The organism is Hymenobacter lapidiphilus, assembly GCF_013377885.1.
Classification (GTDB): domain Bacteria; phylum Bacteroidota; class Bacteroidia; order Cytophagales; family Hymenobacteraceae; genus Hymenobacter; species Hymenobacter lapidiphilus.
Map to the genome: position 1 here is coordinate 1 of NZ_JABKAU010000013.1, position 56573 is coordinate 56573.

Below are 56573 nucleotides of genomic sequence, written 5' to 3' on the forward strand. Positions count from 1 at the left end.
TTCGGACTTACCGGCGGGGCTTTTCTATTCTCAATCATGTTGCCGCGTTGGGCAGGCTTCTGGGCTGGTTAGGCCGACTGTTGCGCTTCGGCCAAAGCCGGGTAGTCGGTGTAGCCTACGTGGAAACCCTCGGGGGCCGGGGCGTAGTAGGTCGCCTGGTCCCCTTCGGCCAGCTCGGCCCCGGCTTCCATACGCTCGGGCAGGTCGGGGTTGCTGATGAAGGGGCGGCCAAATGCCACGAGGTCGGCACGGCCTTTCTGCAGCTCTTCCTGGGCCTTGGCGGCGGTGTACTCGCTGCTCAGAATGAACGTGTTGGTGAAGGCGCGGCGCATAATCCCCACGGTATCGGCCGATGCGGCCGGGGCCTTGATGGTTTCGGGGTTGATGAGGTGCAGGTACACCAGGTTGCGGCGCTGCAGCTCGGTGGCCAGGTACTCGTAGAAGTCGTTGACACCCTCGTAGGCGCCCATATCGTTGAACGTGCCCCAGGGCGAGAGCCGGATGCCGGTACGCTCGGCCCCGATGGCGGCTATCGTGGCGTCGGCCACTTCCAGCACGAAACGGGCGCGGTTTTCGGGCGAGCCGCCGTACTCATCGGTGCGCTGGTTGGTGTTGGGGTTGAGGAACTGCTCCAGCAGGTAGCCGTTGGCCGCATGCAGCTCCACACCATCGAAACCAGCCTCTACGGCCAGTTTAGCGGCCTTGGCGAAGTCTTGGATTACCTGCTTTACCTCGGCCGTCGTTAGGGCACGGGGCTCGGGATGGGGCTGCATCTGCTGCTGGTCGGTCCACATTTCGCCGCCGGCCTTCACGGCCGAAGGAGCTACTACTTCTGCGCCTTCGGGTAGGTTGAGGCTATGAGCAATGCGTCCGCAGTGCATAAACTGCACAAAAATGCGGCCCTCACGGGCGTGTACCGCGTCGGTAACCAGCTTCCAACCGGCCACCTGCGCATCGTTGAACAAGCCCGGAATGCGGGCGTAGCCCAGACCGTCGGCATTCGGAGCCGTGCCTTCGACAATGATGAGGCCGGCCGAAGCACGTTGCGCATAGTACTCGGCTACCAGCGGGCCGGGCACATTGCCCAATGAGCGGGCGCGCGTCATGGGAGCCATTACTACTTTATTGCGGAGGGTAATCGGGCCGAGCTGGGCGGACGAAAAGAGTGAGTCAGACATTGGATTCAAAATGATGTAGATACATTGGTTGGTCCTTAAGCGTATCTGCCCGCAAAAGGTTTGCTATCCTGATAAAAAAACCTGTCGGCGAGCCATAAAAAAAACCTCCGCCCCAAATGGAGCGAAGGTTTTAGCGGTGCATTTTCTGTTTAGAGACCAGAAGTTATTCGAGCCGAAATACGAAGAACAGGCAACGAAAAACGAGGCTAAACGGCCTGGAAGCGCTTATTCACCTCGTCCCAATTGATGAGGTTGTAGAAAGCGGCTACGTAGTCGGGGCGCTTGTTCTGGTACTTGAGGTAGTAGGCGTGCTCCCACACATCGAGGCCCAGCACGGGGGTGCCTTTGCAGCCGGCGTCGGGCATGAGCGGGTTGTCCTGGTTGGGCGTCGAGCAGATGCTAACCGAGCCATCGGCCTGCTTGCAGAGCCAGGCCCAGCCCGAGCCAAAGCGCGTGCCGGCGGCCTTCGTGAATTCTTCCTTGAACTTCTCGTAGCTACCAAACGACTTGGTAATGGCCTCGGCCACGGCACCGGTAGGCTCGCCGCCGCCTTTGGGGCTCAGCACCTGCCAAAACATGGAGTGGTTCCAGTGGCCGCCGCCGTTGTTGCGCACGGCTGTGGGGGCGGCGGCAATGTTGTGCATCAAATCATCAAGGCTCTTACCTTCCATGTCAGTGCCGGTAATGGCATTGTTGAGGTTGGTAACGTAGGCCTGGTGGTGCTTGCCGTGGTGAATTTGCATGGTTTGCGCATCAATGTGCGGCTCCAGTGCGTCGGGGGCGTAGGGTAGGGCGGGCAGTTCGAAAGCCATAATAGAAAGGGTTGAAAGTGTGAGTTTCGTGTGGAGTAGTTGGCAGTGAGAGGTAAGAGAATTGTCATTCTGAGCAGCGCGAAGAATCTCGCGTGCAATGGTAACTTCCGATAGCAGAATTACTCTGGCACGCGAGATTCTTCGCGCTGCTCAGAATGACAGTTGGTGTACTCAATACTACACCTATACAACCCCGGCACGAGGGCCAGGGTTACGGTAGCGGGCTAAAAGTAGCCTATTTCCGCTTCTGAGCGAAAAATTCCCGCATCAGCTCCTCGCTCTCGGCAGCCAAAATGCCGCTTACCGCTTCGGCCTTGGGGTGCAGTAGCCGGCCATGGCGGCGGTAGCCAAACTTGGGCTCGGGGGCCCCGAATACTACCCGCCGCACCTGGGCCCAAGCGCTGGCCCCGGCGCACATCACGCAGGGCTCCACGGTTACGTATAGCGTGCATTCCTGCAGGTATTTGTTGCCCAAATGATTGGCCGCGGCCGTCAGGGCCAGCATTTCGGCGTGGGCCGTTACGTCCTGCAGTCTTTCGGTCTGGTTGTAGGCGCGGGCGATAATTCGGTTATCCAGCACCACCACGGCCCCAATCGGAATTTCATCCTCGGCCAGTGCATAACGCGCCTGCTTCAGCGCCTCCCGCATATACTGCTCGTCGGAATGCAGAGAAAGGGTCATAAAGTTGGGTTTCGGTGATTCAGGAACGGAGTAGGGGCGGGGCTTACTTCATCACAATGCTCTCCATAGCGGCCTGGGCGACGGGCTGCCACTTGGCCTGCTCGTTGGCGGGCGCGTCGAAGGTGAAGACGTACAGCTGCTCGCCTTCGATGGCGTACTGCACCAGCTGGTACTTGCGGATAGCAGCCAGGTTGCCACCACCACGGCGGTTATCGGCCACCGTCGAAACGAACTCCAGCACCACAAAGTCGCGCTTGTTAATGGTGTGGATGTCTTCGCGCAGAAACTGCACCTTGCCATACATGTTCTGGATGCTGGCCTTGTAAATTTTGAGCAGCATGCCGTAGTCGCGGTTGCTGAAGTTGGTGGGCTTCTGGCTGACACTCAGGCCCACCTGGCCGTTGGGGCTGGCAAAAACGGCGAGCGGGCGGCGCTGGGCCGGGTATTTGGCGGCAATACCCTCGTCGGGCAAGGGTGCGAAACCGTCGGGCACGCCCATCGTCAGGTTTTTGGCAACGGTGGTTTTCTTGAGGCCGGGGCCCGCAAAGGCCAGCAAGCCAAACAGCAGTCCCAGCAACGGCACGAAGCGGAAAAAACGCGAAACAGAATTCATAGCAGAAGAAAGAATGAGGCTGGCCCAACCGGGCCCACCAGAAAAGCAAAGCTCCGAAGCCCAAACGACTTCGGAGCCCTAAACAGTTGCCCGGCCCGTCGAAAAGCACGGGCCACCCAAGCAGTTAGCGCCGCTTTTTGCGGGCTACGGGTGCGGCAGGATACTTTACCATCACCTTTTTCCAGTACACGTAATTGCCCGTTTTAGCCTCTACCAAGTAGCTGCCAGCCGGAATCCGACCCAAATCCACGGGCGCGCCGGTGTTGTTCTGCGGGTCGAGCGCGGTGGCATAGATGGCCTGCTTCTTATAGTTGGTTACCGTGAGCGTGCCGGGCTGCGTGAACTGCTGGGTAAAGCTGAGCATGATGCTCTTGCCGCCCGAAGCCGGGAAAATGTCAATGCCCGACAGCGTTTCCACCCGCCGGATTGGCCCGTCGAGCACGAGCGGCTCCACATCGGTTTTGGTCTTTGCCTCGGTGCCGTTGGCGGCCTTGGTTTTCGTCTTGATTTTGGTTGGCGCCGTCTGGGCCTGCACGGTGGAAAAGGTGAGCAGCGAAGCGGCGAAGGCGAGTAGAAATGGGCGTTGCATGGCAGAGAGAATCAGGAGCAGAAGTTGAACTGCCGGGGCTAATACAGAAGTCAGGCCAAGTTTGAGCAAAGGACGCGGATGGTAAAAAGAACGTCATGCTGAGTGAAGCCGAAGCATCGCTACTGTTTCGTTGCGATGCCACCCGCTTCGTTGGATTACCCTTGCAGTAGAGCTGCTTCGACTGCGGCTGCGCCTTCGCTCAGCATGACGTCCCTTCACCAACCACTATCAGCCGCTTACTTTCCTTTCACCACTACGGCCTTTACGTTGTCATCCGGGGTGCGGTCGATGAGCAGGTTGTAGGGGTCGATGCCGGCTTTTTCGGGCTTCGAGGGTACGATGACGCTCAGGCGGGTGATGCCGTTTTTAAAACGACGCTTCTGGCGGTACAGGGGCACATCCTGCCACTGGCCGTTTACTTTCGTGCGGCCCAGTACGGCCACGTCAATCAGGTCGTTGAGGCGTTTGGCGGGTGTTTCGTTGCCGGCGCTGTCGGCGTAAATTTTCTTCGCGCTCAGTACCATGTTCACGCGGTAGCGGCCGTCGGGTAGCTTGGTGGCCGTTACCGAGTCGGCCTTGTTCTCATACAGGGCAATGCGCTCGAACATATCGGTGAGCAGGTACTGCAGCGAGTCGGGCGTGGCCTGGCGCAGGTCGCGCAGCAGGTCGAGCGAGGTGGTGTAAGGCGGCTGCTGGAACTTCACTTCCTTCAGATACTGGCTCAGGGCCTGGTTCACCTTGTCTTCGCCGAGGTAGTTGACCAGCGCGTACATCACCACCGAGCCCTTGCGGTAATGGATGTACTGCTGGTTTTCGACGCGGTAGAGCGGCTGCTCGGCAATGCGCTCGGTGGCCCGGCCGCTCAGGTAAGAGTCGAGCTCGTACTTGAGGAACTTGCGCATCCGCTCGGGGCCGTACTTCTGCTTCATCACCATCAGAGCCGAGTACTGCGAAAGGGTTTCCGACATCATCGTGCTGCCCTGCGCCGCCGCCCCAATTACCTGGTGGGCCCACCACTGGTGCGCCACCTCGTGGGCCGTCACGTAGTAGGGGTAGTCCACGTCCTTGGGGTCGGTGGTGTCGACTTTGGCAATGAAACCGATGTTTTCGGAGAACGGAATGGTGTTCGGGAACGCCTGGGCGAAGGCCGAATAGCCCGGAAACTCGATGATGCGCAGTTGCCGATGCTGGTAGGGTCCGAAGTTTTTGGTGTAGTAGCTCAGCGCGTCCTGCACGCCGCGCACCATGCGGCCCAGGTTGTACTCGTGGCCCGGCTGGTAGTAAATCGTGATGTCGACGCCCTCCCACTTGGCCTTGCGCTCGGCGTAGCGCGCCGACTGGAACGAGTAGAAGTTGAGAATCGGGGCGTCCATGGCGTAGCGGAAGTAGCGGCGGCCATTTTCGGTCCACTCCTTCTGCAGATAGCCGGGAGCCAGGGCCAGCTGGTCGGGCACGGTGCTCACGGTGGCGGCAAAGCGCACCCAGTCGGCATCGGCAGCAATGTAGGTATTGTTGCGGGCCGTGGTGTCTTCGAGGCGGGCCATGCGCAGCTTGGGCTTCAGGCCGAACTTCTTGCGGGCGCTGGGCTCGCTCAGCTCGGCGTTTTCGCTGTAGCCGATGTGGGGCATGTTGCCGTTGTTGACGAACGTGCCGTTGGCCACGATGCCGGTGCGGCCGGTGCGCTGCTCGAAGCCGGGCGCATCAAAATACAGGTCGAAATCCAGGGCCAGCGAGTCGCCGGGAGCCAGGGGCTGGGGTAGGCGCTGTACGTAGAAACCCATGACCGAGTCGGCCAGCACGGTGGTGGCGCCGGCGCCGGTGCCGAGCTGCAGCTTCCGAATCTTCACTTGTTCGTTCGAGGGCAGGTTGAGTACCACCGTATCGAGGGGCTGGGCCGTTTTATTGCGCAGCCAGTACTGGCCCCGCACCCGCGACTCCTGCCGGTTCGGGAACAAATCCACGTTCACATCCACGGCCACGATGCGGGGCTGGGGCGTGCGCCGGAAGCGGCCGTAGTTCTTTTCGTAATCAACGGTAAGCTGCTGCCGGGCCTTGCTGCCACGGAAGGTATTGAGCACGTTGGTGTTGTAGAAAATCCAGGCACCCACGGCCACGAAGCCCAGTAGGGCCACGGCCAGCGCCGCCCGGGCCGGACCCGAAAAGCGGCGGCCGGCCAGGTGCTGGCGGGTGCGCCAGTCGGTTTCGGTGCCACGCACCCACAGCAGGTTGGCCCCCACAGCCAGCGCCACGGCCAGCAGCCCCCAGTACAGCTTAAACCACAGGTAGGGCCCCACAAAATGGCCAAAACCGTTCATGTCGGAGTAGCTGATGCCGGAGTCGCCACCGTAAGTCAGCAGGTTGTGCTCCAGGCCCAGCTGCCCGGCAAAGAGCGTGAACACGAAGTAGAGCACCATCACAAAGTGGCCCAGGTACTTGTTGTTGACGACCACCTGCACCACCACGGCCAACACCACCAGCAGCCAGTAATCCACCAGTTTCAGGCCAAACAGCCAGCGCAGGTACAGCCCTATTTCGAGGTTGAAGTACCCGGAAGCCACCTGCACCACGATACCAAACACCATGACAACGAGCAGCAGCACCGCCGGCACCAGCAGCAGGGCCGTGAGCTTGCTGGCAAACGGCACCCAGTTCGGTATCGGTAGCGCGTCGTGGAGCTGGTTTAGGCGGGCGTCACGCTCCTTCCACACCAGCTCGCCGGCGTAAAACGTAACGATGGCCAGCACGAACAGCGAGAACGAGCCCGACAGAATCTCAATCACCTGGGCCGTAATCGGGAAGGTGGTCGTGTCGTAAATCTTACCAATCTGCAACGCTGCCGCCAGCAAAAAAGCCAGACCGGCCACCACAATGGCAATAAAGTAGGGGCTGCGCAGCACGTCGCGCAGGCTCAGCCAGGTAAGGCGCAGGTACTGGTTGAAGTATTGAGCAAAGCCAAAATGCTGGTCGACGGCGGGCAGCGCCACCGCCACCGGGGCCGGGGCTACCACGCCCAGCGCCGTTTTTGTGGTGGTACGTCGTGGAGCGGCGCTGCCTGTGGCGCCCTGCTCGAAACGGAAACGCAGGTAGCAGAAGCCCACCAGCAGCAGGCCCACGCCCATCCAGAGCAGTCGGTTGAGACCCAGCAGCCCGGTGGGCCAGATGAGGCGCACGTTCTTCTCTACGGGCGTCCAGTACTTGGTCAGCAGCTGGGTAGCGCCGCTGCCCAGTGGGTCGAGCAGCGAGGCAACGGTTTGGTTGTCGAGGTCGGAGAGCTGGGCTTGGGCGGCAATGTATAGCACCAGAAACACGATGCTACCCACATAGGTGCTCAGCGCTTGGCGCGTAAGGGTGGCCAGCGCGAAGAAGATAGCGCCCGTCAGCAGCACGTTGGGCAGCACGAAGGTCAGGTAGGGAACCAGGTAGTAGCTGAGGTGGAACTCGCCCAGCCGGTCGGCCGGAATGCCCGGAAACAGCGCCCCGATCAACTGGCCCAGCGCAATGCCGCCCATCATCAGCAGCGTAATCACCAGCGTACCAAAAAACCGCCCGCCCAAATAGCCCCATTTGCTGATGGGCGCGGTGTACAGCAACGGGTGCATCTGCGAGTCAAAGTCGCGCAGCACGGCCGGCCCGAACATGGCCGAAACCAGCAGAATGCCGGGCAGCAGCGTGAGGGCATTGGTGAGGCCGTTGATGGTAAAGGGCGAGTTCAGATGCACCTTGCCGCTGCCCACTACCGCCGTCAGGCTCTCAAAAAAGCCACCGGTCACCAGTGTAAACAGCAGCGCCAGCGCCAGCAGAATGCCGAAATAAATGTAGGTAGCCGGCCGCCGCAGCCGGTACCAGATTTCAAACTTGAATATCTGTAGAAACATCTTTTGAGAAGCTAGGAGTTAGAAGGGAGGGAGAAGAACGACGTAGGGGCGGGGCTTGTCCCCGCCCGCCATTCGTGCCGTTGAACGGACTCGTTGAAATGGCACGCACGGCGGGCGGGGACAAGCCCCGCCCCTACGTCGTTCTTATGCATCCACTACCGCCGTCTGCTCCGCCTGGGCAATGCGGGCGAAATACACGTCTTCCAGCGTGGGCTCCACCGAATCGTAGTCGGAGCCGGGCTGAGTGGGGGCCACCACGTGCACGATGGTGCGGCCGGCAAACAGCCGGGTCGAAATAACCTGCTGCTCCAGCAGCAGCGCGGGCAGTTGCTCCTTGTCTACTTCGCGGCGCCAAACCTGGCCGCGCAACTCCTGCATCACTAGTAGCGGGTCGCCGGTCAGCAGCACCTGGCCCTTGTTGATGATGGCCATGTTGCGGCACAAATCACTCACGTCGCTCACGATGTGGGTGCTCAGAATCACGATGATGTTCTCGCCGATTTCGGCCAGCAGGTTGTGGAAACGGTTACGCTCGGCTGGGTCGAGGCCGGCCGTGGGCTCATCCACGATAATCAGGCGCGGGTTGCCCAACAGCGCCTGGGCAATCCCGAAGCGCTGCTTCATGCCGCCCGAGTAACCGCCTAGGTTCTTTTTGCGCACGTCGTAGAGGTTGGTGCGCTGCAGCAGGCCCGCTACCACGTCGCGCCGCTGCTTGCTGTCGGAGATGCCCTTGAGCACCGCGAAATGGTCGAGCAGCTGCTCGGCCGAAATCTTGGGGTACACGCCGAACTCCTGGGGCAGGTAGCCCAGCACCCGCCGCACGCCGTCCTTGTCGCGCAGCACGTCCAAATCGCCCAGCATAATGCTGCCGCTGTCGGCTTCCTGCAGCGTGGCAATGGTGCGCATCAAACTCGATTTGCCGGCGCCGTTGGGGCCCAGCAGTCCGAACATGCCGGTCGGAATGGTTAGGTTGACGTCGCGCAGGGCTTGGGTGCCGTTGGCGTAGGTTTTGGAGAGGTGCTCGATACGTAATTCCATGGAAAGAGAAGGAAGAAGGATAACAGGCAGATGATTAGCTGCTTTAAGCGGTTGCCAAAAGGGTGCTCAACAAACATAGAAAAACCTGCATAAGCAACCGGTGCTTTTCAACGAACCGGCCCTGGCAGGGGGCTAACGGGCCGACGAAGGGTGTATCGTCGGTTCATCATTAGTATTACATGGGAAAACCAATCTAGTATCTTCGCCAAAAATTAGATTTATGCTCCGGACCCACACCTGCGGCGAACTGCGCCCCGAACACATTGGCCAAACTGTTACGCTTTGCGGCTGGGTACAGCGTACCCGCGACAAAGGCGGCATTCTGTGGGTTGATTTGCGCGACCGGTACGGCATCACCCAGCTGGCTCTCGAAGAAGGCGTGGAAACGGCCGAGGTGCGCGAACAAGCCCGCCAATTGGGCCGCGAGTTCGTCATCTGCGTGACCGGTCCCGTGGTCGAGCGGCACTCCCAAAACGACAAAATGCCCACCGGCGGCATCGAAATCCGGGTGGAGAAACTCGACGTGCTCAACCCCGCCAAGCTGCCGCCCTTCCTGATTGAGGACGACACCGACGGCGGCGACGACCTGCGGATGAAGTACCGCTACCTCGATTTGCGCCGCAACCCGGTCCGCCAGAACCTGATGCTGCGCCACCGCGTGGCCCAGGCCACCCGCCGCTTCCTCGACGGCCAGGAGTTCATCGAAGTCGAAACGCCGGTGCTTATTAAGAGCACGCCCGAAGGCGCCCGCGACTTCGTGGTGCCCTCGCGCATGAACCCCGGCGAGTTCTACGCCCTGCCCCAGAGCCCTCAAACGTTCAAGCAGCTGCTGATGGTGTCGGGCTTCGACCGCTACTTCCAGATCGTGAAGTGCTTCCGCGACGAAGACCTGCGCGCCGACCGCCAGCCTGAATTCACCCAGATCGACTGCGAAATGTCGTTCGTCGAGCAGGAGGATATCCTCAGCACCTTCGAAGGTTTGGTGCAGTACCTGTTCCGGGAGGTGAAGAACCTGGAAATCGGTACCCTGCCCCGCATGACCTACGCCGACGCCATGCGCTTCTACGGCAACGACAAGCCCGATACGCGCTTCGAAATGAAGTTTGTGGAGCTGAACGACATAGCCAAGGGCCACAACTTCCCGGTCTTCGAGGCCGCCGAGCTGGTAGTGGGCATCTGCGCCACGGGCGCCGCCAGCTACACCCGCAAGCAACTCGACGAGCTGACCGAGTACGTGAAGCGCCCCCAGATTGGCGCCACCGGCCTTGTGTACGCCCGCGTAGAAGCCGACGGCAACGTGAAGTCGTCGGTGGACAAGTTCTACGACCAAGACGCCCTGCAACAGTGGAAAGCCGCCTTCAACGCCCAGCCCGGCGACCTGCTGCTGGTGCTGGCCGGCCCGGCCGACAAAACCCGCAAGGCCCTCTCGGAACTGCGCCTGGAAATGGGCCAGCGCCTCGGTCTGCGCGACAAGAACAGCTTCTCGGCCCTGTGGGTGGTTGATTTCCCGCTGCTCGAATACCTGGAGGAGGAGGGCCGCTACTTCGCCATGCACCACCCCTTCACCTCGCCCAAACCCGAGGATATGGCCCTGCTCGACAACCCCGACACCATCGGCCAGGCCCGTGCCAACGCCTACGACATGGTAATTAACGGCGTGGAAGTAGGCGGCGGCTCCATCCGCATCCACGACCGCGCTGTTCAGGCCCGCATGTTTAGCCTGCTCGGCTTCTCGGACGAGGAAGCCAAAGCCCAGTTCGGTTTCCTGCTCGATGCCTTCGAGTACGGCGCCCCGCCCCACGGCGGCATCGCCTTCGGCTTCGACCGCCTCTGCAGCCTCTTCGGCGGCGCCGACTCCATCCGCGACTTTATCGCTTTTCCCAAAAACAACTCCGGCCGCGACGTGATGATTGACTCACCCTCGCAGATTTCGGGTGCCCAGCTCAAGGAGCTGAGCATCAAAACGGACGTAGCAGCTGGGAAGTAGACTGAATGTAGTGGAACCGTACAAATACGAATTTCATTATTCGCGCAGCTCCATTTTCGCTGATCTGGTGCTTGGAGCATTTGTGCTTTTCATTGGTATCGTCTTATGCTTTTGGTCAAAGATTTGGGTGGGTGTTCTTTGCGTACTAGTTGGTGGTTTTGGGGTGTGGCGCGTGATATTACGTGGTCTGGCCAGCGGCCCTCAATTGAAGATCGGCCAACAGGGACTCTGGACAGTAAGCACAGGTGCCCTGAAATGGTCGGAGGCAATTGTGAAGATTGAGCATGAGTTAACCTCTAAGGGGATGAGTATAGCCTATGTAGTTCTTCGAAAACGAAAAATGCAAAACCAGGAACTCGCCCGATTTCGCGTAGATGATTTAGATGTAGATCCCAAGTCATTACCATTTCACATTCGAGAATGCATGCGCAAATAAGCCACCACGGCGGCCTCCGAGGAATCAGGGGCCGCCGTGGTGGTTAGAGTTGCTTTCTCCCGTATATTCACACTATGCCTTTCCGCCTCGACCGCACCGCCTTCCACGCCGGCACCCACGAAGAAAACGCCCGCTACCACGCCCAAAACCAGCCCGCCACGATGGAGGATCGGCTGCGGACGGCGGCTTATCTCAATAGCGTGGCTTACGGTTACGACCTCAACAATCCACCCCGATTAGACCGCACGGCCTTTGCCACGCGCAAACACAACGGCTGAAATGGGAAACCTATTTAACGTTGACTTTCAAGACTTCCTGCGGGCGTTGTGGGCGGCTGAAGTGAAGTATGTGTTGGTCGGAGGATATTCGGTTATCCTGCATGGCTACAGTCGCACTACCGGCGACCTAGATATTTGGGTGGAGCGGTCGGCCGACAACTATGGGCGGTTGGCGAGGGCTTTTCAGCAATTCGGAATGCCGACTTTCGACATGACAAGCCACAACTTTCTGGATAATCCGGCAATGGATGTTTTCACGTTTGGCCGGCCGCCGGTGGCCATCGATATCATCACAAAGCTGAAGGGATTGGCTTTTGATGACGCTTACGCAACTGCTATTGTCAAGGAAGTTGAGGACGTTACTGTGCGCCTGATTCAGTATCAGCAGTTGCTGGAAGCTAAAAAGGCCGCTGGCCGCCCGCGTGATCAGAACGATATTGAGAATCTTGAGCAGCGTAAGAAGTAGATTATGCCTTGAACTTAACCATCGTTTAATACCTAAAGCCCTCCAAAAGCGTGTCGCGCCGTTAATTCAGCCGAATCAACAGGGGTTTGGCGGAGCTTTCGATAACCGTGGCCACCGAGTCAAGTACCTGCGGATTCAGCGTTGGGCATCCCTCACTCTGGATAGGACGCTGGCCGGTAGGCTGAGCGTTGACGCCAGCCCACGAGTGCAGCACTGCGGCCCGTTTGCGCAGGTTTCGGGTGGAGGAATCCAGCCTGTAGAGGCGGAAGGCCCTGCCGAATCGACCGTGGTACTTCTCCCCGATTCGGGTCAGCCCGCGCGAGCTGCAGTTGGAATTGAGTTCGTTGGAGTGGCGTACCTGTCCCAACGCATCGGTCAGCCCGTTTAACGCCAGCCCACGATGCACTACCCGTCCCTGCTCGGTCAAGCAAGAAGAAGCGGTACTGCGTATCAGCACGCGTCAGGTCGACGTAACAGGCCAGCCGCTGATTGTAGGCGCCGCCGGCCGCTTTTACATCGGCCCGTAGCTGTCGTATATAGGTGCTGATGGGCGGAGCCGTTGCCGATGATGCAGTGCTGGCAGGCTGGGTCTGGCAGGTACTCAGTAGTAAGGCAAAGAGGGAGGGTAATCGAACATCAGTTAAAATAACGAAGCTGTTTAGGAAGTCGAAAGAACGTCATGCTGAGCCTGCCGAAGCATCTCTACCGATTCGTTGAACGACTGTACCAAAGCGGTAGAGATGCTTCGGCAGGCTCAGCATGACGTTCTGATTGATTTCAAGTGCTTCTTGAGCAGCTTCTTAGTCAAAAGAAAACGCCCCTACCGGCTGGCAGGGGCGTTTCGCATTTAGGCGAAGGCAATTGGGCTACAGCACCCCGGCAATCAGGCCCGGCAGTACGCCCAGCAGTACCGTCAGCAAAGCCAGCACCAGTAGCGCGCCCGATTGGAAAGTGGTAACCGGCACGGGAATGGCCGAATCGGCGTCATCTGCGTCGCGCATGTACATGGAAATGATGGGGCGCAGGTAGTAGTAGATGCTCACCATCGACATCAGCAGGGCGAAAATTACAAGGCCGATGTAGCCGTTTTCGACGGCGGCCATGAACACGAAGAACTTGCCGAAGAAGCCGCCCGTGAGCGGAATACCGGCCAGGCTCAGCATGGAAACCGTGAGGGAGAAGGCCAGCAGCGGATTGGTTTTGGCCAGGCCGTTGAAGCCGGCGTAATCCTCGCGGTGGCGGGCATCAGCCACCAGTTTCAGCACCCCGAAAGCGGATACGGTAGCCAGCGAGTAAGCCAGCGAATAGAACAGAATACCATTGGCCGAAGCACCTTCGAGGGCACCGTTGAAAGCTACCAATGCAACGAGCAGGTAGCCGGCGTGCGAGATGCTGGAGTAGGCCAGCATGCGCTTGACGCTGGTTTGGGCTACCGCGCCCACGTTGCCCACGAGCAGCGTGAGCACGCACATGGCCGTGAGCGTGGGCAACCACACGCCCTGGGCCGTAGCGGCTGGAAACACCTGTACCAGCAGTTTCAGGAAGGCGGCAAAACCGGCGGTTTTTACCACCGTGCTCATAAAGGCCGTGAAGAAGGTAGGCGTACCCTCGTACACGTCGGGCGTCCAGAAGTGGAAGGGCGCGGCGCCTACTTTAAAGCCGATGCCGAGCAGCATCAGCAGCATGCCGATGTAGAGCATGGGCCGCAGCGACTCGTTCACCGGGTTCTGCACCGCAAAGCTGATGCTGCTGAGTTCGAACGTGCCCGTAGCGCCGTACACCAGTGCCATACCGAATAGCAGGACGCCAGTGAAGAAAGCACCCATCAGGAAGTACTTCAGGGCCGCTTCATTCGAGCGCAGGTTGCGCTTATCGGAGCCGGCCAGCACGTACATGGCCACGCTCAGGATTTCAATGCCCAGAAACAGCATGAGCAGGTGGTTGTAGCTGGCCAGCATAATGGCACCCACCAACGAAAACAGTAGCAGCGAGTAATACTCGGCCAGGTTGGCTTCCTCATCGAGCACGTAGCGCTGCGAGAAGGGCACGAGCACCAGCGCCGTGAGCAGCACGATGCCAGTAAAGGCCACCGAGAAGTTGTCAACGATGAGCATGCCGCTGAAGAACGACTGCGGCCCCTGGTTCCAGTCGAGGAAGTTCACCGTCAGCACCAGGCCCAGGATGAGCATCATCACGGGCAGCAGCAGCCGGTTGGAGCGGCGGAAACCCAGGAACAGGTTGCCCAGGCCCAGCGCAGAAAGCAGAATAATTGAATTCATGTTCGTTGCAATGTAGCGCGAAGCTCCTGCTTCGCGTATCGTTGGATTCGTCGAACAACTGGCCACGGACGAAACCTGCCGGGCCGTTCAACGAAACGCGAAGCGGAAGCTTCGCGCTACGGGTCAGCGGATTATCGTTTCACTACCTGCCCCAGAATACTCATTATGCTGCCTTCCGACAGGTGCAGGAAGGTGTTGGGGAACATACCAATCCAGAACACCAGCACGATAAGCGGCACCAATACCGCCAACTCAGCGCCGGTGAGGTCGGTGAAAGTGGCCGAGTGAGCAGAATCGGGGCCGAGCATGACGCGCTGGAACATACGGAGCAGGTACACGGCACTAAGGATAATGGTGATACCGGCCACGGCACCCAGCCAGGCATTGTACTCATACACGCCGGCCAGCAGCAGGAACTCGCCTACAAAACCGTTGGTGAGCGGCAGCGCTACGGTACCCAGCAGCAAAATCAGGAAGCATACCGTGAGCACTGGCGCCTGGCGGGTGAGGCCGCCCAGCTCGGCGATGTTGCGGGTGCCGGTGCGGCGCTCAATGGCGTCGGCAATGAAGAACAGGCCTACTACGTTGATGCCATGGGCCAGCATCTGGATGCTGGCGCCCTGCATGCCGAGCTGGGTGAGCGAGAAGACGCCGGCAATCATCAGGCCCACGTGCGAGAGCGAGGAGTAGGCGATGAGCCGCTTTACGTCCTGCTGGCGGATGGCGATGATGGCGCCGTAGATGATGCCGATGACGGCCAGGATGAGCACCAGGTTCTGCCAGTAATCGACGCCCAGGGGCACGACGGGCAGCAGCCAGCGCATGCAGCCGTAGATGCCCATTTTCAGCATGATGCCGGCCAGCAGCATACTGGCCGGGGCGGGCGACTCGGTGTAGGTGTCGGGCTGCCAGGTGTGGAAGGGGAACAAGGGCATTTTCACGGCGAAGGCCGCGAAAATCAGCCAGAACACCCACAGCTGGGTTTCGGCGGGCAGGTTGAGGTTGTAGAACGCGCTGAGTGAGGCATTGTGGACTGAAAGGCCGTCAACCGTCGGGCCGGTCTGGAAGTACAGGTATACGAAGCCGGCCAGCATGAACAGCGAGCCGATGATGGTGTAGAGGAAGAACTTGAACGTGACGCGTACGCGCTCGGCCCCGCCCCATACGCCGGCCAGGAAGTAAATCGGAATCAGGGCCACTTCCCACATGAAGTAGAACAGGAAGGCATCCTGGGCCGTGAACACGCCAATCAGGCCGGTTTGCATGAACAGCACCAGCGCGTAGAACACCGACTCGTTCTCGAAGTTGCGGCGGAACGCGCTGAGCAGGATAATGGGCACCAGCAGCGTGGTAAGTAGCACCAGCAGCAGGCTCAGCCCATCCATGCCTACATGGAAGTTGATGCCGGCCGAGGCAATCCAGCTATAGTTGAACTCGAACTTGGGGCTTATGTCGCCACCGCGGGCGAGGTTGACCCCGGAGAAACCGGCCGCGTACAGCGCCAGCGCAAATTCGAGAAGGGCCGCGCCCAGCGCCGCCACCCGCGCCGACTTCCCCTTGAAGAAGTGCAGAAGCAGGGCGGCCGTCACGGGCCAGAGTAGTAGAAGGACAGTCAGCATGCTTTACTGTGAGGGTGCGGTGTCAGGAGTTTATTTATATAAATAATTACTCCTCGTTGTTCTGGATATTCTCTAACTCTTCCTCTAATTCATCAATTCTGTTCTTTAACTTGATATTCTCTTGTACTAATTGATATTTTTCGTAATCACCAATTACATTTATTTCGAGTAGTTGCTTTACAGCATTTGAAATACCGTCTATTCTTATACCAGATGCTTTGCTGTTGTAAATCAGTAAACCATTAGAGTCTGATAAAGAGGTATAGATATTATCTGCGCTATAAGAATCAGATGAGCCATTACCTCTTAATACCTTAGCAATATATAATTTGCTAGGACCTACCTCTGCATGCTCTTTTTTAGAGCTGTTCTGATGAAATACATATTTGTATTTCTTGTTCTTGTAAGTTACTCCAAAAGCAGTATTATTTAAGTCTTCCCAAGATTCTACTACAGCAAATAATCCTTTGGCTCGAGTAGCATCTTCAAGAGTAGCATATTCCCTGTTGGTACCTGTGAAATCAATCGAATAAAATCTTTGGGCTGGTTGCATATAACTTCTGTTTATCTAAAATTTCCCGAAGTTCAGCGCCATAACCAGCACGATGGCCACGACCATCAGTAGCAAGTAGGTTTCTACGGAGCCAGTTTGCACGTTGCGCAGCAGCTGCCCGCTGCCCATGGTCACGCGGCCGAAACCGTTGACGATGGGGTCGATAATGCCGTTTTCGACGAAGCGGTAAAGGCCGCGGGAGAGCCACATGATGGGGCGCACCAGCAGGGCGTTGTACAGCTCGTCGATGTAGTACTTGTGGTACACCAAGTTGTCGAGGAAACCGCGGGGCGCGCCTTCTTCGGCTGGGCGCACGCCGCGGCTCACGTACATAACATAGGCGACAATGATACCCAGCACGCCCGCACCCACAGATAAGGCTATTAGCATGAGCTCGATGCTGTGGTCAACGGCTAGTTCGAAGGCAGCCGGGTTAATCTTCTGCGAGTAGGTGAACAGCGGCGCGAGGTAGTTGGACAGGTAGGCGTTTTCCTCGCCCAGGAAGAAGGGGGCATTCATAAAACCACCCACGGCTGCCAGAATGGCCAGCACGATGAGCGGCAGCGTCATGGAAGCGGGCGACTCGTGCAGGTGCTGGCGCTGCTGCTCGGTGCCGCGGAACTCGCCGAAGAACGTGAGAAACAGCAGCCGGAACATGTAGAAGGCCGTCAGGAAGGCCGTAACCAGACCCACGCCGTAGAGCAGCTTGCTGTGCTGGAAAGTGTGGAGCAGAATTTCATCCTTGGAGAAGAAACCCGCGAAGGGCGGGATGCCGGAAATGGCCAGACAGCCCACCAGGAAGGTAATGAACGTAATGGGCAGCGCCTTGCGCAAACCGCCCATGCGGCGCATGTCCTGCTCATTGCTCATGGCATGAATCACGGAGCCCGCGCCCAGGAACATCAGGGCTTTGAAGAACGCGTGGGTGAGCACGTGGAACAGGGAGGTGCTATAGCCCATCACGCCCAGCGCCAGGAACATGTAGCCCAACTGCGAAACGGTGGAGTAAGCCAGCACCTTCTTTATATCGTTCTGCGCCAGTCCGATGGTGGCCGCGAACAGGGCCGTGGCCGCGCCGATGATGGCAATGACCTCCAGGGTATCGGGGGCCAGGGTGAAGAGCACGTTGGCTCGCAGAATCATGTAGATGCCCGCCGTTACCATGGTAGCGGCGTGGATGAGGGCCGAAACGGGCGTAGGGCCGGCCATGGCGTCGGGCAGCCAGGTGTAGAGCGGCAGCTGTGCCGATTTACCGGTGGCTCCCACGAACAGCAGCAGCGTAATTACAGTCACCACTTCCGGACCGTAGGCGCCGAACTGGCCGAGCGAAGCCTTCTGGAACACCTCGGCAAACTGCACCGACTCGAAGGTGAGGTAAATTAAGAAGATGCCGAGCAGGAAGCCCAGGTCGCCGACGCGGTTGATGATGAAGGCCTTTTTGGCGGCGTTGTTGTAGGCGGTGTTCTTGTTCCAGAAGCCGATGAGCAGGTAGGAGCACAGCCCCACGCCTTCCCAGCCGATGAACAGAATCAGGAAGTTGGAGCCCAGCACCAGCACCAGCATCGAGAACACGAACAGGTTCAGGAAGCTGAAAAACTTGCCCACGTTCTCGTCGTGGGCCATGTAGCCGATGCTGTACACGTGAATCAGGAAGCCTACGCCGGTTACAAGAAGCAGCATAATCAGGCTCAGCTGGTCAATCTGGTAGCTGAACGGAATCTGCATCGTGCCCACCGAAATCCAGTCGAACAGCTGGACGGTGTAGGCCCGGTGAGCCGTGGTGCCATCCATCACCCAGTTAGCTGCCGGATGTGTGAAGTCCCAGAACAGAAACGCCGAAATGGCGAACGAGCCCAGCACGGCGGCCGAGCTGATCAGGCCGGCAACGGTGGCTGAAAGCTTGCGGTTGAGCAGGCCATTAATCAGGAATCCCAGAAACGGCAGCAGCGGAATCAGCACGTACAGGAAGGTCGAGTACGGGGCGCCGGCGGCAGGAATAACGGTTTCTTGCATGGTATGAGATCAGCTGACCCCTTTCCATCCTTTTGCCTCCGGGGTAGGGACTCTATACATCTGGCTAGCTAATAACCGGAAGCAGAGCCCCGCATCCAAAGAGCAGGGGTTGGGAGGGATTAGAACTTAAGTCGGTTCAACAGATTAACGTCGGTGCTCTGGATGTTTCGGTAGATCATCACGATGATGGCCAGGCCCACGGCCACTTCGGCAGCGGCCACGGCCATGATGAAGAACACGAATACCTGCCCGTTGGGGTCGGAGCGGAAGGCCGAAAAGGCCACCAGCAGCACATTCACGGCATTGAGCATCAGCTCGACACTCATAAAGATGATGATGGCGTTGCGCCGGGTAAGTACGCCGAGCACGCCAATGCTGAAAAGTGCGGTGGCAAAGAAGACGTAGTACTGGAGGGGAACCGTCTGGATAACCTGCGGTATGTTCTGGTCCATGCGGGGGGGCTAACGGCAAGCAAAGGCCCCAGCGGCGGGCCGACCGGGGCAATGGAGGGCAAAGGTATCCTGAAAATCGGAAAAGGCCACTGTTTGGGCGGTTTGTTTAGGTCGTCGTACCCTTTGTTGTGCGCCACAGCAGCGGCAGGCCGGTCAGGAACGCCAGCGTATCGGCCGGAGCCTGCCCGAGTGGCCGGCCGTGGGGCTGCCGGCGTACTGGTGCTTATGGCACGAAACTGTATCTTCGGGCCTCTCTTTCCTGTTTTCTTTTCCTATGAGCATTACTATTGGCAGCCTGGCCGAGCTGCAGCAGCACGAGGGCCAGGAGCTGGGCATTACGCCCTGGCACACCATCACCCAGGAGCAGATCAACCAGTTTGCCGCTGCCACCCTCGACTTCCAGTGGATTCATACCGACCCCACGCGGGCCGCGGCCGAGTCGCCCTTCGGTGGTACCATTGCCCACGGCTACCTCACGCTGTCGCTGCTGCCCTACTTCTGGAACCAGCTGGTGCAGGTCGAGAACCTGAAGATGCAGGTGAACTACGAAATCAGTGAATTCCGCTTCAACCAAGCCGTGCTCGTGAACACGCCCGTACGTTTGCACGCCACGCTGCTGGCCGTAAAGGATTTGCGCGGTATTGCCAAAGCCAACATCGGCGTGAAAATGGAAATCGAAGGCATCAAGAAGCCCGCTTACACTGGCGTCATCACCTTCCTCTACCACTTCGAGTAAGGTTGAGGAATGTCAGCTTAGTCACATAAAAGCAGCAGCGGCACCTGAGGAGTCAGGTGCCGCTGCTGCTTTATTCTGGAATGGAGCCTTGCCTCCAATCCGCTACCGTGACGTGATTGTTCCAGCTGAAACAACCAGTCTGAAAATGGATTTTCTGCTCTAGCCAGTAAAGGCCCTCGGCCCCTTCATAAACGCCACCCAATGACAAGATTTGGCCAGATGTAGTGGCGGTAAATGTATTTTGGGCTATCAGACTGAATCCTTATTCAACATCAATGGGTACGTGTGCTTGTAGTGGACCTGCCGTCTGCCTCGTACTAAGTGTGTTTTCGTGCTTCAGGAATATCTCAGATGTTACTCCTGAAAGCAGTAAATAACATTCGCCAACAACTATGTCTACAATGTGAGAGTCTTCTATATAATTTTGAATTTTTGCCCAGTCAAAAGTCAATGTTAGTTTACTGGAGCTGCGAATTATTCCCTCAATTGATGAATCGTGAAAATTGATTCGCTCCAAAGCGTTGGTTATAGTGTAAATCATGTCTTGTCATTGACCATAAAAAACGCGGCGGCTGAGGAATCAGCCGCCGCGTTTTGTTTCTGCTGACATCAGCAGGACATCGTTAAAAATTCCGCTCGCCGGTTTCGCGTTTGCCAAGCATTACAGCCCCCACCATGGCTATCAGGAACAGCACCGAGGCCAGTTCGAAGGGCAGCAGGTAATCGGTATAGAGCTTGAGGCCGAGCTGGTCGACCATTCCGATTTGCGAGTTGAAGGGCGTGCCGGCCGCAACGCCGGTGGGCACGATATCCTTGAGGGCCGCTACCAGAATGAGCAGCAGCGAGCCACCGGCTACGGCCGCCGCCATTTTGGCCAAGGCCGGCTTATGCGGCTCGGTGTCTACGTTCAGGTTCAGGAACATAATCACGAACAGAAACAGCACCATGATGGCCCCCGCATACACGATAATGTTCACGGCTGCCACAAACTGCGCGTTCAGCAGCAGGTAATGGCCCGAGAGCGAGAAGAACGTCAGAATCAGGAACAGCACGCTGTGCACCGGGTTCTTAGCGAATACCACGCCCAGCGCACTCAGCAGCGCCACGAACGAGAGGAAGAGGAAGAGAGGATGCATGGCTAGTTGTCAGTTTTGAGTTGTTGGTTGTTAGTGGTGATTTAGCATTTAGTAGTGGCCCGGACGAGCCAAAACGGGTAGCTAAAAGCTAACAACTACACAATGCGCGCACGCAGCGTACTGGCCTGCTCGGGCGTGAGCTGGATGCCTTTCACACTCCGCTCATCGGGCGACACAGGCTCCACGAGGCGGTCTTTGCCATATATGAACTCGTCACGCTCGAAGCGCGGCGGAGCCATTTTGTCGGGCTGCAGGTACACGGCGGCTTTTGGGCAGGCTTCTTCGCAAAGGCCGCAGAAGATGCACCGGAGCATGTTGATTTCGTAGCTGATGGCGTACTTCTCCTCGCGGTAAAGGCCTTCTTCGCCCTTCTTCCGCTCGCCGGCTACCATCGTAATGGCTTCGGCAGGGCAAGCCACGGCGCACAAGCCGCAGGCAGTGCACCGCTCCCGGCCCTGCTCGTCGCGCTTGAGCACGTGCAGGCCCCGGAAGAAAGCCGAAAATGGCCGCACCTCTTCGGGGTAGCGCACAGTGGCCTTCTTCATGAAGAAGTGGCGCATCGTGATGCTTAGACCCTGGAAGATAGCCGGCAGGTAAGCCCGCTCAGCCAGCGTCATGGGCTTCTTTTCTAATACCTTAGCTCGGTTGGTGAGTTGCATAATATCAGTTACGAAAACTGTCGGCCGTCATGCTGGGCTTGCCGAAGCATCTTTACCACAATAGTATATGATTACTCTGGCGGTAGAGATGCTTCGGCAAGCTCAGCATGACGGTTAGTTGTTGAAGTTACTTAAATCACCCCAAACAGGATGAGCGCGCCGGTGAGCACAATGTTGAAAACGGCCAGCGGGATGAGGATGGTCCAGCCCAGGCGCATGAGCTGGTCGTAGCGGAAGCGCGGCAGAGTCCAGCGAATCCACATGAAGAAGAAGATGAAGGCGAAAATCTTCAGGAACAGGCCTACCGTACCCAGCAGCGTAATCAGGTTCTGGGCCGACGCCAGCTCCCAGCCCTGACTATTCACGAACCAGTCGCGCAGCTCGTACTGGAAGGGGAAGTTGAAGCCACCGAAATACAGCACGCTCATCACGGCCGACACCACGAAGATGTTCACGTACTCCGAGAACAAGTACAGGCCCAGCTTCATCGACGAATATTCAGTGTGGTAGCCACCCACCAGCTCGGTTTCACACTCAGGCAAATCGAAGGGCGTGCGGTTGGTTTCGGCGAAGGCGCAGACCAGGAAAATGATAAAGCCCAGCGGCTGTTTTACTATGTTCCAGACCTGCCACTCGCCGGCTACGGATTGCTGCAGCGTGATTTCGCGCAAGCTCAGCGTGCCTGAAATCATGAGCACCGCAATCAGCGACATGCCCATAGCCAGCTCGTAGCTGATGTTTTGCGAAGCGGCCCGAACAGCGCCGAGCAGCGAGAACTTGTTGTTGGAGGCCCAGCCACCAATCATTACGCCGTACACGCCCAGCGACACCACGCCAAAAATCCAGAGCATACCGATGTTCACCTCGATTCCCTGCAGGAAAAACAGGTTGTTGCCGAAGCTCATGGTGTTGCCAAACGGAATAACCGCCGACGACATCAGGGCCGTAATCATGGCCAGGCAGGGGCCTACCACAAACAGCACCTTGTTGGCGCCGCCGGGGAAGAACTCTTCCTTGGTGAACATCTTCACGGCATCGGCCAACGGCTGCAACAGGCCGTAGGGGCCGGCGCGGTCGGGACCCACGCGGTCCTGCAGAAAGGCCGCAATTACGCGCTCGGCGTAGGTGCAATAGGTCGCAATAAGCAGCGAAAGCGCGAATACGACGAAGATGACGATGGATTGCCAGCCGAGGGCAGGTAGTTCGAGCATGCTGGTTTGAGCTGTAAGCCTTAAGGACGTCTGTCATGCTGAGCTTGCTGAAGCATCTCTACCGCCAGAGTAAATGATTACTTCAGCAGTAGAGATGCTTCGGCAAGCTCAGCATGACATTCTGGTGTTTAGCTACCTAATTTAAGCGGCGGATTCTGTTCCAATTCGCGCTGGGTGCTGGCGGGCAGGTCGGCAATAACCGACTGGTTGAGCACGGGCAGTTCGTAATGGTTGGCCGAAATTACGGAAGAACGGTCGATGTGCGCCGGTCCTTCGATAGTCCAGTCGCTCGTCTCCTTCTTTTCGAAGCGGCACTCGTTGCAAATCCACTCCTTCACCTCACCGTACTGGTCCTTGCGGGCGGTGGTGCGCAGCACATCGTTGCCCTTGTACCAGAGCACCACGTTGCCCGAGCATTTCGGGCAGTCGCGGTGGGCATTTACGGGCTTTGTGAACCACACGCGCTGCTTGAAGCGGAACGTTTTGTCGGTCAGCGCGCCCACCGGGCACACGTCAATCACGTTGCCCGAGAAGTCGTTGTCAATGATGTTCTCGATATAGGTGCCGATTTCGGCAGCGTCGCCGCGGCCCAGCACGCCATGAATTCGGTCGCCCTCAGAAATCTGGTCGGCCACATACACGCAGCGGTAGCACAGGATGCAGCGCGTCATGTGCAGCTGAATCAGCGGGCCGATATCAATTTTTTCGAACGTGCGGCGCTCCTCCTGGTAGCGGGTCGTGCTCACACCGTGCTCGAAGGCAAAGTTCTGTAGGTCGCACTCGCCGGCCTGGTCACACACCGGGCAATCCAGCGGGTGGTTGATGAGCAGCATCTCCACGATGCCTTTGCGCACATCGAGCACGCTGTCGTTGGTCGTGTTTTCCACTACCATGCCATCCTGCACGGGGGTAATGCACGAGGCCACCAGCTTGGGCATGGGGCGCGGGTCCTTGGCCGAGCCGGCTGCCACCTTTACCAGGCAGGCGCGGCACTTGCCGCCCGAGCCTTTCAGGGGCGTATAGTAGCACATGGCCGGGGGCACGATGGCCCCGCCAATCTGGCGGGCCGCATTTAGAATAGTTGTTCCGTCCGGAACTTCTATCTCGATGCCGTCGAAGGTTATTTTAGCCATTATTGGTTGAAGTCGTTAGGATTTCGACTGTTCTGCACAACAAAGAACGTCATGCTGAGCCTGCCGAAGCATCTCTACCGGGGGTAATTAAGTAGCAGTGCAACGAAGCGGTAGAGATGCTTCGGCAGGCTCAGCATGACGTTAGGCTGTTACCAGCTTACCCGGAAAAATTGCGCCGGCCTTGGTGGCTTCCTGTGGGTGCGTTACGTGCCATTCGAACTCGTCGCGGAAGTGACGCACGGCGGCGGCAACGGGCCAGGCAGCCGCTTCGCCGAGCGGGCAGATGGTGTTGCCCTCAATCTGCTTGGCTACGCTCACCAGCAGGTCGATGTCCTGCATCTGACCATGACCGTGCACGAGACGGTGCAGCACCTTTTCGAGCCAGCCCGTGCCTTCGCGGCAGGGCGAGCATTGCCCGCAGCTCTCGTGGTGATAGAAGCGGCTGAAATTCCAGGTGTTGCGCACGATGTTGGTCGTCTCGTCCATGGCAATGAAGCCACCCGAGCCGAGCATGGTACCCGTTACGAAGCCTCCGTCGCTGAGCGACTCGTAGGTCATCAGCCGGTTTTCGCCGGCGGCAGTTTTCAGTATCAATTCCTTGGGCAGAATCGGCACCGACGAGCCACCGGCCACGACGGCCTTCAGTTCGCGGCCTTTCCAGATGCCGCCGCAGTACTCATCGGAATAGATAAATTCCTCGACGGGCAGGCCCAACTCGATTTCGTATATACCGGGCTTGTTGAGGTGGCCGCAGGCCGAGAACAGCTTGGTGCCGGTGCTCTTGCCCACACCGATTTTGGCGTACTCGTCGCCGCCCTCGTTCACAATTACCGGCACTGCGGCAATTGATTCCACATTGTTGACCACCGTAGGGCGGGCGTACAGTCCCTGCACGGCCGGAAACGGCGGCTTGTTGCGCGGGTTGCCGCGCTTGCCCTCCAGGCTTTCCAGTAGCGCAGTTTCTTCACCGCAGATATACGCGCCGCCACCCGGATGCACATACAGGTCGAGGTCGTAACCCGAGCCCAGAATGTTCTTGCCCAGGAAACCAGCCGCGTAGGCTTCGGCAATGGCTTTTTCGAGGATGCGCAGCACGTACAATAGCTCGCCGCGGATGTAGATGTACGAGGTATTCGCGCCCAGCGCGTACGAACCCGTAATCATGCCCTCAATCAGCAAGTGGGGCAGTTTCGACATCAGCTGCCGGTCCTTGAAGGTGCCCGGCTCCGACTCGTCGGCGTTGCAGACGAGGTAGCGCGGCACGCCTTCTGGCTTAGCCAGGAAGCTCCACTTCAGGCCCGTGGGGAAGCCCGCGCCGCCGCGGCCCCGCAGGCCCGACTTCTTGACTTCTTCCACCACCTCATCCGGGGTCATGGTTTTGAGGGCCTTCTCCACCGAGCGGTAGCCGCCGTGCTTGCGGTACACGTCGAGCGTTTCGATGCCTTCAACGTTGATATGTTCGGTCAGCAGTTTGCGTCCCATAGTCGTAGGTGGTTAGCCGTTGAATTTAGCTTCCAGTTGTGTCAGGCGCTGCTCAAAAGTTGCGCTTACCTGCTGCTGTTGTCCCAAGGCTTTGTTAATGGAGTATGTCATGAACTCCATATTCTTCCGGTTCTCATCCAGCAGCGTATTGAACATATTGTTCGTATGCTCTTGCTGTTTTACAACAACAGATGCCACCCGGTTGAGGGCTTCTTTCATCTCGTGCATCTCAATGAGAATTTCTGAGACAATCAGCGGCAGGTCTTTATTCCGGTCGTCCATGGCAGCATCCTATTAGTTATTTGCCAGTGCGTTCGGGAGGCCGGTTTCTTCCCAGGGCAGGGCGGGCCGATGCACCTGGTTGCGCAGCTCCGTGAGCATGGCATCCACGGCTTCGGGGGTATCGAGCTGCTCGTAGTACTGCTCGCGCACCTGCACGATGGGGGCGAAGCCGCAGGCGGCCAGGCACTCCACTTCTTTGAGGGTAAACAGACCGTCTTCAGAAGCCGGGCCGCCCACTTTGGCACCCGTGATGCGCTCCAGCTGGGCCGTCAGCTCCTCAGAGCCGCGCAGCATGCAGGGGCCAGTGCGGCAGATTTCCAGCACATGCTTGCCTACCGGCTTGAGGTTGAACATGGTGTAGAATGACGACACCTCGTACACTTCAATCGGCTTCACGCCCAGCACTTCAGCCACTATGTCCTGCACTTCGGGGCTTACCCAGCCGCCAAACTCGGCCTGGGCAATGTGCAGCACCGGCAGCATAGCCGACTTGCGGCGGTCGTCGGGGTATTGCTTACAGATGCGCTCAATCTCGGCCTTAGCGGCTTCAGAGAATTGCGGCTTAACGGCAGTCGATTCCATATGGGTCAATTCAGAAAAACTACGCGTCGAGCTCCCCGGCAATAACGTTCATCGAACTCAGCGTCACGATGGCGTCGGAGAGGGTCTGGCCCACCACCATTTCGGTGTAAGCCTGGTAGTAGATAAAGCAGGGGCGGCGGAAGTGCAGGCGGTACGGCGTGCGGCCACCATCGGAAACCAGGTAGAAACCCAACTCGCCGTTGCCGCCCTCCACCGAGTGGTAGACTTCGCCCACCGGTGCGTCAATCTCGCCCATCACAATCTTGAAGTGATAGATGAGGGCTTCCATGTTCTGGTACACGGCCTGCTTGGGGGGCAGGTAGAAGTGGGGCGCGTCGGCGTGGTAGGGGCCGGCGGGCAGGTTCTCCAGCGCCTGCTCGATGATGCGCAGGCTCTGCCAGATTTCCTCGTTGCGTACCATAAACCGGTCGTAGGTGTCGCCCTTGGTGCCCACCGGAATTTCGAAGTCGAAGTCCTGGTAGCTGGAGTAAGGGTTCATCACCCGCACGTCGTAATCGACGCCGGCGGCCCGTAGGTTGGGGCCGGTGAAACCGTAGTTGAGGGCGCGTTCGGCCGAAATGGCGCCCACGTCCACAATCCGGTCCATGAAGATGCGGTTGCGGTTGAACATCGTCTCGAACTCGCGCATCACGGTCGGGAAGGTCTTCAGCCAAGTGCGAAGCTTGGTAATGGCAATGTCGGAGAAGTCGCGCTCCATACCGCCCACGCGGCCCATGTTGGTGGTCAGGCGGGCGCCGCTCACTTCCTCGTAAATCTCGTACACTTTCTCCCGCTCGTCCATCAAATACAGGAAACCGGTGAAAGCACCCGTATCCACGCCCAGGATGCCGTTGCAGATAAGGTGGTCAGTGATGCGGGCCAGCTCCATCAGGATAACGCGGATGTACTGGGCGCGCTTGGGAACCTCTACGCCCAGCAGCTTCTCCACCGTCATGTGCCAACCGAAGTTGTTGATGGGCGATGAACAGTAGTTCATCCGGTCGGTGAGCGTGGTAATCTGGTAGAAGGGCCGGCGCTCGGCAATCTTCTCGAAGGCGCGGTGGATGTAGCCGATAGTGGGCACGCCGGAGATAATCCGCTCCCCATCCATTTGCAGGATGTTCTGGAAAATGCCGTGCGTAGCCGGGTGCGTCGGACCCAAGTTAAGGGTCGTCAGCTCCTGGTTGAAGTCGTTGACAGTCGGGGCCAGTGGGTTTAGGTGCTGCTGCTGCTCCCGCGCCGACTCGATTATCTTATGGGTGCTTTCCAGCGTGTCGTTTACTGCCATTGTATTGTCATCCTGAGCTTGCGAAGGATCTTCTCACGTTTGCGCAAGCGGGGTTGCTGAATCTGACGAGGAAAGCCGTGATAAGATGCTTCCCTGGTCAGCATGACAACTGGGTTATCGTCCGAAGAACAGGTCGGTTTTGTCTTCGCGGGTGCCGTCTTCGAGGGCGTACTCCTTGCGCATGGGGTGGTAATCCATGTCCTCGACGTTGAGGATGCGCATCAGGTTAGGGTGGCCGGGGAAGATAATGCCGTAGAAATCGAAGGCCTCACGCTCCATCCAGTTAGCGCACGAATACAGATCCGTTAGGGTAGGTGCCACCGGGTCGGCGATGGGGAAGAATATTTTCAGGCGCAACCGGATGTTGCGCGTGAGGCTGTGCAGGTGGTAGACGATGCTCATTTCGCGGCCTTCCTGCTCCGGCCAATGCACGCCGCACATAGTAGTCAGGAAGTTGAGCTGCAGCTCCTGGTCCTTTTGCAGGCCTGCGATAATGCCGTGAATCTGCTCCCGGGTGGTAGTCACCGTCAGCAGGCCATACGACTCCTCCACATCGGTGAAGGCAGCCTCGCCAAATAGGCGGTGCAGCAGGGCCAGCAGCTGTGCGTTCTGCTGCGTGGCCGGGTCCTGGGCCGCTGCCTGTTCCTGCGCCGGGATGGATTCGTTCTGGTCAGCCATTATTTTTGAGCTATTAGCTGTTGACTATTATCTGTTAACTTCTGTGCTGAGCCTCCTAACGGAAGCTAACACCTAACAGCCAACAGCTTACTTAATGTTGTACGATGCCAGCAGGGCCTGATATTCGGGCGAGTTGCGGCGGCGGATGGATTCGTTTTTGGCCAGGTCCTGCACGCGCATCAGCCCGTCGAGCACCTGCTCGGGGCGGGGCGGGCAGCCGGGCACGTACACGTCGACCGGGATGATGCGGTCGATGCCCTGGAGCACCGAATAGGTATCGAAAATGCCGCCCGAGGAGGCGCAGGCCCCCATGGCCAGCACCCAGCGGGGCTCGGCCATCTGCTCGTACACCTGCTTCACAATGGGGGCCATCTTCTTGGCGATGGTGCCCATTACCATCAGCAGGTCGGCCTGCCGGGGTGAGAAAGAGGGGCGCTCGGAACCGAAACGCGAGATGTCGTAGCGCGAACCCATGGTGGCCATGAACTCAATGCCGCAGCAGGAAGTGGCGAAAGGCAGCGGCCAGAGCGAGTTGGCGCGGGCAATGCCCACTACTTTCTCCAGCGAGGTGGCGAAGAAACCCGCACCTTCGAGGCCGTCGGGGGCCTCCGCCATCTTGATTTCGGGAACTCGGGTATCCATAAGAACAGAAAGTCAGGGAAGAAAAAGTGGTGTAAATCCACTTAAGGCCAACAGGAGCCGGCCGGCAAAAGTTTGGCCTACCGGCTTTCGTTCCAGTCCAGCACGCCCTTCTTGATGACGTACACGAAGCCAGCCATCAGCAGGGTCAGAAATACAAGCATCTGGTAGAAGCCCGTGGTGCCCAGGGCGCGGAAGTTCACAGCCCAAGGGTACATGAAGATAACCTCGACGTCGAAAAGCACGAACAGAATGGCCGTGAGGAAGTATTTGACCGAAATCGGGGTGCGGGCGTTGCCCACCGATTCGATGCCGCACTCGAACGCCTCGTCCTTCACCACGCTCTTGCGGCGCGGCCCCACGAGGTGCGAAACAATCATGGCGAAGGCCACGAAGGCTATGGCCAGCACGAACTGGACGATAATGGGGAGGAAATCCTGGGGCTGGTATTGGACAGGAACGGCGAGCAGCATGGCAGCAACGGGTAAAAGGCCGTTTTCGACGGCATGGGAGGCAAAGGTAGGCCCTTCGCAGTTGGGAACAAAGATGAAAGCGGGCAGGGGTGTGGTTGGCATATTTTTCACCCAACCAAACCCCGCCCGAAATGCCCCAGCCCGGCCCCGTGCTGAAAACGCCGACTGGCAGCACCAGATGCTGACAATGCTCGACGAAGCTGTAGAAATACCCGAAGTGGATACCCTGTTGTTGCCGGCCGATATGTATGCTGACTTGGGCATCCTGTTGGTGACGGACGACAGCGCCGGGATGGAAAGCCAGAACGGCCGCCCCAGGTGAGGCGGCCGTTCTGGCTTTGGGCAAGAAGACTAGCGGATTACTTCATGGACTTCTTTAAGGCGGAAGCGCTGGTCATAGGGCACAAAGTCGCGCAGCATGGCGGCGTGGCCGGCCCCTACTAACACCATCACCCGCTCGTCGGTGGGCGCTACAGTTTTCTGGAGGATAGCGTACATATACAGGTTACGACGGTACCACTCCGACACCAAAAACGCCCCGACGAAATTGTCGACTGCTCCGGCACGGTTGAACACCTCTAAATACATACCCTTGTTGGCCGTCAGGCTGGCAGGCGTGTTAAAGTCGAGTAGCAGCTGCCGGAGTGTAAACGTCTGGGCTTTGCGCGCGAAGTCGGCTTCAAACGCTCTGAAGATTGCGTCGAGGTTTTGTTGCAGCGCGGTTTGGCCCGCCACTTTGATGCTCTGCCTGACGCTGTCGTAAGGAAAGCTGGTATTCACGTAGTCGAGCCCATAAACCCGCGGCAGGTTGGCTTTTTTAGCAGTCCGGAAGGCGAGTTGGATGATTTCGTTTTTGAGGTAGAAATTGAGCGTGGAAGGCTTGGTGTATCTGCCCCGAATATAGGATTCGTACTGGCCACTACGGTAGCGGGCGTATAGTTCGTCCAGCTCGGCTTGGCCTTTTTGCTCCCACTCTACAAATACTTTTTGGGGTCCAAAAGCGGCTATCTGGCTGGTTATCGTCTCTAAATCGGCCTGGGCCTTGGGCGTCAGCACATCAACGTCAGCCATTTTGGCCACGTCGGCTCCGGGGTTGTGAAAATGAAAGCTGCCGATGAGTAGCAATTCGGCCGGCTTGCTTTGGGCGTAGGCGCTGGAGCCCGACAGCAGGCAACTAAGCAGTAGTAGAATCGAGGGAGAAGTGAAGCGCATCGGAATTTGGGGTTGGTGAAAGGCTGAGTCAAAGGTGAACTCGTAGTCTGGCCCCTGAAAAAAGATTATGCCAACGCCCCCAAACCTGCTGCCATTGCCCGAAAAGTCGGTTTTCCTGGTTCGCATTACGAACCAGGGCAGTGGCATAATAAACTAGGAGCAGCGGGTGAGTCAGTGTAGGTTTGAGGCTTACATCCCTACCCCTATGGTTAATCATCAAGCGCCGAAAACGTCCTTTTACCCGCATGTGCTAGTTTGGCTTTTCTATGGCATCTACACCTTTATCGGGCTTTTCGTAGGGGGGCGTACCCCTACCAACCAAGTTATCTGGCTTTCGGGCTCCATGCTGTTCATCCGGATGCTGGAGTTCTACCTCTGTTATCTGGTAGTGTACCCGCGGCGGCTGCGCTCGGGGCGGGGCTGGTCGCTGGCAGAGGCATTAGCGGGCGTGGTGGCGCTGTTTGTCGGACTGCGGGCGCTCATTGAGGAAGTGCTGTTTCCGGCCATATTAGGCTTCGGTAACTACCGTTTGAGCGGAAGCACTGCCTATCGGATTGGCTACTACATCGGTGATAATATATACTTCGCTATTCCTGTGCTGGTCATTAGCGCGGCCATCTGGGCTACCCAGGCGGCTCTGCGCCAAGAGCAGGAGAACCAGCTGCTGCGGGGTGAGAAGCGAGCCAGCGAAATGGCCTTCCTCAAAACCCAGATCAACCCCCACTTTCTCTACAATACTCTCAATATGCTCTATGGGCTGGCCTACCCCGTGTCTAAGCCACTGGCCGGGGCCCTGCTCAAGTTGGCCGACCTAATGCGCTACATGCTTCGCGACACCCCCGACGGCCAAGTGCTGCTAAGCGAGGAAATAGATTACCTGCGCAACTACCTCGACCTGCACCGGCTGCGCTTCGCCGAACAGTTTTTTGTGGATTTCGAGCTTGCCGGCGACCCTACCGGCCTCCGCATTGCCCCGCTGCTGCTCATCCCGTTCGTGGAAAATGCCCTCAAGCATGGCACCCTCGACGACTCTGCTCACCCCGTCCGTATCCGTTTGGCCCTGAGCCCCGGCTGGATGCAGTTTGAAGTCCGCAACCAACCCCTAGCCCCCAACGACCATAAAGACGCCACGACCGGGGTGGGCCTGCCCAATCTGCGGCGGCGGCTGGAACTACTGTATCCGGGGTGCCATACGCTGCATGTAACGGCAACGGAAGCACATTTCGTTACTTCCCTGCAACTTGCCACCGTAGGTATTGCGAACCATCCCGGCAGCACCGTTGCCGTTCCAAACTTGGTTCCCGCCTGAAGCTTGCTGCCAGAGAAGCGCCATACTCATAATCCCCACTATGATTCGTTGCCTCGTTGTTGATGATGAAACGCCAGCCCTGGCTATTATGGCCGATTACATCAGCCAAACACCATTCCTGACGCTGGTGGGCACTACCACCAAACCCATAGAGGCCCTCACGCTGGTGCAGCAGGGGACGGTAGATTTGGTATTTCTTGATATCCAGATGCCTCGCCTGACGGGGCTGCAATTCCTCAAGCTTGCGGGCAATAAGTGCCGGGTCGTCCTCACCACCGCCTACCCTGAGTACGCGCTCGACGGCTACGAAAACGACGTGGTCGATTATCTGCTCAAACCCGTGTCGTTCGAGCGGTTCTTTAAGGCCGCCCAGAAGGCACTGGTCTTGCTACCCGGCTCGGTACCTGTTGCGGTCCTCGCGCCGCCCGCCGCCCCGGCATTGCCCCCGCCCGCACCAGCCGATCATATGTTCGTGAAGGGCGAAAGCAAGAACAAGTTTTTGCGGGTCGAGTACGCCGATATTCTTTACATCGAGGGTCTAAGCAACTACGTAGCTATCCAGTTACCGGGGCAGCGGCTGGTGACCTATCACACGCTCAAGGACTTGATTGAAACCCTGCCCCAGCCACAGTTTCTGCGGGTGCATAAGTCATACATCGTGTCGCTCAGCAAAATCCGCATGGTCGATGGGAACACGATTTACATCGGCGACAAGGAAATTCCGGTCAGTGAAACCTACCGCGAGCAACTGTACCAGCTTATTCGTTGAACAGCTAAGAGCGTGTTTGTAAGTTTATTAAAACAGGGTTTCTGTCATGGTAAACTTGTCTAAGCATCTCTGCCGCTTGGTTAGAAAAGCCCCTGGCAAAACGGTGGAGATACTTCGGCAAGCTCAACATGGCAATTCTCAAGCATGCTAAGACCTAAGTAGAAATCATGAGCCACCAGTTCTATCCAGATTACGTTTGAAACGCAAAACGACCGCCCTATTCAGGGCGGCCGTTTTCACTTCAGGCAGATGGCGATGCAGCGTTCTAGATGCCTTTATCCCGGTTCAGATCCTCGGCCGGAGCGGCGCCCAAAAATGGGTAGCGGTAGTCTACCACGGGTACGAAGGTTTCCTTGATGGTGCGCGGCGACACCCAACGGAGCAGGTTGAGGATGGAACCGGCCTTGTCGTTGGTACCCGAAGCGCGGGCGCCGCCGAAGGGCTGCTGGCCCACCACGGCGCCGGTGGGCTTGTCGTTGATGTAGAAGTTGCCGGCGGCCTGCACCAGCTTGCGTGTAGCCAGGTCGATGGCGTAGCGGTCCTGCGAGAAAACAGCGCCGGTGAGGGCGTAGGGCGAAGTCTGGTCGACTACCTCCAGGGTTTCCTCGAACTTGTCGGCCTCGTACACATACACCGTTACCACTGGCCCGAACAACTCCTCGCACATGGTCACGTACTTGGGGTCCTTGGTCACGATGACGGTGGGCTCGATGAAGTAGCCCTTCGACTTGTCGTAGCCGCCGCCGGCGATGATTTCCACGCTGCTGTCGGCCTTGGCGGCGTCGAGGTACTTGGCCAGCTTATCGAACGACTTCTCGTCGATAACCGCGTTGATGAAGTTGAAGAGGTCCTCCACGTCGCCCATTTTGAACGAGGCGAGGTCTTCCTTCACGTAGCCCAGAATCTCGTCGGCCAGGTTCGAAGGCAGGTACACTCGCGAAGCCGCCGAGCACTTCTGGCCCTGATACTCGAACGCCCCGCGCGAAATGCCCACGGCCACGGCCTTCGCGTGCGCCGATTTATGGGCCACGATGAAGTCCTTGCCGCCGGTTTCGCCCACGATGCGCGGGTAGGTTTTGTACTTGCTGATATTCTCGCCAATCGTCTTCCAGATGTGCTGGAACACGCCGGTCGAGCCCGTGAAGTGGATGCCCGCGAAGTCGGGATGCTGGAAAATGACGTTGCCGGCCGTCGGGCCGTCTACATATACTAGGTTGATGACGCCATCGGGCACGCCGGCTTCCTTGAACAGCTCCATCAGCACCTGGGCCGAGTAAATCTGGGTGTCGGCAGGCTTCCAGACCGTGACGTTGCCGAGCATGGCCGCCGAGGTGGGCAGGTTGCCGGCAATGGCCGTGAAGTTGAAGGGCGTGAGGGCGAAGATGAAGCCTTCCAGGGGGCGGTGCTCCAGGCGGTTCCACATACCGGGCATAGAAGCGGGCTGCTGCTTGTACAGCTCGCTCATGTAATGCACATTGAAGCGCAGGAAGTCGATGAATTCGCAGGCGGCGTCAATTTCAGCCTGGAAGGCGTTTTTGCTCTGGCCCAGCATGGTGGCCGCGTTGAGGCGGGCACGGTAGGGGCCGGCCAGCAGGTCGGCCGCTTTCAGGAAAATGGCGGCCCGCTGCTCCCAGGGCAGTTCGGCCCACTCGGTGCGAGCGGCCAGCGCGGCATCAATGGCCTGCTGCACATGCGAGGCGTCGCCGCGGTGGAAATGGCCCAGCGTGTGCTTATGGTCGTGGGGCGGGCTCATGCGCACAAGCTTGCCAGTGCGTACTTCCTGGCCACCAATGTGCATGGCAATATCGCGCTCCTGCTGCTTGAACTCCTTGAGCGTCTTGAGCAACTCAATGCGCTCAGGCGAATCGGGCGCGTAGCCCTTCACGGGCTCGTTAATCGGCAGCGGAACGTTAAAAAAGGCGTTGGCCATAGAACGAAGGGGTTTTAATGGTGGGGTGGAGGGCTATACTACAAAGGTAAGGCTTCAGGATTATTGCCTTGTTATCAGTTGTAGGTTGTCAGTTGTTAGTCTGTTCCCGCGTATGCTGACAACTAAACTATGCTGGCTCCAGCACGGCCGGCTCGTTGTGGGCCGGCGAGTTCACCAGCTTGCTGATAACGTACTCACGCATCAGTTCGGTGGGGTAGGGGCGGAGCAAGGCCTGATGGTCGGCGGCTGATATGGTGTCGCTCAGCCAGTTGTGTTCAGCTTCGGGCCCTTCCAGAATCACGGGCATGCGGTGGTGTAGCGGCGCCATCAGGGCGTTGGGCTCGGTGGTGACGATGGTGAAGGTGGGCAGGATTTCGGCGGTGGCGCGGTCGAGCCACTCGTCCCAGAGGCCGGCAAAGGCGTAAGGCTGCCCCAATGTGAGCAGGATGCGGTGGGGCGTTTTGGGTGGCAGGCCGTGGGCTTCCTTCTGCTGCCACTCATAAAAGCTGTCGGCCAGCACCAGGCAGCGCCGCCGCTGGAGCAGCTGCCGGAACGAGGGCTTTTCGGCCAGCGTCTCGGCCCGGGCGTTGATGGGCTGGGGGCCGCTGGTGCGGTCCTTCACCCAGGCCGGCACCAGGCCCCACTGCATCAGCCGCACCTGGCTGGGCGCGGCGTTGGTAATCACGGGCAGGTGTTGGGAAGGCGCGGCGTTGTAAGTCGGGGCAAAATCTTCGGCCAGTTCGGCCCCGAAACGTTCTTTCAGCAGGCCAGCAGGGGAAATCAGCGAGTAACGTCCGCACATAATCAAGGGAGGATGAGATGGGAGGGTCCGTTTACGCACTGAGGCGAAAGGGCGTTATCGGTTGCTGGGCAGAACGTCATTCAGAGTAAGTCGGGAGGGCGCTGTAGGGGCGGGGCTTGTCCCCGCCCGCCGTTCACGCCACTGCAACGGTTCCGTTCAACGGCGGGTGGGCACAAGCCCCGCCCCTACAGCGCCCTCCTAACTTGGTTTAGCCACTTGAGTCTACACCCGCGTCAGCAGCTCCCGCACCTGCCGTTCCAGGTCAGTTTTGGAGCCCGTGTTGTGGAGTACGGCGTCGAAGTGGGGGTAGCCGTCGAGGGCGGTTTCGCTGGGGTGGGCGTCGTCGCGGGTACCGTCGCCGCGCTGGTGGAGCGGGTCGCCTTCCACGCGCAGCATCAGGCCGCCGCGGCTACGGATGAGGTCGGCTTCGTTGGGGAAGCGTACGTCGGGAATGAGGGTATGCTGGTCGGTGGGGAGCTTCGAGAAGAACGCCTGCACCCAGATATCGGGCTCCCAGAGGCGTAGCGCCAGGCCCACCTGCTGCAGCATCTCGCCGCGGGTGCGCCCGAAGGCGGGCAGCATTTCGGCCTTGCCGGGCTGCGAAAAGTAGGGCGCGGTGCCTTCGCCGGCCAGCGCCGCGCACACCTCTTTTATGGGCTCGCCCACCGAGCGGATGTGCCACTTGCGCTCGGGTTGCAACTGCTGCATGAGCCGGGCAACCGTGTCTTTGCCGCTGCCCCGCCGACCCGAAAAACCGATTAGTTTTACCATCTGGCAAAGGTAGTAGCCAGAGATGTTTAGGAAGTGCCTAGAAGTAATCGAACCGTCATGCTGAGCTTGCCGAAGCATCTCTACCGCTTCGTTGCAACCGTCGGGATCAGCATTGCGGTAGAGATGCTTCGGCAAGCTCAGCATGACGTTCTTCTGGTTTTCTACCCTGCTTCTTGGCCTACAAGAACCCCTTCAACTCGCTCAGGCAGCTGATTTCGTAGGTTACCTGATTGAAGTGGCGGCGTTTGTCGGGGTTGAAATACACCTGGTCGAGGCCGGCGTTGTAGGCCCCCAGCACGTCGCACTCCAGGTTGTCGCCCACCATCAGGCTCTCGGCGGCGGTGGCGCCGCTACGCTCCAGCGCGTGCTGGAAAATGCGCGTATCGGGCTTGAGGTGGCCGCAGCACTCCGACGTCACTATCTCCCGGAAGTAGTCGGTCAGGTTGGAAGACTGCAGCTTTACGTGCTGCACGTCGCGGAAGCCGTTGGTGATTAGGTGCAGCTCGTAGCCCTTGTCGCGCAGATAGTCCAACACCTCGTGGGTGTGCGGGAATACGGCCGATTTAAGGGGCAGAATATCGGTGAATTGCTCCGACATATCGGCCGGCGAATCGGCCTCCGCGAGGCCCAGCTTGCTGAACGTGCGCGGAAACCGGGTGGCCCGCAGCTGTTGCTGCCCGATTTTGCCGTTCTGATACAGTCGCCACAGCCCATGGTTGATATCCGAGTATACCCGAATAAATTCCTCGACCGTGAAGGTGCCGTAGCGGCTCAGGTCGTGCTCCTCATACAGGTGGCGCAGGGTTTGGTCGGCGTTGGCTTCAAAGTCCCACAGCGTATGGTCGAGGTCGAAGAAGAGGTGGCGGTATTTCACTGGTTGAGTGCTAAGGCGAAAGGTGAGTAATGGATAAGGAGCCAATGCGGCCGGATGTATAATAGGCAATCAATCAAGCTGTAACCGTTTTACAACCCGGCCCTCGCCCAGATGTTCGCGTACGATTTCGGCGGCGTCGCGGGGGCGCACGTCGCCGTAGGCTACGCCTTCGGGATAGATGATAAGGGCCGCGCCGGCGCCCTTTTTGCACTGCTTGCACAAATCGAGGCAGTTGCAGGTCTGCACCCGCACCTTGCGCTTCTCGCCGTCCAGTAGCCTGGTTTTTAGGCCCTGGGTTTTCAGCTCCTGCTTGAGGGCCTTGGCCACGTCGCGGCCGATTTCGTCCTTCTGGGCCGCGCACACAAACACCCGGGCCGCCTTATCAACTGATTTCACGCTTGATTCTATTGAAAGTTGATCGTGAGTAGTTGGTATTCCGCGGAAACCTCCGTGAGTACGACTTCCCGCTCACTACCAACTACTCCGTACTACTGGCCTTGCCAGCGGCGGTTTTGGAGCTTGTACGCAGCCAGCTCGCGGTTCGACCATAGGGTCTGGTAGATTTTCTGGTCCTGCGTCAGCTGGGCGTCGCGCTCCATGTAACCCAGCAGCTGGCGCAATAAATCCAGGGCTTCGTCTTTGATGAAGTAGAACACCCAATTATCGAGGCGGCGGGAGCTGACGAGGCCGGCGCTGCGCAGGTGGGCCAACTGGCGCGAGGTTTTGGTCTGGGAGAAGTCGAGCACCTGTTCCAGATCAGAAATGCACATTTCCTGGTTGCGCCACAGCAGATGCAGGATGCGCACCCGGCTTTCGTCGGCCAGGGCCTTGAATACTTGCTGGCCAAATGCAACGGTAAAGTGTTTGAGACGCATCTTTAGGCGAAAGCGGGAGACAAGGGCGGCCACCGAACCCCGGCGCCGGCCCGAATTTAAGCCAAACCCGCCAGCAGCCCCCGAAAGTGCCGTATCTTTGGTATTCCTAATGACTTATCTGCCCGCTTTGAGTTCGGTTCGAGTTTATTTTCTGCTTACGGCGCTGCTGTTGGCCCTGGGCCTGCTGCTGACGCCCGGTGCGGCTCAGGCCCAGGGCCAGCGGCCGGTCGTGCAGTTCACCGGCATTGTGGCCTCCGGCGACTCGTTGCTGGGCGTGCCCGGCGCGGCCATCTTCGTGCCCAAGGCCGGGCGCGGCACGTCCAGCAACGAGTACGGCTACTTTTCGCTTCCCGTGCTGGCCGGCGACAGTATCGTGATCCGCAGCCTGGGCTACCGTAACCAGTACGTTATCGTGCCCGAAACCTACCCGCGCCAGAGCTACTCGGTTATTGTGCAGCTGCAGGAAGACGCCACCATTCTGCCCGAAGTCCGCATTTTTCCCTATGCCACCGAGCGGGCCTTCAAGGAGGCGTTTCTGGCCATGAAGCCCCCTTCGGAGAACGACCGTTCGGCCGCCGAAAAGCTCAACGAGCAAACCATGCGCCGCATGTTTAACACGCTGCCCGTTACCAGCATGGGCAACTACCGCCAAGCCATGCAGGCCCAGCAGCAGGACCAGCAGCGCCGTATGGGTTTTGGCGCCACGCCGGCTACCAACAACCCGCTGCTCAACCCCTTCAGCTGGCTGCAGCTCATCAAGCAGGTAAAATCCGGCGAGTTCAAGAAGAAAGAAGGCATAGATTATTAGGGAAAGAGTAAAGGCATTCTTCGCTTCGCGCTGAAATGACGTTCCATTTATCATCTCACCAACCATAACCCTGCCGGCCGTTTCCTGGTAAAGGAAGTGTTTGACCTCACGCATTCTCCTGTTTATGGATACCAACCTGCCGCAAACCACCCAGCCCCGCATCGTCATCATCGGGTGCGGCTTTGCCGGGCTCCGGCTGGCCAAAGACTTGGCGGAGCTGCCGGTGCAGGTCGTCGTCATCGACCGGAATAACTACCACAACTTCCAGCCCCTGCTGTATCAGGTGGCTACTGGTGCCCTCGAAGCCGACAGCATCGCCTATCCGATTCGGAAGATTTTTGCCGGTCAGACCAATTTTTTCTTCCGCATGGCCGATGTGGAGCGGGTCGATACGGCGCGTAACGTACTGGAAACCAACATCGGGGAGATTCGATACGACCACCTGATACTGGCGACCGGCTCGCTGACCAACTTCTTCGGACTCGACAGCATCGAGCAGAATGCCATGCAGATCAAGAGCGTGCCTAACGCCCTGAATTTGCGCAGTTACCTGTTTCAGAACTTCGAGAAGGCCATCCTGACCGAAGACCCGGCCCAGCGCCAGGCCCTGATGAATGTGGTAGTAGTGGGCGGTGGCCCTACGGGCGTCGAAATATGCGGCTCGCTGGCTGAAATGCGCAAGGATGTGCTGCCCAAAGACTACCCCGAGCTCGACCTCAAGCAGATGGAAATCTACCTCATTGAGGCGGGGGCTGAAGTGCTGGGGCCGATGAGCAAGGAGTCGCAGGTGCAGGCCAAGCACTACCTCGAAGAGATGGGCATTCACCTGCGCCTCAACACCCACGCCCAGCGCTACGAAAACGGCCGTATCTACTATTCCGATACCGAATTTATCCGTACCCAGAACCTGATTTGGGCGGCCGGCGTGAACGGGGCGGCCCTCGACGGCCTGCCCGAAAACGTGGTGGCCCGCAACAAGCGCGTGGGCGTAGACACCCAGAACCGGGTGCTGGGCCTGCGCAACGTGTACGCCATCGGCGACGTGGCCAACATGGAAACTACCGAAATGCCCCGCGGCTACCCCATGCTGGCCCCGGTGGCCATTCAGCAGGCCGAGCAGCTGGCGGCCAACCTAGAGCGGCTGCTCCGGGGCGAGGAGCTGCAGCCGTTTAAGTACACCAACAAAGGCAGCATGGCCATTGTAGGCCGCAACCGGGCCGTCGTCGACTTGCCCGGCGACCTGCACTTCGGCGGCTTCATGGGCTGGCTTACCTGGCTGTTTGTGCATTTGATGACGCTGGTGGGCTTCCGCAACAAGGCCGTTACGCTCATCAGCTGGGCCATCAGCTACTTCAGCTCCGACAAGGCCCTGCGCCTTATCATCCGCCCCTTCAAGCGCCACGATTTCGACGAAGTAACCGGCGTGAAAGCGGCCGAGCACAAAGCCGCCACCGCTAGCTACATTCCGCCCGTCCCGTCGCCCGAAGCCCCGGTGGTGGGTGGCTAATGATAACCGGACTTGCTTCCATAGCAAAGGCCTCTGTCCAACCAGATAGAGGCCTTTGCTATGGAAGCAAGTCCGACTACCCCGCCGGTCGTAGCGCCGCTAGTAGCTCCTGTAGGTGCGCCGTAAGCTTGGCGGGTTCGGTGGTATCAAGCAGGCGGGCATCGAGGCCCACGCAGGTAGCGCCGGCTGTTTGCCACTCGGCCATCGTTGCCACGGTGGGCTGAATGCCGCCGGTGGCCATAAGGGGCACGTGGGGCAACGGGCCGCGCAGAATGGCCAGGTAGGCGGGCGTGAGGTAAGCCGAGGGGTACAGCTTGACCAGCGTGGCACCCAACTGGTGGGCAGCGTACACCTCGTTCAGCGTCTGGGCGCCGGGCAGCCAGGCCAAGTCGTGGCTGCGGCAGATGGCAGCTACCTCGGGACTGGTGATGGGCTGGATAATGAAGTCGGCACCGGCCTCAATGAAGCGGCCGGCCTCTTCGGGCGTGTAGATGGTGCCGGCCCCCAGCAGTAAATCGGGGTATTCGGCCTCCACGTAGCGCTGGAGCCGGGCGAATATGGCGGGCGCATCCTCTCCGCGGTTGGTAAACTCGAACAGCCGCAACCCGGCCGCGTACCCGGCTGCCAGCACCGTGCGGGCGTACTCCTCGGAGGCGTGGTAGAAAACCGGAATTAGCGGGTGCTGCCGGGCCTGGGCCAGCATGTGGGCCGAAGAGAATGAAGCCATAGGAAGTGCGAGGATTAGCTAGTGGGTTTACGTTCTGGCGGCACGAACGGTCAGCCAGATGGGCCCGGACATCATACTCGCTAATATGCCGCTAGAGGGCATACTCGCTCAGGGCCTGGCTCACGTTAGAAATGTCTTTGTTGCTCCGGAAGGTCTTACTGATGGGCTCGGCCATACCGCGCACCCAAATCTTCAGCTCCGCGTCGAGGTCAAAATGGCCGGTGGTTTCTGTGCTGTACCGCTCGATGCTGCGGTAAGGGATGCTCAGGTACTCGCGCTTTTTGCCCGTTACGCCCTGCTTGTCAATCAGCAGCAGCCGTTTGGTGGTGAACACGAGCAGGTCGCGAACGACAACGTAGGATTTGCGCACTTCCTCGCCGGGGGCCAGCAGCTGCGCCAGCTCCAGCTGAATGGCGTCGGTGTCGGTTTCGGAAGCGTTGCCCAGCAGGCCATCGAGAAGTCTCATAGGAAAGAGGATTAAGGTCGTGAGAAATGAATAGCTGCTAAACGTAAAGAGCCGGCCTAAAGATAGGCCGGCTCTTTACGTTTAGGCGGTTGGTATTTCGAGCAGAGCCCGGACTACCGGTTCTTTAGTTAGCGCCGCCGCCCGTCGAAGTCGGCGTAGTCAGTGGCTTCTGCTCCTTCTGCTGCAAAGCCGACTGTTGCATGGGGTTGGGATTAGCGCGCTGCTGGTTTTCGAACAGCTCGAAGCGCGAGGGCGCGGCCTGCTGGGGCCAGGCGTTGTTGCTCAGGTCGGTGTCGGCGGTCTGCTGGTAGGGGTCGATTACGAAGCTGGCCACCGGCTTTTCCGTCACGAACACCTTGCTGACCTCGGCGTTGTTCTTGCGCCAGATTTCGGCCGGAATCTGCTGGATTTCCTTCTGGCCGTCGGCGTACGTGAGCTGCATGATGACGGGCATCGTGAGGCCGCCCAGGTTCTTGAGGCTCACCTCGTACACGTTCAGGCCGCTACCCAGGCGCTGCTGCTGCTCGGGCGTAAGGGTTTTCAGTAGCTGCTGGTAGCGCTGCTGGTCGGCGGGCGTGGCTACCAGCGGGTCGTACTGGTTGTAGAAGTCCTTCAGCTCAGGTTTGTCATCAACCAGCGTGCGCGGAATGGCCGTTTGGTTGCGCTGCTGCGAAATGGTGCGGGGTGCCTGCTCCTTTAGCTCGCGCTGCCGGCCTTTCTCCACGGTTGGGTTCTGCGAGTTGATGTTGTACTGCTTCACGCCGGCAATGGCCAGGTCGGTGTGCTCGGTAGTGTAAAACCAGCCGCGCCAGAACCAGTCCAAATCCACGGCCGAGGCGTCTTCCATCGTGCGGAAGAAGTCGGCGGGCGTGGGGTGCTTGTAGGCCCAGCGGCGGGAATACTCCTTGAAGGCGTAGTCGAACAGCTCGCGGCCCATAATCGTTTCGCGCAGAATGTTGAGGCCGATAGCAGGCTTGCCGTAGGCGTTGTTGCCGAACTGCAGCACCGACTCCGAGTTGGTCATAATCGGGGTCTGCAGGCTCTTATCGGTCCGCATGTAGGGCACAATCTGGGCGGCGTCGCCGCGGCGCGAAGGGTAGTCACGCTCCCACTCCTGCTCGGCCAGGTACTGCACAAACGAGTTCAGGCCCTCGTCCATCCAGGTCCACTGCCGTTCATCCGAATTGATAATCATGGGGAAGAAGTTGTGGCCCACTTCGTGGATAATCACCGAAATCATCCCGTATTTACGGTCGGCCGAGTAGGTGCCGTCCTTTTCGGGGCGGCCACCATTAAAGCTCAGCATAGGGTACTCCATGCCACCCACCGGCCCGTGTACCGAAATGGCCACTGGGTACTCGTAGGGGATGGTGTATTTGGAATACACCTTGATGGTGTGCGCAATCACCTCGGTCGAGTACTTGCCCCAGAGCGGGTTGCCCTCCTTGGGGTAGTAGCTCATGCACAGCACGTCCTTGCCGCCTTGCTTGATGCCCATGGCATCCCAGATAAACTTGCGCGACGATGCCCAGGCGAAGTCACGAACGTTTCTGGCGGCGTAGGTCCAGGTTTTGGTGCCCTTGGCACGGGTCTGCTCGGCCTTTTCCGCTTCCTGCGGCGACACAATCAAAACCGGGCTTTTAGCACCCTGAGCCTGCTGCAGGCGCTGGCGCTGGGTGCTGGTCAGCACATCGTTGGGGTTCTGGAGCACACCGGTCGAGCCTACCACGTGGTCGGCGGGGGCCGTAATGCTCACCCGGTAGTCGCCGAAGGGTAGGGCAAACTCGCCGTTGCCCAGAAACTGCTTGTGCTGCCAGCCCTGGTTGTCGGAGTACACCGCCATGCGGGGGTAGAACTGCGCAATTTCGTAGAGGTAGTTCTTATCCTCGGGGAAGAACTCGTAACCGCTGCGCTGGTTGATTTTGAGCTGGTCGTTGATGTTATAGCGCCAGCTGATGCTGAACGTAACGGCTTGCTTAGGCCGCAGGGGCGTAGGCAAATCAATCCGCATCATGGTGTGGTTGATGGTGTAGGGCAGCGCCTTGCCACCTTTCAGCTTCACCTCACCAATCTTGAAACCGCCGTCAAATCCGTCGCGCTGCATATACTCCATCGCCTGAAAAGGCATCCGGGGCTGGATTTCGCCTACCTGCGTGGAAGTGGTGATGGAGTTCTTGTCGAGGATGTTCTGGTCGAGCTGCACCCACAGGTAGGTGAGCACGTCGGGCGAGAGGTTGGTGTAGGTAATGTCCTCGTCGCCGGTAATGGCTTGCTTCTCGTCGTCGAGCCGTACCCGGATGTTGTAGTCGGCCCGCTGTTGCCAGTAGTCGGTACCGGGCGCCCCGGAGGCCGTGCGGTAGACGTTGGGCGTGGGCAGCATCGTTTCGAGCTGGGCGAATTTATCGGTGCCGGAGTTGGTGTTCTGCGCGGCTGAGGGCAGGGCCAGCAGCGCCGCCAGCCCGGCGGCCAGCAGAGTATTTTTCAGCATAAAAAGCAGGTGGGGGTTTTACGTTAGAAAGTTAGGCGTTTTTTGGGTTAGTTGAATGGTAAAGGGTTTGCAGAACGCTGTAGGGGCGGGGCTTGTCCCCGCCCGCCGTTGAACGAAACCTATTCGCATCGTTCAATGGCGGGCGAAGCTAAGCCCCGCCCCTACAGCGTTCGGTAAACCCTTAGCTCACCAACAGCACCAGCGCAATGCCCAGCGCCGCGCCGCTGCTCACGAGCAGCCAGTCGCGCCGGTCCACGCCCACGCCCCGAATAAGACCGTAGCCTACGGCCAGAATCAGCCCCACAATCAGCAGCTGGCCCAGCTCGACGCCCACATTGAAGCTGAATAGCTCCAACACCGGCCGGCGCTGCTGGCCCAGCAGCTCGCGCAGGTAGCTCGAAAAGCCCAGCCCATGAATCAGCCCGAAGCCTACGGCCAGCAGGTTGGGCAGCGCCAGCACCAGCGGCCCGCCGGTAGTAGCGGCTGGCTCGGTGCGGCGCAACGCGGCACGGCCGGCGCGGGCCAGGTTCAGCAGGGCGGTGAGGATGATGGTGACCGGAATCAGCGTTTCAATTAGCTGGGGCGAGTAATCTACCAGATCGAGCGTAGCCAATGCCAGCGTGAGCGAGTGGCCCACCGTAAAGCTGGTTACCAGCAGCACCACCCGCCGCCAGTCGCGCAATACATAGGGCGCGCACAGGGCCAGCAGAAACACCAGGTGGTCGTAGGCCTGCAGGTTGAAGATGTGAAAGAAGCCGAGCTGGAGGTAAGTAGTAAAAACGGACATGCGGGCACCAAAAGCAATGAACGGGCAAATATCCGAAACCCAGCGACATCGCCTAACGCCAAAAAAAAGGAGCCTGCCGACAGCTGTCGGCAGGCTCCTTACGCTCAGGCAGGAAAGCAGCTCAGGCTATTCCTTCACAATGCGGCGCACATCGAGGCCGCCGTCGGTGCGGGCCTTCAGTACATAGACGCCACTGGGCAGCTGGCTCAGGTCGAGCGGCTGCTCCAGGCGGCCGGCGGGCACCGAAAGGGTGCGCACCAACTGTCCTACCGCATTGTACACAGTCAGCTCCACAACCTTGGTGTAGCCACCCAGCTTCACCGTCAGGCGTCCGTCGGTGGTGGGGTTGGGGTAGAGCTGCAGCGAAGAACCGGCCAGCGGCTGGCTGCTGGTCGTGATGACGAGCGGAGCCGAAGGCTGCGAGGTGCAGCCGGACGCGTTGGTCGTCGTTACGGTGTAAGAGCCCAGCTGAGCCGCCGAGTTCACTACGTAGGTTGGGTTGGTAGCACCGGCAATGGCAGCACCGTTCAGCAGCCACTGGTTGCCGGTGGCCGCGCTGCTCGTGAGCGTGGTAACCGGGCCGTTGTACTGCACCGATACCGTTGGCTGGGCCGGACGGGCGTTGATGGTGACGCTGAACGTAGCCGTAACCGCCGCGCAGGCTCCCGAAGCAGCCACCGAGTTGGTTACCACGTAGGTGCCGGGCGTGCTGGTGGTCAGGTTGATAACGCCGGCGGCGCTGATAACCAGACCAGTCGTGCTGCTGAACGTACCGGCCGATGCGCCCGAAGCCAGCACCGGGCTGGGGTTGGCGGCACCCACGCAATAGTTGGCGCTGGCGTAGCTGAAGCCAGCCGTAGCCGGAGCGGTAATAGTTACGCTGAACGTAGCCGTAACCGCCGCGCAGGCACCGCTGGCGGCTACCGTGTTGGTTACTACATAGGTGCCAGGCGTGCTGGTACCGGGCGTAATGGCACCAGTCGTAGCATCAATGGTTAAGCCCGTGGTGCTGCTGAACGTGCCGGCCGTAGCGCCGCTGGCCAGGGTAGGCGTTACGGTGCCGGTAGCCGAAGTGCAGAAGCTGGCCGTTGCGTAGCTGAAACCGGCCGTGGCCGGAGCCGTAATGGTAACGCTGAACGTGGCCGTAACCGCCGCGCAGCCACCGGAAGCAGCCACCGTGTTGGTAACCACATAGGTGCCTGGCGTGCTGGTACCGGGCGTAATGGTACCGGTGGCGGGATCGAGAATCAGACCTGCGGTGCTGCTGAACGCACCGGCCGTAGCGCCGCTAGTCAGAACAGGGGCTACCGAGCCAGTAGTCGAAGTGCAGAGCGAAGCGCTGGCATAGCTAAAGCCAGCCGTGGCCGGAGCCGTAATCGTTACACTGAACGTAGCCGTAACCACGGCGCAGCCTCCTGAGGCGGCTACCGTGTTGGTAACCACATAGGTGCCTGGCGTGCTGGTACCGGGCGTAATGGCGCCAGTTGTAGCATCAATGCTTAGCCCCGAGGTGCTGGAGAACGTGCCAGCTGTAGCGCCCGTTGCCAGCGTAGGCGTTACGGTGCCGGTAGCCGAAGTGCAGAAGCTGGCAGTTGCGTAACTGAAGCCAGCCGTGGCCGGAGCCGTGATGGTGACGCTGAACGTAGCCGAAGAGGGGCAGGTACCGCCCACGCTGTAGGTTACCACATACGTGCCCGCCGTGCTGGCGCTCAGGTTGATGACGCCGGTAGCGGCGTCGAGGCTCAGCCCCGTCGTGCTGCTGAACGTGCCGCCCGCCGTGCCCGTGATGGTGGGCGTGGGGTTGGTGCCGCTCTGGCAGAAGGTGGCGCTGGCGTACGTGAACGTGGCCGTGGTGGCCGGGTTCACGGTTACCGTTACCGGAGCCGAGTACACCGTGCGGCTATCAGCCGTCGTGAGCACGGCCCGGAAGGTGGTCGTAACGGTCAGGTTGGTGAAGGTGTACGTCGAGCCGGTGTTGGTGCCGGCTACGGCTGCAAAGCCGCTGCCGGTGTTGGCCTCATAACCCGTTACGGTGCCGGTGTTGCCGGTCAGTGTGAGCGTACCGGTATTCGAACCAGCGCACACGGCGGCTACCGATGAGGCCAGCGTACCGCCCTCGGTGTTGGCCAGCGCGAAGAAATCGTTGCCGGGCGTCAGGTCCTGGGTCGAAACGATGCCGGTAGTTGGAGTGGCAATGGCCACGCCGCCAAGGCTGGCGTAGCTGCCGCTGGCCGTAGCCGCCTGGGCCACAACGGCCGTGGCGGGGTCACCGAGCACGTCATCTGCGCCGTAGCTGAGCTGCACGCGTGCCGTGGCCGGCAGGGCAGCCGAGTTTTCGAAGCGCACGTAGCGCGTGGGGTTCAGTCCCGAAAGTCCGCCCGAAAGCATACCGCCCGTGGCAGCCTTTACAACCGTAGCAGTAAACAGCTGGTCGGTAGCAGTCGTAATACCGGTTACCACTACCGGCCGCCAGCCGGCAGCGTCGCCCACGGCAAAAATACGTCTTGCGGGCGTGGCACTATTCACCACAATGCCCAGCGGCCCGTTCACGTAGCTCGTGGCCGAGCCAGTGGGTAGGGTGGCGGCAGCCTTGCCAATAACCAGGGTGTTGGCCGCCGAGGTAGTGAATATCCCTGCCTGCAGCGTGAACGAATCGAAACCGCCGGTTACCGTCAGGTTGCCGCCCGTTAGCGTAACTCCCTGCGGGTTTTTCATGTCGAGGTAGAATACACTGCGACTGGCAGGAACCTCAACCCCGGTGGTGCGGGACGTTAGCTCTGGATCGTAAATCAGATACAGACCACTCGTTGCCAGGTCGAAGGTGGGAGCCACATCGAAGTTGCCAGTCGATGTAGTGGGGTTGTTGTAGCCAAACGACAGGACGGCCAGCGACGTAGCAGTGCTTTGAATGGTGAGGTTGTTGGCTTTAGCAACATTACCCGTGAATATGTTCACCGTGCGCGCCGTCACGGGTACGTCGATCGAAACGCCGCCACCGTTGTTGTCAAAGGCGAGTTGCCGAACAGGATTGGTGAAAGTGCCCGTGCCACCTAGCGTTTGAGGAACGCTGCCTGCAAAATAAAGTACGCTGCCAGCCGTGGCGGCGGTTGTAGGGGTGGCCGCTACAGATGCGGTATTCGCCGTGAACGTGCCGTTGTTGATAATGGCAGGTCCTACCTGGAAGAAGATTGCCGCTCCCACATTAAACGTAGCCCCGGCACCAACCGTCAGGTTGCCATAGTTAAAGGTATTACCAGCCAGGGTCACTGAACTAGCCGTTCCGGCATTGCCGACGACAATGCTGGGCGTGTTGCCTGCAATGCGGAAGTTGAAGTTGGTGGCCGTTGCGGCCGTGCCTACGTTCAGCGTGCCACCCGTAATGAGTGGTGTACCGCTCACGTTGTAATCAAGGCCTGGCGCGGTGGCCCCGTTACGATTTACTAGGTTAATGGTGCCGCCCGAAATATTTACGGCCACGGCCGTTGTAGCGGTGCTCTGAAAAAGGCCAAAGCTGGAGCTGCTCGACGTGCTGCCCAAAGTCATCACGTTAAGTGTGCCGCCGCTAAGGGTGAATCTCGTGGCGTTGCCCGCGTTGCTGAACCGTGCTACCGAATTAAACGTGCCGCCTTCTTGGGTGTAAACCGAGTTTGCCCCCAGCGTCAGCGAGTTGCCAAGCGAAGTGCCCACAGTATATGTGCCCGCCGAAATCCGCAACAGTCCGTTTATGGTGGCCGAACCTAACTGGCCCGCCACCGTGAAGTTGGGGTTGTTCAGCCAGAAGCCGCCGGTGGCCGGAACGATATAGGCCGCCGCGTTGCCGAATACCTTGTTGCTGATGGTGGCCGTACCCGAGATTTTCAGGGTGCCGGTCATGTCGTCGGCCGGCGTGGTGCCTGTGGTGCGCGTCAGCAGAAAACCGTCGCCACTGGTGCTGCTGCCTTTCACCGACAGCGTCGGCAGGTCCATTTCCACTACGTCGGCCTGCACCGATTTGGCCAGCGAAATGCTTTGCAGATCGGTGACGCCGCTACCGCCAAACGTGGCATTGCCCGCGCCGGTGAAGCGCAGGTCGGAGCCGATGGCGGAGGTGGCGCTCAGATCGAGGGTGCCGTTGTTGGTTACATTGCCGCCCACTGCCAGGCGGTAGCTGGTAGTAGCAGAGTTGAGCAGCGAACCGTTGGGAGCTATCCGGAGCGAGGCCGCGCTGGCCGCTACGTCGAGCGTCACGGTCGCGCCGTCGACGATGGTTACGTCATCGGTGGCCGATGGTACCGCGCCGCCGTCCCAGGTGGCGGGGTCGCTCCAGTTGCCACCCGTGGCGGTAGAAGAAATAACAGCCAGAGCACCGCGCCGAACGGCCCGCGGGGTCGCTAGCGGGGTTATTGGCCGGGCCGCCGGAGCGGGTAGCGCCATGCGGGTCGCCATTTCGACCGATTTCAGCAGCGGGCGCTGCTGGGCCGTGGTGGGCAGGGCCGGTAGCAGGCCCAGCGTCAGTAGCAGCGCCGGCCGCCAGCCCGTCAGGAGCCGGCTGGTTGTGGTCGCCACCGTGGTAAGTAAGGTTTCTGTCATGTGGATAAATAAGAAGGTGGGAAAAGAAAAACAGCCGGTGGCCAACTGGCAGCCGGTAAACTATGGCCGACCCACGCCGCGCCGCCCGGCAGATGACGGGCAGCTGTGGTGGAGCCGTTTGTGGCCAAGTTGATTTGTGGGGAGAGATGGAGTAGTGGGTAGCTATTGAATTGCACCGAGGTAACCAAGCGTAAGTTGTATTAATAGTAGCTTAAGATTGCCCAATATCCGGATTATAATGTGTTCGACAAGCATAGATTCTGGATTGGTTAGATATTTTTTTGACCCTACAGAAATTACTCCGGTCAGCTTCGTCGCCAAATGCCTGAAACCAGCCATAAATGCCAGCTAACCGCTGTAACCCATTGTCCTACCGGTGCCCGTTGCTGCGGGCCGGGTGGGCGTTCTGCCACGTTACTGCCTCGGTCGATATCCCAATCACCCCCAACTGAAGGGGCCGCCAGCCATGGCGCAGAAGAGGGGAGCCGTGGCTGGTCCTGCGCACAGCACAGCTACTCCAATACACCAGCCATAATAGAATATTTAGAAGATTCAGGCTATTGAAATAAGTCCTATATTGCGCCGGTTTTTTGCTATCCTTCTTACTCTGTGCTGCTTCGCCTACTTGGTCCAGGACTCCTGCTAGGCCTCGGTTGCCTGACTGCCACGGCCCAGGATTTCTACAGCCCAGACGTTGCGACTTTCAAACAGAAGCCGCGCAGTCGGTACCTGCACAACGATACGGCCCAGGCTATCATCAACCTCTACGGCAAGCGGCAGGCCGACGGGGCCAGCTGGATTCTGAGCAGTGCGCTGTTGGCCGCGGCCCCGATCGTGGGCTACGGGGCTGCCAAGCTGGCCGCGTTCAGCAACCGCAAGCTCGAACAGGTATTGGCTGGTTACGCGGCCGGACAGCCCCTACCGGCCCTGCTGCGCCGCAAGCTGAAACCCCGCTTTTTCAACGAATCCATTATGCCCTACGTGCCTGTTCAGGCCGTTCCAGCCCGCTAAATCATGTGTTCCTTCCTGTTGCTGCTGGTAATAGCGGACTGGAGCCACATGAGCGCCGCCCAAAATATGTGGCCGATTTTACCGGGGCGCTTCTGAGCCTGTTTCGCAAGCGCTGTTATGCCGGCTGGCTCTACACTGTGCTATTAATTGCGGGCCTGTCGCTTGCCCTGCCGCTTTCCTCCACCGACCGCTACGGCCAGACCACCGTGGCGGATGAGGCCATTTCGCCGCCGCTGGGCGTGGCTGTTCTGGCCGGTACGGTGGCCGGTTTCATTGCCCATGCCATCAAGTTCAACAAGGGTTATCTGCTGGCCGTCGACAGGGCGTACGGTGCTGGCCAGCCCATTCCGGGCAAGTACCGTAGTCAGCTCAACAACAGCCATTTTGCCGAAGCAGCCTACATCCGCGAGGCCCTGCGCCAGCAGATGGAGCGCGAGCAACCAGTGCGCCCCTAGGCGCCGGAGTTGACAGTTGCGTTGGTCGTCAGCGGTGCTTTGTATAACTAATAGAGTACTTTGGAGTTGCTAACCCACTGGCCTTTGCCATCCGGTAGTAAGTAAGGCAACTCCTATGGACACTTTAGTTACCCTCGCGCAACTCGTTATTGCGGCCTCCATCGTTATCGTGTGGGTGTTCCGCTTCGATAACATCGTAGTCGAATTCAAGCAGTACGGACTGCCTGATTTGGTTCGTAATATGGTAGGAGCTAGTAAAATAGCTCTGGCTACGCTGCTGGTTGTAGGTATCTGGTACCCGGAGCTGGTGCTGGTGCCGGCCCTGCTGATGGCCGCGCTGATGGTGTGCGCGCAACTGGCCCACATCAAGGTGCGCAACCCGTTCATCAAGTATGTGCCCTCGTTTCTGCTGCTGCTACTGTCGCTGTTTGTAGCCGCCGCGCATGCCGGACTCATCGGCGCATGAGCACGACCACATTGGTACTCATCGGGCTATCGAGTCTCGCATTTCTGGGCTACGGAATCGGCTACTTCTTCTCTGCCAAATTGCAGGCCGAGTTTGTGCGCTACGGCCTGGCCAAATTTGGTCCCTTAACCGGGGCGCTGGAAATTCTGGGAGCCCTGGGGCTGCTGGTGGGCCTCTGGGTGCCGCTGATTCTGCTGGTGGCCTCCGGGGGCCTGGCGCTGCTGATGCTGCTCGGCTTCGGCGTGCGGCTCAAAATCAAGGACGGCTTCTGGGAGTCGCTGCCGTCGTTTCTGTTTATGCTGGTGAATGGCTGGATTTTCTACGAGGCGTTGCGGGTATACCAGTAGGCCATAAGCGGCCCTATTGGTTGGGTTGCCTCGAAGTCCGTCAGGTAGCCGTGCTTGGGCTGGTAAGGGGGCTGTACCTGTTAGGCAGCGTTTTGCTTGCTTCAGCCCATGAGGCTTGCAGAACAATAGCCCTTCTTTCCCCACCTAAGAAACCCTGTTGGTGAAAATAGCCGTCGCGAGCGTAGTTTGTTAAAGACGAAATCTGTTCCTTCGCATTCTGTGGGAAACACTGGCTGGTACAAAAAAACCGCTCGCAAGCAGCCCTGCAGGCATTGTCGACGAAGCCAACAAGATGGTTATGGCTCTTCGTTTTTCACTTGATCAGGTCACTTTCCCATTCACCAGCCAAGCTATATGCGTAAAATGCTATTCTCTGCCCTGCTATTGCTGAGCACTGCAGCCGCCCACGCCCAGGTACCAGCCACTGATAGCGTGCAGGCTGTCCGGAACTTGTTCAAGCAGCGCCGGACGGGTGGGGCAGTATTTACTGCCCTCGGGATTGGTGCCGCAGGGGCTATCGTCAGGGGGGCGAGCAGTGGCGACTCGGGTGGCAACGCGGGTGGTGCCATTGTAAGTGCGCTGGCGCTGGGAGGCATACCGATTGGCATCGGCATCGGCAAGCTGGTACGATTCAGCAAAACCCGCGAAGATGAAATAGTTGCGGCCTACAACGCATCCAAACCAATTCCCCGGGATATCCGCCGACGTTTGAAGGCCAGACACTTCGCTCAGTAAATAGCAGGTAAACATATCGGTCGAAATCAACTAAAAAGCCCCGCCGGCACAACGCCAGCGGGGCTTTCTGTTTCCAATGAATCCCACCTATTCTACAGCGGGCATTTCCACATTGTTGAACCGGATGCCGCCGTTTTCGAGCACGGCTTCCACCACGGCGTCCTTGCTGACCTGGCCGCTCAGGATTTCCTTGCTCAGCTCGTTGAGCACCTGCCGCTGGAGCACGCGCTTGAGCGGGCGGGCGCCAAATTGCGGGTCGAAGCCGGCTTCGCCCAGGTAGTCCAGCACTTCGTCGGTGGCTTCCAGGCGGATGCCGGCTTCTTCCAGGCGCTGCTGGATTTGCTTGAACTGGATGGTGACAATCTGGCGGATTTCGCGGCGGCTCAGGGGCTGGAACATCACGATTTCGTCGATGCGGTTGAGGAACTCGGGGCGCATGTGCTCGCGCAGGCGTTCCACTACCGCGTCGCGGGTGCGGTCGATGAGGGCCTCGTTGGCGGTGGGGTTCAGCTCATCCAGCTCCTTGAAATTGCGCTGGATGATGTCGGCCCCGGTGTTGGAGGTCATGATGATGATGGTGTTCTTGAAGTTGGCCACCCGGCCCTTGTTGTCGGTGAGGCGGCCGTCGTCGAGCACTTGCAGCAGGATGTTGAACACGTCGGGGTGGGCCTTCTCGATTTCATCGAGCAGAATCACCGAGTACGGCTTGCGGCGCACCGCTTCCGTGAGCTGGCCGCCCTCGTCGTAGCCCACGTAGCCGGGAGGCGCCCCAATGAGGCGCGAAACGGCGTGGCGCTCCTGGTACTCGCTCATGTCGATGCGCACCAGCGCGTTGTCGTCGTTGAACAGGTACTCGGCCAGGGCCTTGGCCAGCTCGGTTTTGCCCACGCCGGTGGTGCCCAGGAAAATGAACGAGCCAATCGGCCGCTTGGGGTCCTGGAGGCCGGCGCGGGAGCGGCGCACGGCATCCGAAATGGCGGCAATGGCCTCGGTCTGGCCCGCCACGCGCTTGCCCAGTTCGGCCTCCAGGTGCAGTAGCTTTTCCCGGTCGCTGGCCAGCATCTTGCTCACCGGAATGCCGGTCCACTTGGCCACCACCTCGGCAATGTCCTCGCTGGTTACCACTTCCTGCAGCATCGTGCCGCCGTCCTTGTTGGCGGCGGCCTCGTCCTGCAGGGTTTTCAGCTTGGCCTTTGCTTCCTGAATCTTGCCGTAGCGCAGCTCGGCCACCCGGCCGTAGTCGCCCTGGCGCTCGGCCTGGTCGGCTTCCAGCTTGAAGCGCTCGATGTTTTCCTTCTCAGTCTGGATGTTGGTCAGCACCGATTTCTCCGACTCCCAGCGGGCCTTCAGCGAGTCGCGCTGCTCGCCCAGGTCGGCCAGCTCCTTGTTGAGTACGGCCTCGCGGTCGTGGTTTTCTTCGCGCCGGATGGCCTCGCGCTCAATTTCGAGCTGCATCATGCGGCGCTGCACCTCGTCGAGCTCCACCGGCATCGAGTTCAGCTCGATGCGCAGCTTGGCCGCCGCCTCGTCCATCAAATCAATGGCCTTGTCGGGCAGGAAACGGTCGGTGATGTAGCGGTTGCTCAGCTCCACGGTCGCGATAATAGCGTCGTCGGTGATGCGCACGCCGTGGTGCAATTCGTATTTTTCCTTGATGCCGCGCATGATGCTGATGGCGTCGGGTACGCTCGGCTCGTCTACCATCACGGCCTGGAAACGACGCTCCAGGGCCTTATCCTTCTCAATATACTTCTGGTATTCCTTGAGCGTGGTGGCCCCGATGGCGTGCAACTCGCCCCGCGCCAAAGCGGGTTTCAGCAGGTTAGCCGCATCCATGGCCGACTCGCCACCCGCGCCGGCCCCAATCAGGGTATGAATCTCGTCGATGAAGAGGATAATCTGCCCCTCGGCGTCGGTTACCTCCTTGATAACGGCCTTGAGGCGCTCCTCGAACTCGCCCTTGTACTTGGCCCCCGCAATCAGCAAACCCAAATCGAGCGACATCACGAGCTTGTCGGCCAGGTTTTCGGGCACGTCGCCGGCCACGATGCGTTGGGCCAGGCCCTCCACGATGGCCGTTTTGCCCACGCCGGGCTCGCCCAGCAGCACGGGGTTGTTCTTGGTGCGGCGGCTCAGTATCTGGAGCACCCGCCGGATTTCCTCGTCGCGGCCAATCACGGGGTCCATCTTGCCGGAGCGGGCCCGCTCGTTGAGGTTGATGGCGTAGCGGTTGAGGCTCTGGTACTGGTCTTCGGCCGACTGGCTGGTGACCTTGCGGCCCCCGCGCAGCTCCTTGATGGCGGCTTTCAGGTCCTTCTCGTTGAAGCCGGCGTCCTTCATCAGCGTGGCGGTGCTGTCCTTGCCGCCGAGCAGCCCCAGCAGCAAGTGCTCCACCGACACGTACTCGTCGCCGAACTCCTTGAGGTAACCCGTAGCGCGCTGCAACGCCGAATTGGCGTCGTTGGCCAGGTAGGGCGAGCCGCCGCTTACTTTGGGGTAGGCCGCCACGATGTCATCGAGCCGGGGCGTGAGGATGTTGAGGTTCACGCCCAGCTTCTTGGCCAGAAACGACAGCACGTTCTCGTCGCTCTGGAACAGGCCCTTGAGCAGGTGCCCGGTTTCGATGGCCTGTTGCTGGTTACCGCCAGCCAGCTCCGTGGCCTTCTGCACGGCCTCCTGGGCCTTAATGGTATAGTTATTAAAGTTCATGGCTAGTCGTCGTTAGGTGAGAACTTCAGTGTGTGAGAAGTTCTACGAACGGACTAGCAAACGGGGTGCGAGAGGTGTGGGGCTGACGTTTTGGCGGAAGTAAAATCAATCAAAGTCTTTAAATCGCCAATTTGGCAGCTAGCGTAATGAATGTCGAGTATTAACTTGCAAGTCAAATACTCTTAGAATGAATGACATCGTAAAAGTGCTTCAAGATTTCCTATATGAAATCCAAAATCAATCAACAAATTTTGATGTATTACCACTTATGTGGAATAAGACACGTCTCTATTTAGATAAATTTTCGGATGGCAAGAATTCTAAACAATTAGAATCAATACCACAAATAGTTGACGATTACATTGATCTTAATAAAGCATATAACTCCTTGGGTGCTATAATTGAAACATTAATTGAGGAAATAAAAATTGGAAGTGAATATAAAGTTTTGAGTCAAGATCAGTATAAGGAATTAAAAAAAGCGAGGAATTCATTGAGTCACTTACTCGAAGATATAATCAATCTGCTGCAGAAATTGAGTCGCAAAAGAAATCAAATTTTCAATTAACATCAACTGTTAGTAGTTTAGGTAAAGATGTAGAGCATTTAACACAAATTATAAAAGAACGTGACAAAGAAATATTAGGTATAAAAACTAATTTCGATGAAGTTAAACAGCAGCTGGAAGGAGAAAAATTAAATTCATCATTTAAAGCAAAAGATTTCCAAGAAGGTATTGTCGCAGAAAGAGCAATATCAAACGACTTGAGAAACGAGTTATCTAAACTCAAAGAACAAACTCAAAAGAGTGAGATAATAAAAAATAGCGCTAAATTCAAAGCACAAGGTGAAAGCAGCAAAGAAAATGCAAGAAAGTGGGTTATTGCTATTATTAGTGCAATATCATTATTCGTAGGTGTTCTGCTTTGGGGATTATCATCTAATGAAGAATTGTTCAATATAGCTGCTAATATTTTAGAAAAATCTAAAGGTCTTAATGCAGAATTCATCAATAAACTTATACTAATTGAGGTGGCTAAGAAAATAGGAACAAAGACTTTGATATATTCTATGTTCATTTATTTTATAACGTTTCTAGTTAAAAACTATAATGCTCAAATGCATAACTATATTGTGAATTCACATAAATCTAATGCGCTTAGTTCAACTGTAGATTTAATTGGAACTGCAAGAGAGAATGAAGGGAATGATAAAATAATTTTGCAGGCTACTCAAGCAATATTTGCTACACATAAAAGTGGGTATCAAGGAGTGGAAAATGAACCTAATAGTCCTAATCTTATAACTAATGTTATAGATTCATTCAGCTCTAAAAAATAAGTATATATATAATAATATATAAATTGTTTTTTATAGTTAAATGATATAAATAACTGCGAAAATATTTTACAATATTATGATATGAAAACGCCTGTTTATTCAAGTGGCGAGGGCAGTGGCCGGGGTGGCGACCAGAGGCCGGTTGATTGGGCGGTCAGGCCACCAACTCGCCGCGCTCTTGCAGCCAGTCGAATATAAGTTGGTCGACGGCCGATACCTGGGGGCGGTGGCGGTAGGTGAGCCAGACTACCTCCTCGATTTCGGCGGCGGGCTGCAGCGTGCCGGTGTAGGTGGCGGCGTAGAGCGTCATCTGTACCAGCACGTCGGGGGCGTGGCCGTGGGCGGGGGCCGTGAACACGCCGCGCGGCTGCAGGCTGGCCGGGTCCAGGGCCACGGTCAGCTCCTCGCGGATTTCGCGGAGGAGCGTCTGGGCATCGGTTTCGCCG

At 58.5% G+C, this 56573-nt stretch carries 55 protein-coding genes (1 of these 55 running past the window's edge); 17 read left to right on the top strand and 38 right to left on the bottom strand.

Annotation, left to right across the window (positions count from 1 at the left end):
• Window positions 1-68: 68 nt before the first annotated feature.
• From HW554_RS08765 to HW554_RS08795, 7 genes are all read right to left on the bottom strand, one after another.
• Window positions 69-1178: an alkene reductase gene (locus tag HW554_RS08765; RefSeq protein WP_176908211.1), complete on the bottom strand. Its 1110-nt coding sequence runs from the start codon at window positions 1176-1178 to the stop codon at window positions 69-71.
• 206 nt (window positions 1179-1384) lie between these two features.
• Window positions 1385-1990 (bottom strand): superoxide dismutase, encoded by a 606-nt coding sequence (locus HW554_RS08770; protein ID WP_218134664.1) that lies wholly within the window; start codon window positions 1988-1990, stop codon window positions 1385-1387.
• A gap of 235 nt (window positions 1991-2225) precedes the next feature.
• Window positions 2226-2672 carry a nucleoside deaminase gene (locus tag HW554_RS08775; protein ID WP_176908212.1) on the bottom strand — a complete coding sequence of 149 codons (447 nt, stop codon included), beginning with the start codon at window positions 2670-2672 and terminating at the stop codon, window positions 2226-2228.
• A gap of 43 nt (window positions 2673-2715) precedes the next feature.
• Entirely contained in the window at window positions 2716-3285 is a 570-nt protein-coding gene (locus tag HW554_RS08780) for a hypothetical protein (RefSeq protein ID WP_176908213.1), read from the bottom strand.
• Between the two features lie 124 nt (window positions 3286-3409).
• The gene (locus HW554_RS08785; protein ID WP_176908214.1) at window positions 3410-3874 is read right to left on the bottom strand and encodes a hypothetical protein; all 465 of its coding nucleotides are present in this window, start codon (window positions 3872-3874) and stop codon (window positions 3410-3412) included.
• Between the two features lie 236 nt (window positions 3875-4110).
• Window positions 4111-7749: an ABC transporter permease/M1 family aminopeptidase gene (locus HW554_RS08790; protein WP_176908215.1), complete on the bottom strand. Its 3639-nt coding sequence runs from the start codon at window positions 7747-7749 to the stop codon at window positions 4111-4113.
• A gap of 144 nt (window positions 7750-7893) precedes the next feature.
• Window positions 7894-8787 carry an ABC transporter ATP-binding protein gene (locus HW554_RS08795; protein ID WP_176908216.1) on the bottom strand — a complete coding sequence of 298 codons (894 nt, stop codon included), beginning with the start codon at window positions 8785-8787 and terminating at the stop codon, window positions 7894-7896.
• Between the two features lie 220 nt (window positions 8788-9007).
• Here HW554_RS08795 and aspS point away from each other — a divergent pair, with 220 nt between their 5' ends.
• The 4 genes from aspS (at window position 9008) to HW554_RS08815 (ending at window position 11954) form a co-directional block, all read left to right on the top strand.
• The gene (gene aspS, locus HW554_RS08800) at window positions 9008-10774 is read left to right on the top strand and encodes an aspartate--tRNA ligase (protein ID WP_176908217.1); all 1767 of its coding nucleotides are present in this window, start codon (window positions 9008-9010) and stop codon (window positions 10772-10774) included.
• A 10-nt stretch (window positions 10775-10784) separates the two neighbouring features.
• Entirely contained in the window at window positions 10785-11210 is a 426-nt protein-coding gene (locus HW554_RS08805) for a hypothetical protein (RefSeq protein ID WP_176908218.1), read from the top strand.
• A 74-nt stretch (window positions 11211-11284) separates the two neighbouring features.
• The gene (locus HW554_RS08810) at window positions 11285-11488 is read left to right on the top strand and encodes a hypothetical protein (RefSeq protein ID WP_176908219.1); all 204 of its coding nucleotides are present in this window, start codon (window positions 11285-11287) and stop codon (window positions 11486-11488) included.
• Between the two features lies 1 nt (window position 11489).
• A complete protein-coding gene (locus HW554_RS08815) occupies window positions 11490-11954 on the top strand; it encodes a hypothetical protein (protein ID WP_176908220.1) in 465 nt (154 codons plus the stop codon).
• Between the two features lie 61 nt (window positions 11955-12015).
• Here HW554_RS08815 and HW554_RS08820 read toward each other — a convergent pair whose 3' ends face one another.
• The 6 genes from HW554_RS08820 to nuoK all read right to left on the bottom strand — a co-directional run bounded on the left by HW554_RS08820 (window position 12016) and on the right by nuoK (window position 18870).
• Window positions 12016-12381 (bottom strand): murein L,D-transpeptidase catalytic domain-containing protein, encoded by a 366-nt coding sequence (locus HW554_RS08820; protein WP_176908221.1) that lies wholly within the window; start codon window positions 12379-12381, stop codon window positions 12016-12018.
• A gap of 439 nt (window positions 12382-12820) precedes the next feature.
• The gene (locus tag HW554_RS08825; RefSeq protein ID WP_176908222.1) at window positions 12821-14233 is read right to left on the bottom strand and encodes an NADH-quinone oxidoreductase subunit N; all 1413 of its coding nucleotides are present in this window, start codon (window positions 14231-14233) and stop codon (window positions 12821-12823) included.
• 131 nt (window positions 14234-14364) lie between these two features.
• A complete protein-coding gene (locus HW554_RS08830) occupies window positions 14365-15852 on the bottom strand; it encodes a complex I subunit 4 family protein (protein WP_176908223.1) in 1488 nt (495 codons plus the stop codon).
• Window positions 15853-15898: 46 nt separating this feature from the next.
• The gene (locus tag HW554_RS08835) at window positions 15899-16405 is read right to left on the bottom strand and encodes a hypothetical protein (RefSeq protein WP_176908224.1); all 507 of its coding nucleotides are present in this window, start codon (window positions 16403-16405) and stop codon (window positions 15899-15901) included.
• 15 nt (window positions 16406-16420) lie between these two features.
• On the bottom strand, window positions 16421-18418 hold the full coding sequence (nuoL, locus tag HW554_RS08840; RefSeq protein WP_176908225.1) for an NADH-quinone oxidoreductase subunit L: 1998 nt from the start codon (window positions 18416-18418) through the stop codon (window positions 16421-16423).
• 119 nt (window positions 18419-18537) lie between these two features.
• Window positions 18538-18870, bottom strand: coding sequence for an NADH-quinone oxidoreductase subunit NuoK (nuoK, locus tag HW554_RS08845; RefSeq protein ID WP_116940767.1), 333 nt, complete (start codon window positions 18868-18870; stop codon window positions 18538-18540).
• 274 nt (window positions 18871-19144) lie between these two features.
• Between nuoK and HW554_RS08850 the strand changes: the two genes are divergently transcribed.
• A complete protein-coding gene (locus HW554_RS08850; RefSeq protein WP_116940768.1) occupies window positions 19145-19606 on the top strand; it encodes a MaoC family dehydratase in 462 nt (153 codons plus the stop codon).
• Window positions 19607-20229: 623 nt separating this feature from the next.
• On the opposite strand, the gene HW554_RS08855 is transcribed toward HW554_RS08850, so the two are convergent.
• From HW554_RS08855 to HW554_RS08905, 11 genes are all read right to left on the bottom strand, one after another.
• Window positions 20230-20742: an NADH-quinone oxidoreductase subunit J family protein gene (locus tag HW554_RS08855; RefSeq protein ID WP_176908226.1), complete on the bottom strand. Its 513-nt coding sequence runs from the start codon at window positions 20740-20742 to the stop codon at window positions 20230-20232.
• Window positions 20743-20837: 95 nt separating this feature from the next.
• Window positions 20838-21401, bottom strand: a complete 564-nt coding sequence (locus tag HW554_RS08860; RefSeq protein ID WP_176908227.1) for a NuoI/complex I 23 kDa subunit family protein — start codon at window positions 21399-21401, stop codon at window positions 20838-20840.
• A gap of 131 nt (window positions 21402-21532) precedes the next feature.
• Window positions 21533-22612: an NADH-quinone oxidoreductase subunit NuoH gene (nuoH, locus tag HW554_RS08865; protein WP_176908228.1), complete on the bottom strand. Its 1080-nt coding sequence runs from the start codon at window positions 22610-22612 to the stop codon at window positions 21533-21535.
• A gap of 128 nt (window positions 22613-22740) precedes the next feature.
• Window positions 22741-23745 carry a 2Fe-2S iron-sulfur cluster-binding protein gene (locus HW554_RS08870; RefSeq protein WP_176908229.1) on the bottom strand — a complete coding sequence of 335 codons (1005 nt, stop codon included), beginning with the start codon at window positions 23743-23745 and terminating at the stop codon, window positions 22741-22743.
• Between the two features lie 141 nt (window positions 23746-23886).
• Window positions 23887-25227 (bottom strand): NADH-quinone oxidoreductase subunit NuoF, encoded by a 1341-nt coding sequence (nuoF, locus tag HW554_RS08875; protein WP_176908230.1) that lies wholly within the window; start codon window positions 25225-25227, stop codon window positions 23887-23889.
• A 12-nt stretch (window positions 25228-25239) separates the two neighbouring features.
• Window positions 25240-25509, bottom strand: a complete 270-nt coding sequence (locus HW554_RS08880; protein ID WP_176908231.1) for a hypothetical protein — start codon at window positions 25507-25509, stop codon at window positions 25240-25242.
• 12 nt (window positions 25510-25521) lie between these two features.
• Window positions 25522-26091 (bottom strand): NADH-quinone oxidoreductase subunit NuoE family protein, encoded by a 570-nt coding sequence (locus HW554_RS08885; protein ID WP_176908232.1) that lies wholly within the window; start codon window positions 26089-26091, stop codon window positions 25522-25524.
• Window positions 26092-26110: 19 nt separating this feature from the next.
• Window positions 26111-27379, bottom strand: coding sequence for an NADH-quinone oxidoreductase subunit D (locus tag HW554_RS08890; protein WP_176908233.1), 1269 nt, complete (start codon window positions 27377-27379; stop codon window positions 26111-26113).
• 114 nt (window positions 27380-27493) lie between these two features.
• Complete coding sequence (locus HW554_RS08895; protein WP_246285162.1) at window positions 27494-28057, bottom strand: NADH-quinone oxidoreductase subunit C; 564 nt, start codon at window positions 28055-28057, stop codon at window positions 27494-27496.
• 87 nt (window positions 28058-28144) lie between these two features.
• Window positions 28145-28699, bottom strand: a complete 555-nt coding sequence (locus HW554_RS08900) for an NADH-quinone oxidoreductase subunit B (RefSeq protein ID WP_317170857.1) — start codon at window positions 28697-28699, stop codon at window positions 28145-28147.
• A gap of 77 nt (window positions 28700-28776) precedes the next feature.
• Window positions 28777-29169, bottom strand: a complete 393-nt coding sequence (locus HW554_RS08905; protein ID WP_176908234.1) for an NADH-quinone oxidoreductase subunit A — start codon at window positions 29167-29169, stop codon at window positions 28777-28779.
• 187 nt (window positions 29170-29356) lie between these two features.
• On the opposite strand from HW554_RS08905, the gene HW554_RS20835 reads away from it, so the two are divergent.
• Window positions 29357-29491, top strand: coding sequence for a hypothetical protein (locus HW554_RS20835; RefSeq protein ID WP_262889890.1), 135 nt, complete (start codon window positions 29357-29359; stop codon window positions 29489-29491).
• Window positions 29492-29520: 29 nt separating this feature from the next.
• On the opposite strand, the gene HW554_RS08910 is transcribed toward HW554_RS20835, so the two are convergent.
• Complete coding sequence (locus tag HW554_RS08910) at window positions 29521-30381, bottom strand: DUF5694 domain-containing protein (protein WP_176908235.1); 861 nt, start codon at window positions 30379-30381, stop codon at window positions 29521-29523.
• Between the two features lie 247 nt (window positions 30382-30628).
• On the opposite strand from HW554_RS08910, the gene HW554_RS20965 reads away from it, so the two are divergent.
• Together HW554_RS20965 and HW554_RS08920 are read left to right on the top strand one after the other, a co-directional pair.
• Window positions 30629-31690 (top strand): sensor histidine kinase, encoded by a 1062-nt coding sequence (locus tag HW554_RS20965; RefSeq protein ID WP_176908236.1) that lies wholly within the window; start codon window positions 30629-30631, stop codon window positions 31688-31690.
• 40 nt (window positions 31691-31730) lie between these two features.
• The gene (locus tag HW554_RS08920) at window positions 31731-32459 is read left to right on the top strand and encodes a LytR/AlgR family response regulator transcription factor (RefSeq protein WP_176908237.1); all 729 of its coding nucleotides are present in this window, start codon (window positions 31731-31733) and stop codon (window positions 32457-32459) included.
• 265 nt (window positions 32460-32724) lie between these two features.
• Here the strand turns inward: HW554_RS08920 and pruA are convergent, their stop codons facing one another.
• The 6 genes from pruA to HW554_RS08950 all read right to left on the bottom strand — a co-directional run bounded on the left by pruA (window position 32725) and on the right by HW554_RS08950 (window position 37711).
• Window positions 32725-34389, bottom strand: coding sequence for an L-glutamate gamma-semialdehyde dehydrogenase (gene pruA / locus HW554_RS08925; RefSeq protein WP_176908238.1), 1665 nt, complete (start codon window positions 34387-34389; stop codon window positions 32725-32727).
• A 127-nt stretch (window positions 34390-34516) separates the two neighbouring features.
• Window positions 34517-35191, bottom strand: coding sequence for an SOS response-associated peptidase (locus tag HW554_RS08930; RefSeq protein ID WP_176908239.1), 675 nt, complete (start codon window positions 35189-35191; stop codon window positions 34517-34519).
• A gap of 222 nt (window positions 35192-35413) precedes the next feature.
• Window positions 35414-35962: a nucleoside/nucleotide kinase family protein gene (locus tag HW554_RS08935; protein WP_176908240.1), complete on the bottom strand. Its 549-nt coding sequence runs from the start codon at window positions 35960-35962 to the stop codon at window positions 35414-35416.
• Between the two features lie 178 nt (window positions 35963-36140).
• Window positions 36141-36836, bottom strand: coding sequence for a YjjG family noncanonical pyrimidine nucleotidase (locus HW554_RS08940; RefSeq protein ID WP_176908241.1), 696 nt, complete (start codon window positions 36834-36836; stop codon window positions 36141-36143).
• A 69-nt stretch (window positions 36837-36905) separates the two neighbouring features.
• The gene (locus HW554_RS08945; protein ID WP_176908242.1) at window positions 36906-37232 is read right to left on the bottom strand and encodes a (2Fe-2S) ferredoxin domain-containing protein; all 327 of its coding nucleotides are present in this window, start codon (window positions 37230-37232) and stop codon (window positions 36906-36908) included.
• 92 nt (window positions 37233-37324) lie between these two features.
• Window positions 37325-37711 (bottom strand): ArsR/SmtB family transcription factor, encoded by a 387-nt coding sequence (locus HW554_RS08950; RefSeq protein WP_176900660.1) that lies wholly within the window; start codon window positions 37709-37711, stop codon window positions 37325-37327.
• 127 nt (window positions 37712-37838) lie between these two features.
• On the opposite strand from HW554_RS08950, the gene HW554_RS08955 reads away from it, so the two are divergent.
• On the top strand, window positions 37839-38519 hold the full coding sequence (locus tag HW554_RS08955; RefSeq protein WP_176908243.1) for a carboxypeptidase-like regulatory domain-containing protein: 681 nt from the start codon (window positions 37839-37841) through the stop codon (window positions 38517-38519).
• Window positions 38520-38643: 124 nt separating this feature from the next.
• A complete protein-coding gene (locus HW554_RS08960) occupies window positions 38644-40026 on the top strand; it encodes an NAD(P)/FAD-dependent oxidoreductase (RefSeq protein ID WP_176908244.1) in 1383 nt (460 codons plus the stop codon).
• Window positions 40027-40102: 76 nt separating this feature from the next.
• Here the strand turns inward: HW554_RS08960 and HW554_RS08965 are convergent, their stop codons facing one another.
• From HW554_RS08965 to HW554_RS08985, 5 genes are all read right to left on the bottom strand, one after another.
• Complete coding sequence (locus tag HW554_RS08965) at window positions 40103-40753, bottom strand: beta/alpha barrel domain-containing protein (protein WP_246285163.1); 651 nt, start codon at window positions 40751-40753, stop codon at window positions 40103-40105.
• 91 nt (window positions 40754-40844) lie between these two features.
• A complete protein-coding gene (locus tag HW554_RS08970) occupies window positions 40845-41219 on the bottom strand; it encodes a PH domain-containing protein (RefSeq protein ID WP_176908245.1) in 375 nt (124 codons plus the stop codon).
• A 124-nt stretch (window positions 41220-41343) separates the two neighbouring features.
• Window positions 41344-43707 carry a M1 family metallopeptidase gene (locus HW554_RS08975; protein WP_176908246.1) on the bottom strand — a complete coding sequence of 788 codons (2364 nt, stop codon included), beginning with the start codon at window positions 43705-43707 and terminating at the stop codon, window positions 41344-41346.
• Window positions 43708-43888: 181 nt separating this feature from the next.
• A complete protein-coding gene (locus HW554_RS08980; protein WP_176908247.1) occupies window positions 43889-44494 on the bottom strand; it encodes a HupE/UreJ family protein in 606 nt (201 codons plus the stop codon).
• 126 nt (window positions 44495-44620) lie between these two features.
• Entirely contained in the window at window positions 44621-49063 is a 4443-nt protein-coding gene (locus tag HW554_RS08985; protein ID WP_176908248.1) for a T9SS type A sorting domain-containing protein, read from the bottom strand.
• Between the two features lie 609 nt (window positions 49064-49672).
• Between HW554_RS08985 and HW554_RS08990 the strand changes: the two genes are divergently transcribed.
• The 5 genes from HW554_RS08990 to HW554_RS09010 all read left to right on the top strand — a co-directional run bounded on the left by HW554_RS08990 (window position 49673) and on the right by HW554_RS09010 (window position 52077).
• Window positions 49673-50074, top strand: coding sequence for a hypothetical protein (locus HW554_RS08990; RefSeq protein ID WP_176908249.1), 402 nt, complete (start codon window positions 49673-49675; stop codon window positions 50072-50074).
• A gap of 68 nt (window positions 50075-50142) precedes the next feature.
• Complete coding sequence (locus HW554_RS08995; protein ID WP_176908250.1) at window positions 50143-50529, top strand: hypothetical protein; 387 nt, start codon at window positions 50143-50145, stop codon at window positions 50527-50529.
• A gap of 115 nt (window positions 50530-50644) precedes the next feature.
• Window positions 50645-50995 carry a DoxX family protein gene (locus HW554_RS09000; protein ID WP_176908251.1) on the top strand — a complete coding sequence of 117 codons (351 nt, stop codon included), beginning with the start codon at window positions 50645-50647 and terminating at the stop codon, window positions 50993-50995.
• The gene (locus tag HW554_RS09005; RefSeq protein WP_176908252.1) at window positions 50992-51342 is read left to right on the top strand and encodes a DoxX family protein; all 351 of its coding nucleotides are present in this window, start codon (window positions 50992-50994) and stop codon (window positions 51340-51342) included. Before HW554_RS09000 ends, HW554_RS09005 begins: the two co-directional genes overlap by 4 nt.
• 354 nt (window positions 51343-51696) lie before the next feature.
• Window positions 51697-52077 carry a hypothetical protein gene (locus tag HW554_RS09010; protein ID WP_176908253.1) on the top strand — a complete coding sequence of 127 codons (381 nt, stop codon included), beginning with the start codon at window positions 51697-51699 and terminating at the stop codon, window positions 52075-52077.
• An 87-nt stretch (window positions 52078-52164) separates the two neighbouring features.
• Here HW554_RS09010 and clpB read toward each other — a convergent pair whose 3' ends face one another.
• Entirely contained in the window at window positions 52165-54786 is a 2622-nt protein-coding gene (gene clpB, locus HW554_RS09015; protein WP_176908254.1) for an ATP-dependent chaperone ClpB, read from the bottom strand.
• Window positions 54787-54973: 187 nt separating this feature from the next.
• Between clpB and HW554_RS09020 the strand changes: the two genes are divergently transcribed.
• Complete coding sequence (locus HW554_RS09020) at window positions 54974-55354, top strand: hypothetical protein (protein WP_176908255.1); 381 nt, start codon at window positions 54974-54976, stop codon at window positions 55352-55354.
• Between the two features lie 197 nt (window positions 55355-55551).
• Window positions 55552-56127 carry a hypothetical protein gene (locus HW554_RS09025; protein WP_176908256.1) on the top strand — a complete coding sequence of 192 codons (576 nt, stop codon included), beginning with the start codon at window positions 55552-55554 and terminating at the stop codon, window positions 56125-56127.
• Window positions 56128-56281: 154 nt separating this feature from the next.
• On the opposite strand, the gene HW554_RS09030 is transcribed toward HW554_RS09025, so the two are convergent.
• A protein-coding gene (locus HW554_RS09030) for an NUDIX hydrolase (protein WP_176908257.1) crosses the window boundary here: on the bottom strand, window positions 56282-56573 show its 3' portion. It continues 110 nt past the right edge of the window; 292 of the gene's 402 nt are visible here — the last part of the coding sequence; its start codon lies off the right edge, out of view; it ends in the stop codon at window positions 56282-56284.

Coding starts and splice junctions, on each gene's coding strand:
- HW554_RS08765 (WP_176908211.1), bottom strand. CDS start 1,178: ATGTCTGACTCACTCTTTTCGTCCGCCCAGCTCGGCCCGATTACCCTC.
- HW554_RS08770 (WP_218134664.1), bottom strand. CDS start 1,990: ATGGCTTTCGAACTGCCCGCCCTACCCTACGCCCCCGACGCACTGGAG.
- HW554_RS08775 (WP_176908212.1), bottom strand. CDS start 2,672: ATGACCCTTTCTCTGCATTCCGACGAGCAGTATATGCGGGAGGCGCTG.
- HW554_RS08780 (WP_176908213.1), bottom strand. CDS start 3,285: ATGAATTCTGTTTCGCGTTTTTTCCGCTTCGTGCCGTTGCTGGGACTG.
- HW554_RS08785 (WP_176908214.1), bottom strand. CDS start 3,874: ATGCAACGCCCATTTCTACTCGCCTTCGCCGCTTCGCTGCTCACCTTT.
- HW554_RS08790 (WP_176908215.1), bottom strand. CDS start 7,749: ATGTTTCTACAGATATTCAAGTTTGAAATCTGGTACCGGCTGCGGCGG.
- HW554_RS08795 (WP_176908216.1), bottom strand. CDS start 8,787: ATGGAATTACGTATCGAGCACCTCTCCAAAACCTACGCCAACGGCACC.
- aspS (WP_176908217.1), top strand. CDS start 9,008: ATGCTCCGGACCCACACCTGCGGCGAACTGCGCCCCGAACACATTGGC.
- HW554_RS08810 (WP_176908219.1), top strand. CDS start 11,285: ATGCCTTTCCGCCTCGACCGCACCGCCTTCCACGCCGGCACCCACGAA.
- HW554_RS08815 (WP_176908220.1), top strand. CDS start 11,490: ATGGGAAACCTATTTAACGTTGACTTTCAAGACTTCCTGCGGGCGTTG.
- HW554_RS08825 (WP_176908222.1), bottom strand. CDS start 14,233: ATGAATTCAATTATTCTGCTTTCTGCGCTGGGCCTGGGCAACCTGTTC.
- HW554_RS08830 (WP_176908223.1), bottom strand. CDS start 15,852: ATGCTGACTGTCCTTCTACTACTCTGGCCCGTGACGGCCGCCCTGCTT.
- HW554_RS08835 (WP_176908224.1), bottom strand. CDS start 16,405: ATGCAACCAGCCCAAAGATTTTATTCGATTGATTTCACAGGTACCAAC.
- nuoL (WP_176908225.1), bottom strand. CDS start 18,418: ATGCAAGAAACCGTTATTCCTGCCGCCGGCGCCCCGTACTCGACCTTC.
- nuoK (WP_116940767.1), bottom strand. CDS start 18,870: ATGGACCAGAACATACCGCAGGTTATCCAGACGGTTCCCCTCCAGTAC.
- HW554_RS08850 (WP_116940768.1), top strand. CDS start 19,145: ATGAGCATTACTATTGGCAGCCTGGCCGAGCTGCAGCAGCACGAGGGC.
- HW554_RS08855 (WP_176908226.1), bottom strand. CDS start 20,742: ATGCATCCTCTCTTCCTCTTCCTCTCGTTCGTGGCGCTGCTGAGTGCG.
- HW554_RS08860 (WP_176908227.1), bottom strand. CDS start 21,401: ATGCAACTCACCAACCGAGCTAAGGTATTAGAAAAGAAGCCCATGACG.
- nuoH (WP_176908228.1), bottom strand. CDS start 22,612: ATGCTCGAACTACCTGCCCTCGGCTGGCAATCCATCGTCATCTTCGTC.
- HW554_RS08870 (WP_176908229.1), bottom strand. CDS start 23,745: ATGGCTAAAATAACCTTCGACGGCATCGAGATAGAAGTTCCGGACGGA.
- nuoF (WP_176908230.1), bottom strand. CDS start 25,227: ATGGGACGCAAACTGCTGACCGAACATATCAACGTTGAAGGCATCGAA.
- HW554_RS08880 (WP_176908231.1), bottom strand. CDS start 25,509: ATGGACGACCGGAATAAAGACCTGCCGCTGATTGTCTCAGAAATTCTC.
- HW554_RS08885 (WP_176908232.1), bottom strand. CDS start 26,091: ATGGAATCGACTGCCGTTAAGCCGCAATTCTCTGAAGCCGCTAAGGCC.
- HW554_RS08890 (WP_176908233.1), bottom strand. CDS start 27,379: ATGGCAGTAAACGACACGCTGGAAAGCACCCATAAGATAATCGAGTCG.
- HW554_RS08895 (WP_246285162.1), bottom strand. CDS start 28,057: ATGGCTGACCAGAACGAATCCATCCCGGCGCAGGAACAGGCAGCGGCC.
- HW554_RS08900 (WP_317170857.1), bottom strand. CDS start 28,699: ATGGATACCCGAGTTCCCGAAATCAAGATGGCGGAGGCCCCCGACGGC.
- HW554_RS08905 (WP_176908234.1), bottom strand. CDS start 29,169: ATGCTGCTCGCCGTTCCTGTCCAATACCAGCCCCAGGATTTCCTCCCC.
- HW554_RS20835 (WP_262889890.1), top strand. CDS start 29,357: ATGCTCGACGAAGCTGTAGAAATACCCGAAGTGGATACCCTGTTGTTG.
- HW554_RS08910 (WP_176908235.1), bottom strand. CDS start 30,381: ATGCGCTTCACTTCTCCCTCGATTCTACTACTGCTTAGTTGCCTGCTG.
- HW554_RS08920 (WP_176908237.1), top strand. CDS start 31,731: ATGATTCGTTGCCTCGTTGTTGATGATGAAACGCCAGCCCTGGCTATT.
- pruA (WP_176908238.1), bottom strand. CDS start 34,389: ATGGCCAACGCCTTTTTTAACGTTCCGCTGCCGATTAACGAGCCCGTG.
- HW554_RS08930 (WP_176908239.1), bottom strand. CDS start 35,191: ATGTGCGGACGTTACTCGCTGATTTCCCCTGCTGGCCTGCTGAAAGAA.
- HW554_RS08935 (WP_176908240.1), bottom strand. CDS start 35,962: ATGGTAAAACTAATCGGTTTTTCGGGTCGGCGGGGCAGCGGCAAAGAC.
- HW554_RS08950 (WP_176900660.1), bottom strand. CDS start 37,711: ATGCGTCTCAAACACTTTACCGTTGCATTTGGCCAGCAAGTATTCAAG.
- HW554_RS08960 (WP_176908244.1), top strand. CDS start 38,644: ATGGATACCAACCTGCCGCAAACCACCCAGCCCCGCATCGTCATCATC.
- HW554_RS08965 (WP_246285163.1), bottom strand. CDS start 40,753: ATGGCTTCATTCTCTTCGGCCCACATGCTGGCCCAGGCCCGGCAGCAC.
- HW554_RS08970 (WP_176908245.1), bottom strand. CDS start 41,219: ATGAGACTTCTCGATGGCCTGCTGGGCAACGCTTCCGAAACCGACACC.
- HW554_RS08975 (WP_176908246.1), bottom strand. CDS start 43,707: ATGCTGAAAAATACTCTGCTGGCCGCCGGGCTGGCGGCGCTGCTGGCC.
- HW554_RS08980 (WP_176908247.1), bottom strand. CDS start 44,494: ATGTCCGTTTTTACTACTTACCTCCAGCTCGGCTTCTTTCACATCTTC.
- HW554_RS08985 (WP_176908248.1), bottom strand. CDS start 49,063: ATGACAGAAACCTTACTTACCACGGTGGCGACCACAACCAGCCGGCTC.
- HW554_RS09000 (WP_176908251.1), top strand. CDS start 50,645: ATGGACACTTTAGTTACCCTCGCGCAACTCGTTATTGCGGCCTCCATC.
- HW554_RS09005 (WP_176908252.1), top strand. CDS start 50,992: ATGAGCACGACCACATTGGTACTCATCGGGCTATCGAGTCTCGCATTT.
- HW554_RS09010 (WP_176908253.1), top strand. CDS start 51,697: ATGCGTAAAATGCTATTCTCTGCCCTGCTATTGCTGAGCACTGCAGCC.
- clpB (WP_176908254.1), bottom strand. CDS start 54,786: ATGAACTTTAATAACTATACCATTAAGGCCCAGGAGGCCGTGCAGAAG.
- HW554_RS09020 (WP_176908255.1), top strand. CDS start 54,974: ATGAATGACATCGTAAAAGTGCTTCAAGATTTCCTATATGAAATCCAA.